Below are 57,671 nucleotides of genomic sequence, written 5' to 3' on the forward strand. Positions count from 1 at the left end.
CCAAGTATTTAACTTGGGGTATGCAAAAAGGGTTACCAACGCAAAGTTGATAACCCTTCTGTTAATTAAATAAACTATTAAAGAAATCAGTGATTTTTTGCCACAAACTCTGTAAAAAATTCTGAGCTTTTTTTGCATCCGCACTATTTGCGAAGTCTTTCAACGATGCCATTTTATCTCCAATAGAGGATTTTAAATCATTGGCAACATTCGTGACGTTGTTAATATACGTTTTAGTTGTTGAAACGGGTGCTTTTTGAACATTGCTTAGCGCTATGACGATATTATTAATTGAAGAACTAGGCGTCTTACTCGTAATATCATGATCTGCTAATGCTTCTTCTAACATTTGCTTAATATCTGCTTTCGTTGCTAAATTATTATCCGATTGGCGTTGTTTTGCAAGTTTCGCGGAAACATCACCCACAGCAGACATTAATTTCCCTGGATAACTAGTATCGTCACTATTTGAATTAATGGCTGGTTGTGTCGCATCAAGCACATCATTGGCAGCCTGTGTGTTTTCAGCATTCAACGATAAGCCATCTGCAGCTAAGGCCTTGTAGACACCCGTTAAGGCTGATTCACCAGAGACTGACTTATCGGCCGTCACCGTGATAATAACGTCCTTTACTCCTGCCATAGTTGCAACCATGGCATACTGTTGAGAAGTAACCTGTGAAATATTATTTTGGCCATTAAATTTTTCAATATTAACTTTAACGCCACTTCCAGGATCGGCAGGTGCTAACGAAACCGAGCTAATCATGCTTGCATCGGTTGTACCAGCAGAATTTAGATAAGTAGCATAATCATTTCCCGTCGCAGTCAATGATTCATAATTTGACTTCACTCCTAGGGCAGTTGCAATATCATCCTTATCTTCACTTGCTAGACCGGCCCCATAGACAACGTACGGCTTTGAAAGTGCTTTTGTTTGTACTGCTGATGAACTTGACGAGTCCGTCGTATCAGCAGAAGCTAGCTGACTTGTTATCCCCAATGTACCAACAAAGACTAACCCGACAAATAGGTTAACTAATATCTTTCGCAGTTTCATAAACTATTCCTCATTTCACTTTGATAAAGTAATTGTACCCTATCCAATTAGTTTTAATGTGTATTTCAAACTAATTTTAATGAATCTGAAAGCCCTTTAGCATTCCGTAATCATTTCACATATCCAATTCATAATTAGCAATGGATAATCCCACTTGCTGCATCATTTGTAGCGTCTTAGTTCTATCACTCTGACTTGTGCTCAGCACCGCAACATCAGTAATGTGATTAGTCGTGATAAATCGTGCAACATCATGATCAACGCCATTTCCTTCACCAGTTTTATTGAATACCTGAATTGGCCACCCTAATTCATCAAAGGCGCCAGGTAATTTATAGCGTGCTTGCTGATTCAAGAACCAGTCTTTCGTCTGCTTATCCGCCTTTTTTGAGATTAATTCTAATAGTCTTAAGGCTTCACTTGCAGTTGTCCTGTTATCAATCCCTTTTTCCAATGCCGATACATCCATTAGGTACCTATTTAAATGAGTTTCAGGAAAACCATTCCCTTGTAGCCATGAATTAACTTTTTTCATACCAAGTTCGTTGATAATCAAATTAGCCGCCGTATTATCCGACACAGAAATCATTAACCCAAGTATCTGAGAAACTGTAAACTCACCCGACTGTAAAATCTGTAAAACGCCGGCACCTCCGACAATATTTGACTTCTTAAGTGAAATTAGGTCTTCAAAATTCAGATTTTCCATGGCACACGCCAAAATTGGCAATTTAATCAATGAGGCCGCCGGAAAACTAACATTTAAATTCTTTTCAAATACAATTCTGTCGTCAATTTTGACAATGACAGCACAATTTGCAAAGCCATCCAATTCGTCATGTAGTTCATCAACAAGTTCAGTCATGTTCATCGCCAGTATCTCCTAGCGCCTTCAAGTTCAGGAGCATAACGCATTTCAGTAAGCGTTCCAATATCAATGTTCTTTCCAATCGTTCGTGACTGAATCATTTGGCCATTTCCCATATAAATTCCAACATGGTGGACATAGCCTGTTCCGTGGTCATAGGCAAAAAACAACAGGTCGCCGGGTAAAAGTTCTTCGGGAGAAACGGGCATGCCATTTTGGCTTTGATCATCTGCGTCCCTAGGAATTTGAATTCCTAAAACTCGGTGTAAATTATAGGTCAAACCGGAACAATCAAATCCATACGAGCTTATTCCTGCCCACAGATATCGTAGGCCCATATATTGCTCAGCCATTTTAACAATAGTTTCGCCCACATTTCCGCCAACGACGGGCAATTTAATTGAATCCGCTTGAATAAATCCACTTCCAAACGGGGTTTGAACTTTAAGCAAATTATCTTCCTCAGCAATCTGTTTAAAAGTTGTTCCCATACTAATATCCATTAAAGGTTGTTTCTGAGCGTCGAATAGAGTGGTACTTTTCACAGCTACTTTTACTTCTGCCGTTGTCTTATTAACAGATGTTAGCGCTTCAGGACCCAATAATTTAGTCGGAACCCAGCCACTATAGCCATCTAAGCTTTTATCATCAGGTTGCCCTAAAACGGAAACTTTTGCCCAGCCACCCTCAGTATAGTCTACTAGCACCTGATCATTAAACAGTGCTTGGGTTGCCAGCCGATTGCCGTCAGCAAGGTCAATTGAACTTTCTAATGACATTTCACTTACCCATTTTTTGACATCTCCAGTCAATGCCAGTTGATCTTCTTTACGTGGGGCATCTTTGCTTGTCCAAATAGTTGCAACCGGTACAATCACTCGTTTAATTTCCATGAGAATTTCCCCGCTTCCTTTTCTATCAATATACAACATTCAACCGCTTTTCAAAAGGTAAGACCATCAAAAGGACACCAAGCGTTTTTCACGTTTGGTGTCCTCTCATTAATATGCCTAACCCAAACCCAAGCCAATCTTATCAGGTAATGTAATATTTTCGCCTGATACTTCAATACCACCGGCAATTGGATTTTTCGAAAACATCATTGATGCATCTAAATCAACATACTTAATATTTTCTTTAGCAGCCGCAAGATGAGCAGCCGCGGTCACTGAAACTGAGGACTCAATCATGCTGCCAACCATACACTCAATTCCCGCTGCTTCAGCAAGTGCATTAATTTTCAGCGCATTATCAATTCCGCCCGCTTTCATGAGCTTTAGGTTGATTAAATCACACCCACCCATATTAATTAAGCGAGCTGCATCCGTTACTGAAAAGATGCTTTCATCTGCCAAAATTGGGGTCAAAACGTTCTGCGTCACATAGGCCATTCCCTCAAAGTCAGTTGCAGGCACTGGCTGTTCAATTAACTCAATATCCAAGTGTTCTGCTTCCATTGAGCGAATAACAGAAACCGCCTGTTTTGAATGCCAGCCTTGATTCGCATCAAGCCGGATTTTAATATCTGGTCCAATTGCTTTTCTAAGCTCACGAACTTTTTCTAAATCATGCTGTTCGGTATCGCTACCTACTTTGGCTTTTAAGCAATGAAACCCTTTTGCAACTAAGCTCTTGGCATGGTCGATCATTTCCGATGTTGTGCCCACACTCACGGTATAATCCGAAATTATTTCATGCCGATATCCTCCCAGCAGCTGATATAGCGGAACCTGGTACTGCTTGGCCAACAAATCGTTAATTGCAATATTCAAAGCTGCTTTCGGGCTCGAATTATGAACAGCGGACATCTCAATTAAGCGTTTAATTTCTTCACTATTCGTCAAACTTAACCCGATCAACTTTGGTCCAATCAAGTCATCCACAATATAATGAATACTTGCCTTACTGTCTCCAGTTATAACGGGTGTTGGTGCCGCCTCACCATATCCCACCGTGCCGTCATTTAAATGAATCTCAACAAGCACCGTTTCCGCAGTTGTCACTGTGCGCAATGCTGTTTTAAATGGCTCTTTGAGTGGAACAGCAACATCCCTAGAAATTACTTTCTCAATTATTGGATTCAATTGACTGCCCTCTATTTCTTGATATAAGCATACTTGTAATCGTAGTTTGCACCAGCAGTATTGTAGATGATGCCCTTAACATAAGGACGAACCAACCATGCTTCACCAGATTGATAAAGTGGTGTGATTCCTTGATCCTTTAGTAAAATATTCTGAGCTTTAACCATGTCATTCCAACGAGCATCCGCATTGCCAGAATCTTTTCCATTTGAAGCCTTGATTAACTTGTCATATTCTGAATTTGACCATTGAGAATTATTACTACCATTCCCTGAAGTTAGAATATTCAAGAAGGTGATAGGATCTGAGAAATCAGCGAACCAGTTACAAATTGACGCTTCAAAATCATGATCTGCCTGACGTGAAAGTAATGTTCTACCTGGAATATTGCTTAATTCAACTTTTAGTCCAGGTAACTTTTGTAAGTCACTTTGAACATATTGACTTAGTTGTTGCATATCATAACCATCGGAATTCAAGAGGGTAAAGCTTAGGCTTGTTTGGCCAGATTCCTTTAACCCTTCCTTCCAAAGCTTCTTAGCTTCAGTTGGATTATACTTCATTGAACTTGGAACAGTTGTATCATCCGTAAAGTCCTTGCCATCTGTTGGCGATTTTGCTAATCCCTTTGAGACGAAACTAAGTGAATTAACCGCCCCACCACCAACAACTTTGTTTACAAGTTGATTTCGGTTGATAATCATTGACATTGCTTGACGTAACTTCTTATTCTTGAACATTTTGTTCTTTTGATTGAACGCAATGTAGTAGGAAGACGACTGTTGACGATTAACAACATTCGCATCACTCTTCATTTGCTTAGCTTGAGTTGTTGATAATTGGTCCATATCAAGTTTCTTTTGGTTATAAAGATTCAAACCAGTTGAATTTTCCTTGATAACGCTCACTTTAATCTTGTTCATCTTAACGTTTGCTTTATCCCAATAGTTTTTATTTTTCTTTAGTGTATAGCTCATACTAGAACCATTCCACTTAGTTAAAGTATAGGGGCCATTGTAGACTTGGCTTGTACTCTTATTGCCATAGCCACTCCCATATTTATTAACAACTTTTTCGTTCTGAGGGAAGAATACTGGGAATCCCATCAATAACTTGAAGTATGGAATTTTCTTTTCCAAAGTTACCGTCAATTTGTATTTGCCGTCTGCTTTAATTCCTAAAGTTTTGACGGCCTTTTTCTTGTTAACGATGCTATCAGCATTTTTAATCCCTGAGAAGAGGTACGTATATTGTGAAGCGGTCTTAGGATTAACGGTTCTACGCCACGAATAGACGAAATCTTGGGCTGTCACTGGATCCCCATTACTCCACTTTGCATTTCTACGAAGATTAAATGTATACGTTAGTCCATCTGCAGAAACAGAGTTTGATTTAGCAATACCTGGTTCAACTTTACTATCTTTACCTAGTCGAACTAGCCCCTCATCCACGTTATTCAACGTATTAAACGTGGCAACTGCAGTTGATTTTGATAAATCAACACTCGTCAATTGATCGCTTGTCGAAGTTGAAAACTCTTGTTCACTCGAGTTACTTGATGACTTTCCACACGCTACGAGAATTAACGACAAAGCTGTCAAACTAATCCCCATTGTTACCTTCTTTGCTAAATGCATACCCTTCACTCCTTAAATTTTGCCACTAAACACTTCTGAACCAATAACCCTAATTTACCACACAATTTAATGAAAATATATTCATTCACTCATTTACATTTAATATTTAAATAAACATAGCTTTGACTAAATTATCATTAGTAAAATGTTAGATTTACTTTATTTAATTAATCAAACGCCCCCTATATGACGTAATCATGTGATATTATTTTAATAAACCAAATTAGGAGTGCAGTAATAATGGACAAAACAGATGTAATAATTATGAATGAATTACAAAAAAATGCGAGATGCTCTTTAAAAGAGCTCGAGGCAAAATGTTTCATCACTTCTCCTGCCATTGCAATTAGAATCAATCGACTGGAAAAGAACGGAATTATAAAAAAATATCAAGCAATTGTCGACTTGCCAAAACTTGATTATCACGTTAAAGCCTTCATCAGATTGCAGCTTGATCCAAATCTAGAGCCTGATTTTTATCAATTTGTTAGTCATTCAGCCCACGTTCTTCAATGTGATTGTGTGACAGGAGACTATTCGCAACTTCTTCAAGTAGCCTTTAGCAACACCGGCGCCTTAGATAGCTTTGTGAATGAGGTTTCAAAATTTGGTAAAACGAGTACCCAAATCGTCTTTTCTACGAGTGTTGATAACCGTGGACCAAAAATTTCATCAGAAAATATATAAATAAAGAGACGCCCTCGGGCATCTCTTTATTTGACCACAATGGCCATTCTTCTGGTTTCATAAATTGTTTCAAATTTAGATTTTTCCAGCCAATATTGACCATCAATTGGATCACTTAAATGAACGGCATCATTTCGAACGCCATCTAATACAACGGCATGATTGTTTGTTGGTGCTATACCAAATGAATAGGATTTCCACTCTGGTTGTTCAAAATGAACTGTAACAAATGTGATAACTGGATTTCCCTTTTCAAGTTCACGATAAAGCCAACCAACAGCCGCACCAGATAAATTTTCAACGCGGCCGTATTGACGTGCCCAGCGACCTAACGGAACCGGAAAAATAGCTTCAAATTTATTTGGTTGCGTCTCAAATGGAGAACCCCCGAATCCATGGTAGGGATTTCCATCTGTAGCAATTGGCATTTCTTTTAGAAACGTTAAATAATCAATATTAGTCAGGCAGTTCTTATAGTGAAGTACTTCGAGTAGGCTTGCAGCCTCACAGCCATTTTCCGCACCATATGCCATTTGATCAATGTTTGGAACATCTAATAGAATTTCTTTCAAGTTATTCAACTCCTAAGGCCAGTTTGACTTTAGTTACCATGGCTTGATTAACTTGGGAATCACCCGTCATTTTTTTCAACGCATCGGGTAGACTAAGTCGTAGCTTTCCCTTGCGATCAACAACGGATTCAGCATGAACAAGTGAGCTACGAACAGACTCATCAACACTTGCCGCAACCGCCCGAAAGAACGCATCAATTTTCTCATCGTTAAAACTTTGAACAGTCGTAATCTGCTGTTTTGGATAGTGGTTGACCCGATTGGCAGTGGAAAAGGCAATCACAATTTCGCCACTACCATGACCAATAAAGGAACCAGTGCGTGTAATACCAACTGTTGCCCGATTAGCGAGGCGTTTGAGCTGCCGCGAGTTCAGCGGTGCATCCGTTGCAATGACCGTGATAATTGACCCATGTTCCTCCTTCTTTTGACTTGCCTTAAAGAATTTAGCTATTTCCTCACCAATTGGTTCACCATCAATCACTAAGTCTCCCAGAAAGCCAAAATTGGACATCACTAACGTACCAACGGTGTACGTCGCATCATCCACCTCAATAACTCGTGAGGAGGAACCGATACCGCCTTTTAGGTCATAGCACATCATTCCGCGACCTGATCCAACTGCGCCTTCTTCAAATTGTGCCCCAGCACGCTTGATTGCCTGTAGGACATTATCTTCAGTGACCGCCATTTTCCTAATATTAGAGACATCCCCATCATTACATTCCATTACTATGGGATTAACAGTGCTGGTTGTGTCCCCAATATCCGAATTCTGTTTCATCATATATTTTGTCAGTGCATTTAAGGCAGTTCCTACTCCAAACGTATTCGTCAATAAAATCGGTGTCTCAATCGTCCCTAATTCATTAATTTGAATCAGGCCTACACTCTTACCAAAACCATTAATCACATTTGAAGCTGCTGGAACCTTCTCCAAAAATAGATTCCCTGATTGCGGTAAAATAGCTGTTACTCCGGTATGTACATCATTCTCGTCGATTGTCACATTTGCAACCTTAACTCCCGGTACATCCGTCATTAAATTTCTTGTACCCCTTTTTCGAGTTGATACATCATTTTTTAGATTTACAGTAAGTCCCATATCACCACTCCATTCTTTTTTAAAATATCATTGAACGGCTATTTGGTCAATCAGCATATAAAAAAGTCAGGCAAATTTGCCTGACTTTTTACATATCTAATAAATTTGAATCTGCGTTATCAACAATCAATTTATTAATTGATTTCGCAGTGATTGCATCCTTGCTTACTAACACAATTGTATCGTGCCCAGCCAAAGTTCCAGAAATGTCCTCAATACTGAGATCATCAATAATTGCAGCAAGTAAATTAGCGTAACTTGGTAACGTGTGGACGATATTTAAAAACTGAACTTGTTCCACTTTGATAACGGTATCGTGAATGGCTCGAAACAGATGTTGTTTTTCCGTTTCATTACCGCTTTTATAAATAACGTATCTCACTTTACCTGTAGCACCTTGTTGCTTCACAATTTGCATTTCACGAATATCCCTAGATATTGTTGCCTGCGTGGCTACAATTTGAATTGAGTTGAGCTTCTCCATTAGTTCATCTTGAGTAGAAATTTCAAATTTATTGATTAATTGCTCAATCTTCGCTTGTCTAATCGCTTTCTTCATAAGAATTCCTCACAGACCGACACCTTATTAATTAATGCTAGAATAACAAGTTAAATTGACTCCAGGTTAGGCTAGTAACGCCATTTAATCCCAAATGGAATAGTTCAAAGATGGTTAAAATTGCTAAGATTCCAACAATCCAGGCTACTGTCATTTCGACCTTGCCAAATACTTTATCAGCATGATTATCACGCTTTTGGAGTAACCAGAATACTGGTATACCAGCAGCGAATAATAACGTCATCAATAGGATAAAGCCAAGGTTTGATGCGTAGAGTAGCCAAACAGCGTAAATGCTTGAAATCCATCCAACAACAATATTTCCAGTTCTACCCGCAACGCTTTTATCCTCTTGTAGTGAGAATTTTAATTGGTAAAATGCAGAAAATGCATATGGAATCAAAATTGCAGCACTAGCAATTGAATAGAAGAAATTGTACGCCTGTGCGGTAATCAAATATGAAAACATAAAGATTTCAACACAAACGTTAGTAAATAGTAATGAATTGATTGGCGCACCATTTTTGTTTTCCTTCGCAAAAATCTTAGGGAATGATCCCTCTTTGGCAGCTTCATAAGGTAATTGACCAGCAAACATTGTCCATGAAAGCCAAGCACCAACAACTGAAATGATCAGGCCAGCATTAACCAACATTGCGCCCCACTTACCGACAACACTTTGTAGAAGTGCAGCCATTGCGGGTTGACTTAAGTTTGCTAAACCAGCTCGTCTCATAACACCAAATGAGAGCAAGGTAATTAAAGCGTAAATCAAGATAACGGTAATAATTCCAAGAACAGTCGCACGACCAACATCTTTACGACGACGTGCTCGACCTGAAAATACAACTGCACCTTCAATACCAATGAAGACCCAGACGGTAACAAGCATGGTATTTCTTACTTGGCCCATGACGTTACCAAATTGGAAACTCCCACTAGGTGTATACCAGAATCCATGGGTGAAAACACCTAATCTAAACGCAATTACCATTGTTACTAAGAAAATGAAAATAGGAATTAATTTAGCAATCGTAATAATCGTATTAACGAATGATGCGGACTCAATTCCACGTAGAATCATGAAATGACATCCCCACAGGATAACTGAGGCAGCTAGAATGGACCAAATATTTTGACCATCCTTGAAAACTGGGAAGAAGTAAGCAACCGCACTCATCAGCAACGTTGCATATCCAACGTTACCTAACCATGCGGATAGCCAGTATCCCCAAGCCGAGTTGAATCCCATATACTTACCAAATCCAGCTTCAGCATAGCTATAAACACCAGCATCAAGATCCGGTCGTTTCATTGTTAAGTTTTGAAATGTTTTTGCGAGCATTAACATTCCGATACCAGTAATAACCCATCCAATAATAATTGCTCCGGCACCTGCACCGGCTGCCATATCATGCATTAAGTTAAAGACTCCACCACCAATAATTGAGCCGACAACTAACGCAACTAACTCAAGTAAACTTAGTTTTCCTTTACCTGATTCTTCCATGATTAACACACTTCCTTTTGTTTAGTGTAATTAAACAAAACTCTCCCTGGAAAATGTAAAATTCTTATGCTGATAACTAATGACACCATCTGATACCAATTTGCGAACGGTCCGACTCGCGGTTTCTCGTGTCGTTCCACTAACCCGTGCAAGTTCAATTAGCGTGATTGGATAAGGAACATAAACTTCCCCATCCCCCTGCTTTTGTCCAAGTTTTTCACTAAAAATTTCTAAGGCCTGTTCGACCCGTTTAGTTGCACTTGAAACAAGCATTCGCTGCAATTGATCCTCGTTGTTGTTAATAATCTGCCCCATTACTTGAATAACCCGAATGGTCGCGACCTGATTCTGCTTCAAAGCTTGTTCAAATTTGTCCATTGGAAAGGAAACGATTTCAATATTTGTCAACGCCTCGGCAGAGTACGCGTACTCGTCGTCGCTAAACAAACCACGATATGGAAACCCCTTTTTCTCCTTAATATAACTAAGGAAGCCGAAATCTCCTGTTTCATCTAACCGTTCTGTACGGACAAGTCCGGAAACAACGTAGTAAAAGCGCTCTCTCGAATCACCCTGATCAAATAAAATCTGTCCTTTAGAAAAATTTTTAGCCTGCATTTGTTCAGTCAAATAGTCGAACTGCTCTTCAGAAAAATCTTCAAACTCCATCGTTTTTTTCAACCATTCTTTGTAGCGTGGGTATTCAGCCTTGCTTATCATGAGTTAACTCCTCTCTAAAGCTCCAAGAAAAGTATAACTCAAATAGCTGCATAAGGTCTAATTAACGAGTGATGATTGTGCCTGATCCGTTTTCTAGGAACTGTCCAACATTTTCAAGCGAAGTGACAACGGCTTTTCCACCATTACTATTCTTCACAAAGTCCATGGCTGCTTGTACTTTTGGCAACATGCTGCCCTTTGCAAATTGGTCTTCCTTAATATACTGAGCTAGTTCATCAACCGTCACGTTTTCCAATTTCTTTTGATCTGGCTTGTTGAAGTTGACGTAGATATTATCAACCGCTGTCAAAATAATGAGTAAATCGGCATGAACTAGTTCTGCAAGTTTCTCAGAAGCAAAATCTTTATCAATAACGGCTTCTCGCCCAACTAATCGATTAGCTTCTTTGACTACTGGAACACCACCACCACCAACGGAGATTGGTACTACACCAGCATCAACTAATGCGTCAACAACCTTATATTCTTTCACACCAATTGGTCTTGGAGATGGAACAACTCGACGATAACCTCTACCTGCGTCTTCAACGAAAACTTGGTCTGGATTTTCGGCTTTCTTTTGCTCAGATTCTTCTTTGGAATAGAAAGGACCGATTGGCTTTGTTGGATTCGTAAAGGCGTCATCATTTGCGTCAACCTCAACTTGTGTCACTAGGGTTGCAACATCAACATCCATATTTTCTTCCGCTAGGACTTCATCAAGCGCATTTTGCATCCAATATCCGATACTTCCCTGAGTCATTGATACCGCTGTATCCAATGGCATTGCGGGGTTGGTCTGAGTACTACCTGCTGCTTGTTGAAGTAATAAGTTTCCGACTTGAGGGCCATTTCCATGAGAAACAATTAGCTTGTCCCCTTGTTGAATGAACTTAACCAAATACTTTGCTGTATCTCGAAGTGCTTGTTGTTGTGCTGCTGCTGATGCATCCGTTGATAGAATGGCGTTACCACCTAAGGCAACGACTACTTTTCTTCCTGACATATGAATACCACCTTTATTTTAATAAAAACGAGCATATAGTACACGACTACATGCTCGAAATAAAATCTGATTAAACTCGTGGGATAAATAGGTTCCCTAGAGTTGCAGCCATCATTGCTTTGATGGAGTGCATTCTATTTTCAGCTTCTTCAAACTGACGAGCATACTTACTGTTGAACACTTCATCCGTAACTTCCATTTCTGAAAGACCATACTTCTCTTTAGTATCTTCCCCAACTTTAGTATCAGCGTTGTGGAAGGCTGGAAGACAGTGCATGAAGATTAGTTGATCATCAGGAGTGCCAGTTGCTTTCATGGCTGCCATATTAACTTGATATGGCTTTAATTCCTTAATTCTTTCTGACCAGTTATCTTCTCCCATTGATACCCAAACGTCGGTATAAACAATATTTGAACCCTTCATACCTTCAGCAATGTCATCGGTAATCAATAATTTTGCACCTGACTTTTTAGCAAAGTCGTTAGCATATTTTTGAATGTCATCATGTGGGAACAAGTGCTTTGGTGAAACGATGTGAATGTTAACACCCAAGATTGCACCGGTTACTAATAATGAATTAGCAACGTTATTACGACCATCACCCATGAAAGTAAGTGTTAAGCCCTTTAAGTGGCCGAAGTTTTCCTTAACCGTCATGAAGTCAGCTAACATTTGAGTTGGATGCCATTCGTCAGTTAAACCGTTCCAAACTGGAACACCACTGTCACGAGCTAAGATTTCGGCATCGCTTTGTTTGAATCCACGGAATTCGATTCCATCAAACATACTGCCTAGAACTTTACCTGTATCTGAGGTTGTTTCCTTCTTACCCAAGTGAATATCACTTGGTCCAAGGAAGTCTGGGTGTGCACCCAAATCATGTGATGCTGTAACAAATGCAGCACGAGTTCTAGTTGATGATTTTTCAAATAGTAAGGCAATATTCTTACCTTCCAAATATTTATGAGGAATGTTGTTCTTCTTTAAATCCTTCAAATGCAGGCCGAAATCAATTAAATATTCCAGCTCCTCAGCAGTAAAGTCTTTCTCAGCAAGAACACTACGTCCTTGAAATACATTTTGTTTAAAATCCGTCATAGCAGTTAACCCCATTCTAATTAGTTTAATTTATTATAAATCTTCACGAACCAATGGCATGCTCATGCAACGTGGACCGCCTCGACCTCTTGATAATTCACTTGAGAGAACATCGATAACTTTTAATCCATGTTTTCTAAGCAATTCATTAGAAACGTAGTTACGGTTATATGTTACAACAACGCCAGGTGCAATAGCCAACGTATTTGAACCATCGTTCCATTGTTCACGTCCAGAAATGATTGGATCTCCATTTCCAGTTGGAATTAGGTCTAAGTCATCTAATCCAAGAGCGTCCTTTAAGACTTGCTTCAAATCAGTTCTGTGATCAAGTTTCAACTCGCCATCACCTTTACCTGGTGTAATAGTCCAAGTATCAATGTGGCCACCCTCGCCTAAGATACCTGGGTGAACTGTAAATTGATCCGTATTAATCATTGTGAACACAGTATCCAAATGCATCATTGCGTGGTTATGTGGAATCTTGATTGCAATAACTTTATCGAATTTGCTATCCCTAAATAGGTTTCTAGCAATATCTTCGATAGCATTTGCAGATGTCCGTTGTGATACTCCGATTGCTAAGACATGGTCACTTAAAACTAATTCGTCTCCGCCTTCAATTCGAGTATCATGGTTACGGTCACGCCATACGTTTAAGCCTTTGTTAGCAAAACGTGGGTGATACTTGATGATTGTTTCCATAAATAGTGATTCACGTTGACGGGCAGCAAATGTCATGTGGTTTATACTTAAACCATCACCAATTGAAGCTGCTGGGTCACGAGTAAAGTATAAGTTAGGCATTGGATCCATTAAGAATGGATAGTCATTTTCTTCAGCTGCACTTACTAAGTCTGAAGGGACAAAATCTAATTCATCTTTTCTGACACCACCCATGATTTTATTAACCATGTCCTGAGTGCTTAAGCTTAGTAAATATTCTTTTAGTGCATCGTGAGTAGCACCCATAGCATAGCCGCTCTCAGTCAGCATTTGTTCTAAGAAACTATTTTTGAGTTCGTCACCACCTGCATCAATTGCTTCTGCAGATAGTTGTTCTAGATAAAGGACTTCGGTTCCATTTTGACGAAGAGTATCTGCAAAATTATCATGTTCCTTTTGAGCGATTGGTAAGTATGGAATATCATCGAATAATAAACGTTCCATCATATCTGGGGTAAAGTTTTCAACTTCCACATCGGGGCGTTTTAGCATTACCGTCTTTAATTTACCAATTTCTGAATTTACATGGATTGGACTTGTCATTGAGCATTCCTCCTAGTTCTTATTTACAAGACCTATCTTATCCTGAAATGTAACCGCTTTCTATAAATTGATTGCATTCTAAATGTGATGCATATCTCATTTTAATTTTGCTATGAATAGTCACTTATAAAATCTTTCACAATCCAGCATATTCATTAATATTTCGATTATTATACACACGTTAATGTATATAATTAGAAAATTAGTTTTTGATTAAATATTATTATTTTCTAATATTAGCGTTAAATAGCATATTTTGACCATTTATTCATAGATTATTCACATAATATTCAAATAATTCATGAATAAATGGATATTCAGCATTGAATATAAAAAGGACCGGCAGTGTATGCCCGTCCTTCATTTTAGTCTTTTAACCTTTTAACGCTACGCCGTTTAATTAACTTTAATGACAGCTTCTTATTCTGTGGTTGAAGCTTTCTATTTTTCAATCGATTAATCAATAGCTCCGTGGCAACCTGCCCCATTTCAAATGCGGGTTGGTGGATTGTCGATAACTCAGGGGTCACGTATTCCGCTATATCGATATCATCATACCCCATTACCGAAATATCATTCGGTATCTGATAGCCATTCTCTTTCAGACCCCGATAAATACCAATTGCGATTTCATCACTAATTGTAAATACAGCTGTGGGATCTTTTTCAATAATCTGTGAAACCGCATGATACCCACCGTTTTTCGTAACTTCCGAATTTACGATGTCATCATCTTTTATTGGGTTTCCAGTCTTTGCAAATACCTCTTTAAATCCAGAAATACGTCGGATGATGTTTTCAGTGGGGTTTTCAGGCGCAACAATCACAATTTTTTTATGATTGTTTTCTATTAAGTACTCAGCGGCTAGCCTTCCGCCCTCTTCATCATCTATCCAGACCCGGTCCCCTTCGCTGACAGCGTTTTGATCAAATAGCAAATACGGAATTTCATTCCGCTTCAGAATCGTGTCCACCGCGTCTCGATCAATCGTTGCACTAGCAATTATGAATCCGTCCGCTGCTCTTTGAATAAGCTCCTCAAGGTAGCTTTGAAGTTGTTGACTCTCATTTGCATCAAATATGATGGGCACAAAATCATTTTTACGGGCTACTTCTTGAATACCTTTTATGAAAATACTGAAAAATGGGTTCGCAATGTCCGGTACGAGCACGCCAACCGTTCTTGCTGACTTCATTATTAGGTTTCTGGCATTAAAGTCAGGCACATATCCCAAACTTTTCTGCAGGGCCGTCACGCGTCGCTTTGTTTCATCGCTAAAACGATCCCCTTTACCATTCAAAATTTGGGAAACGGTCGTCACTGAAACCCCAGACGCCTCTGCAAGATCTTTTATTGATACTTTTCGAGTCATTTCAAGTACCCCTTAGTTGTTTATTTACAAAACAAACTTAATTCATTTTATAAAAAGGTCGGAACGTTTTTCGTCTCGACCTTTTCAACTATGCTTTTAAAATTCTTTCAATCTCAACTAATTCATCATTCGTAAATTCGAGATTTTTCATTGCCTCTAAATTACTTAAAAGATGTTTTGGTTTTGAAGCACCCGTTACGATACTTGCAACCGTTTTACGCTTTAGCAACCATGCAATACTCATTTGAGCAAGCGTTTGGTTCCGGTTTTTGGCAAGTTCGTTTAACTCATTTAGTTTGCCTACAATTTTAGCATTACCGTCTGCAAGAACCTGTGTACTACTCCAATGAATCTTGAAATCGTCTGAAATGCCATTCAAGTATTTATCGGTTAATAAGCCTTCAGCTAACGGACCATATGAAACTAAACCAACGTTATCGGCGTCAAGTTCATCCAATAAACCGTCCTCTTCAACATTTCGATTTAACATGTTGTAAGAAACTTGGTTTACAACAAACGGTGTATGGAATTCCTTGAACCATTTAACCATCTCTTGAGTTTGCTCACGACTATAATTTGAAATTCCAACGTATAGCGCCTTACCATCTCTAACAACTTGATCCAACGCAGCAGCTGTCTCCTCGCTGCTTGTGTTAGGGTCTGGACGATGACTATAGTAGATATCAACATAATCCAGTCCCATTCGTTCTAGGCTATTATCAAGCGCAGTAATTAACGTCTTACGGGAACTCATTTCACCGTAAGGACCAGGCCACATATGAAACCCAGCTTTTGTTGTAATGACTAATTCATCACGATACGGCTTTAAATCTTTCTTGTAGACTTCGCCAAACATCCGCTCTGCAGCACCGGATTCAGGGCCGTAATTATAGGCTAAATCAAAACTGAAAATTCCGCTATCAAAAGCTTTAAGCATAACTTCTTCACTAGCTTTAAAATTGGCATCATCGCCAAAGTTATGCCACATACCAAATGAAATAGCTGGTAGCTGTAATCCACTATTTCCAGCGCGCCTAATTGGCATACGCCCATCGTAACGATTTTCATCAGCTTTGTACAAATCACTCACTCCTTAATAGATAAGAACATAAGTAAATTGTAAAAGATAGAGCACACTCCCGTCAAGCTGTTTCACTTTATATTCAGGAAACTATTTTACATTATCGCTTAAGTTAACCGCTCGACTGATATGTCCATCAGCAGCATCTAATAAACGTTTAGCTTCTTCAATCGTTCCCTTAGTTTCAATCAGCACAATGGCTAATGGAACATTGTTATGAGTTCTTGATAACGCTCTTTCGGCTGCTAAAGTGGAAGTTTCAGTTGCTGCTGCAATAATTCTCTTTGCTCGTTGCATTGTCTTAGCGTTCGTAGGAACTACATTAATCATCAAATTTTGGTAAACCTTCCCTGATTTGATCATAATTCCAGTTGAAAGCATATTTAAAATCATTTTTTGTGCCGTCCCGGCTTTCATCAAAGTGGCACCAGTAATTACTTCTGGTCCCACAATTGGACAAATAACGACGGAAGAAACTTGCTCAAGCGGGCTATCTGCCACACAAGTAATCCCAATTCTTAACGAGCCTACCTCTGCTGCATACGCAAGTGCGCCATTTGTATAAGGCGTATTCCCACTTGCTGTAATCCCAATGACGATATCTTTTTCGGTAAGATTAACTGCTTTGAGATCTTCGCTACCCTGTTTGCTTGAATCTTCAGCACCATCGATTGTCTTAGACATGGCACTTAGCCCACCAGCTACTATTCCAAACGCTTCTTCATCGGCTAGGCCATACGTTGGCTTAAGCTCAGTTGCATCAATGACGCCCAACCGTCCTGATGTACCAGCACCAATATAGATAAGACGACCACCAGAATTGAATTTTTCCACTGCTAGGTCAATTGCCTTTGCGACGTTTGGAAGTTGCTTTTGGACTGCACGCCCAACCCGCTGATCTTCGCGATTCATAATGTCAGTCATCTCAAGGGTCCCTACCTCATCGATGTGGGTTGAATGACGGTTGCGCTGTTCTGTCAGTAAATCTTCGAAATTCATACTTCCGCCTCCAATATTACCTAATACATATCAGTCTCATTGTATCACATATATGTTAGCGCTTTCATAGTTTTTTAAATTTCATATTCGGATTTGCAAGATAATTTCAAAATATCAAAATTGAAAACATTTCTTGATAATATGAATGCTTCTTACATCGATTTAAGCTTAAAGATACCCTCGTTTTCAAGCAATTTCCCAATTTTTAGGAGGCCACTTTCATTCCCTTTCTTTGCTAGAAATTGAACTCCTAAGGGTAAGCCTTCGTCAGTAACATGGGTTGGTAAGCTAATTGCTGGTTGCCCCGTTAGATTTGCCTGCTGTGTAAATGGTGACCGAGTCAAAGCTGGTAACCATTGATCATAGATGAGTTGTTGTTGTGCTTTTGGACTAAATTGAGAAATTTGCGTCAACTTTTGCTGATTTTCAGGACTAATTAAAGGATCACCAACTTTAGGTGCAGGCCAAGCAGTTGTTGGCGTCAGCAGGAAATCATAATCGTTCAAAAACTGATCCATGACGTAACCTGCATGATCCCACTTTCCCAAAGCTTCACTGTATTGAGCAGCGGTAATGTGTTTTCCAGTTTCCCCCAGTGCCCATGTTAACGGCTCCACCTCAGACTGCTGAATTTCTCGTCCAAATGCGACTTTTAAATCATCAAACATGGCGTTTGTCTCACCAGCATTCATTGCGTAATAAGTCTCCATAAGTTCTATTCCATTTAAAGTTGGTGTCGCATTAACGACTTCATGACCGAGTTTTTCTAGAACGTCTGCAACTTCATGAACGGCTTTTTTTGCTTCTTCGGATACGGGAGTTCCAACTGGTGACTCAACACTAATCGCGATCTTTAACTTTGGTAAAGGCTCATCGATAGTCTGCAAAAATCCTGGCTGATATGGCGGAACTTGAAAAACTGCTGCTGACTGGAGAGTCTGTAAGCTGTCTAACAGTGCTGCCGTATCATCCATATCTCTCGTCAGGCCAAAATCAATGGCAGCCCCCTGCCATGAACGCCAATCTGCCGGCCCAACCGGAACCCTACCCCGAGTTGGTTTTAAGCCAATTAACCCGGAAAAAGAGGCCGGAATTCTAATTGATCCACCACCATCACTTCCGGCGGCAATTGGTACAAACCCGGCCGCAACACTGGCTGCTGCTCCGCCACTCGACCCTCCAGGTTGATAATCCAAATTCCATGGATTATGCGCATTTCCGTAAAGCTCCGAATCAGTAATATTTTTAAATCCAAATTCAGGCACATTCGTTTGACCGATAATGATAAATCCAGCACGTTGTAAGGCTTGCACGAAAAAATTTGTTTGAGCAGCAATCTGATCCTTCAATAAAACTGAACCAGCTGTACTTGGTTCCCCCGCAAGGGACTGACCTAGTCCCTTAATTAATAAAGGAACGCCATAAAACGGCTGGCCAGTATCCGTCAAATGGTCACTTTCAAAAATGGCCTTTTCCTTTCTCAGGGTCACGACCGCATTTAAGTTCTTATTTTGCGCAGCTATCCGTTGATAAGCGTCCAATATTAGCTCGCGACTTGAAACATTACCATTTCTGACCAACTTTGCCATTTCTAAACCTGTTCTAAAATCCATAAATATCATCTCCATACCAAGTTGCTTAAACTGAGTTTATCACGAAAGCGCATACATTTCTGCATAAAAAAAAAGCGTTCACCGCTTCTTAGATTAACCTATTTAAGGAAAGCTTCCTTTTCAGCGCGAATCAACGCCCCAACACTTTCTTCATTATAAATTCGTTGAATTGCTTTGCCCATCAAGTTGCCTACTGATACCACAACAAATTTATCACTTTGTTTTTCTTCAGGTAACTTAATTGAATCAGTAAAAACAACTTTCTTTAAAGGTGAGTTGTTTAATTCTTCAACTGCGTTTCCACTAAAAACAGCGTGAGTTGCAACGGCAAATACTTCTGTAGCACCTGCACGTTCCAACGTTTTAGCTGAGTTTGCAATCCGAACCCCAGTATCGATGATATCATCAATTAAAATAGCTCGTTTGCCTTTAACAGAACCAATAACGGCATCAGGAGACGTAGTAGATTCATTATCGTCTCGGTTGTCAATAATCGCAATTGGTGAGTGCAACAGTTCAGCTAATTTTCTAGCATTCGATACGCCGGCATGATCTGGTGACACAATAACAAGATCGTCATCCAACTTATTTTCAACAAAGTACCTTGCCAAAAGCGGTGCCCCTTGCAAATGGTCCATTGGAATGTCAAAGAAACCTTGGAGTTGTGCTGCATGCAAATCTAGTGTGACCATTCGATCAACACCGTCCATCTCCAACATAGATGCAATTAATTTTGCAGTAATTGGTTCTCGTGATCTCGCCTTTCGATCAGCACGCGAGTATCCATAATAAGGAATAACGACATTGATTGAGTTAGCGCTAGCTCTTCTCACTGCATCAATCATAATCATTAATTCCATCAGCATTGAATTAACTGGATTTGAGACTGATTGGATTAAGAAAACATCATCCCCACGGACGCTTTCTTCAATGTTAATTTGAATTTCACCATCACTAAAATGTTTGACTGATGCTTTTCCTAATTCAACTCCCGCTGACTTAGCAATTTTTTCTGCTAATGGTTGGTTAGAATTCAACGCAAATAATTTTAACGTTCCCTTACCGACTTTGTCCGCCATAACGTGCCTCCATCTATTTTCTAATTTGATTATCGCAAGTATTAGTCGCTTGTGCAAGTCATTTAAGCCCGTTTTGGCATAAATTCTTGTGGTGAAATTCCATTCATGCCAATCATCGGATCAATTTTACCGGAAAGAATCATTTCTTCACTTAGTCTTGTATCATGCACGACCTTGGTATCTGCTGATGCTTCAGAAATGTTTTCACTAGGTGTTTCTTCCATCTCACCCTTTTTTTCGGTTTCGACACTTTCCTTTGGCTGATCATCAATGACTGACTGTAGGCGTTCCTTTAGCGTTGTTTTCCGATTAACTGATTGATTTTCAACACATCTTCTAAACGAGTCAGTGTCTCCGAGTAAAATTAACATTTTTTCGGCACGGGTAACTGCCGTATAAAGCAGGTTTCTTTGTAACATCCTAGCATATTGGGGCACCATTGGCAGAATCACCATTTTAAATTCTGACCCTTGAGATTTATGAATTGACGTGCAATATGCCAACGTAATTCTAATCCAATCATTTCTCCCATAGGTGACTTCAGTTTGGTCAAATGCAATGGTAATCTGATCGGATTTAGATTCATTTGCTTTATCGCTGGCCAGATCTATTCCAACAATAATCCCAATATCCCCGTTAAAAACGTTATTTTCGGGACTATTGACAAGGTGAAGAACTTTGTCCCCAATTCGAAACTTTTGGCCTCGAAACTCAACTTCTTTTTGTTGTGAATTTTTGTGCGGATTCATTATCTCTTGAATTGTTTCATTTAGACGATCAATTCCAGCAACACCCCGATACATTGGTGCCAAAACCTGAATATCTGAGGTATCAAATCCCTTCACCTTAGCTTTCGATACAATCTGGCTAATGACCGAGTCAATCTGACCCGCTCCACATGGAATAAAGGAGCGGTCTGCCTGGTTGACTGTAAAATCACTCGGCAATTTCCCCTCTTTGATGCTGTGGGCCAGTGGAATGATGGAGGAACCATCCCCCTGACGATAAATGGTTGTAAGTTCAATCTTATTTATCTCGCCGCTTGCCAATAAATCATGAAAAACTTGGCCCGGTCCAACCGATGGCAATTGATCTTTATCCCCGACCAAAACAACTTGCATACGACTGGGAATTGCCTTTAAAAGACTTTGAAATAGAAATTCATCCACCATCGACATTTCATCAACTATCAGGAGGCCACCCTCAAGTTCATTTGTTTCCACATCTGGATTCTGTTCACGTCCAGTCAGGCCCAATAAGCGATGAATCGTACTTGCGGGTAATCCTGTTGTTTCACTCATTCGTTTGGCAGCTCGCCCAGTGGGGGCAGCCAATAAAACAGGAAATGGCTTATCTTTATATTCATTGATATCAAGCGATAGATTATGCACTCTGCCATATAAATTAACCAACCCATTAATGATGGTCGTTTTACCAGTTCCTGGTCCACCTGTAAGTAAAAAGACCCGGGAATTTATTGCTGCAGTTAAAGCACCTTTTTGGGAATCATCATAGGTAATTCCCAACTGTTTTCCAACGATTCGAAGTTGCTTTTCAATTTGCGAATCTTCAAGTGGCTCTAAAGCTTCATCTTTAAGTAATCGATTTAAATGCTCAGCAATCTGCCACTCGGCATCATACAATTGCTTCAAATAGATTCGATCATGATCCCCAACAACCTTTTGTTCCTTAGCTAAACTAACCAATTGTTCAGCCAATAACTGTGGGTTTATTTCTGTTTGTCGACTATCTTCCAATAACTGTAAGGCCGTCTGCATTAATGGCTTTGCAGTTGTATAAACGTCACCATCCTGCATTGAAAGATCTTCAATCGTTTGTAAAAGTGCTGCTCTCACTCGTTTTGGATCATCATTCTTAATTCCAATTTGGTTTGCAACCCGATCTGCACGTTTGAAATTGATTCCAACAATATCTTCAACAAGTTGATATGGGTTTTCTTTAAGCACATCGAGCGTTTCACCGCGGTATTTCTCAAATATTTTGGCGGTTAATTGACTACCAAACCCATAGCTATTCAGCCCAATAACAATTTGATCCATTCCGTTATTTGCTGTTAGATTTTCTATTAAAACTTCTCTAACTTTTGGCTTCAGATTTAATGGTGCTAAACATTCTGGATCGCCAATTATTTTATCAATTGCTTGTAATCCCAGCAAATCAACAATTCGTTCTGCCGTCTTTTTCCCCAAGCCAGGAAAATCATCGCCAGACAAATAACTAATAATCCCCGTTTTCGAAGTAGGCGTCTCATTTTCATAATTATCAGCTTGAAATTGAGTGCCATATTTAGGATGCGACACCTTTTTACCAACAAATCGATAGGTCGTTTCTTCGCTTATTTCCGCAAAATTGCCTATGACAACAATCTCGTCTTCATGCCAGTCCAAACTAGTTTCTGAAATTTTTACAAGTAACACTTTATAAAAACTATCAGGACTCGTAAAAAAAATGGCAGAGACATTTCCCACCACAAAATTGGACTGTTGGTCGGTTTTATTTTGGTCATCAAATAAATTCATGGATTCTGCCATTTTCCACTATCGCTTCCTTCTTGTTAAGTAGTAACTAATTTTTTCGAGCCTTAATTAATTCTTCAATTCCTACCAACTTGTTTTGTTGCTTTTTAAAATAAGTTGGATCATTCTTCTTCGCCTTTTTAAAATAGTCATCGAACGGCTGTGATAAGACCATCGCTAATAGCCCACGGTCAAAGTTTGCTGCACCATCCTCAGGATCATTTTCTAAAATAATATCAAAGTATTGCGCTGCCTCATCAAAGTTACCTAATGCTAAGAGATTTTCAGCAACCAGTCTATTAGCACTCGAATCTTGTTTAGCCAAATTCTGGGCTGTTAAGGCATAGGCAAGTGCCTGTTTATGATTTCCTAAGCCAATATAGCACTGACTAATCATTAAATACGTGTCTTTTTGTAATTTATCTGATTTAATTTTAGTAAATTCATGGATTGCTTGATCAAATTTCCCAGATTCATAGTAAACGTTGGCCAATCCATAGGTTAATTCATCGGTCGCTTCGCGAGTTTGATTCTTTAATAATCCTTGTGCTTTTAAGAATAGTTCTTCTGCTTGCGCATAGCTCTTTACCTGAGTCAACATGGCTCCTAAATTATAATAAGCGTGGTAATCGGCTGGATTAGCATCAACCTTTGCCACTAATTTCTTCAGAAGCTCCTCGGTTTGTTTTTTTTCATCTTTTCGATTCACTTTTTTATCTGTCATTGTGCTTCTCCTAAATCGTACTTGTTTGATCTAATGCGCCCGTTAAATATTCTGTATCATTCCACTTATTGAGAATAAAGTTTTGACCACCGTCATTGGTTTCTAAAATGGTCGTTGACGTATTTGCCAACCCACCTCGATCTCGCAAATTTGCAGGTGGAATGCCAAGAAGCGCATTAATTTCAGCATTTAAGGCAGCGCCATGACTCACAACTAGTACATTATCAGTTGGCGCATCAAAGTGCTGAGATATCAGTCGAATTGCGGGTGTCATTCGATTGATCACATCCGAAAAGCTTTCACCACCAATTATATTAGCCTTATATGCTTCTGGATGACTTCTAAATGCTTCGAACTCTTCTGGAAATTGATGTTGCACATCTACAAATTTTTGCCCTTCCATTTTGCCAAGGTTAAATTCAGTCAATCGGCTCAGCAAAGTAAGGGGAACTGCATAATCAAACTGAGAAATAATGTTCTGAGCAGTCACCCTTGCCCGTTTAATAGGACTAGCATAAACATGTGAAAAGTTAAACTGACTTAAATAATCACCAGCTTGTTTCATTGCTGTGTAACTTTCGGGTAATAGTGGCGAATCGCCGCCAGATCCTTGGTATCTTGATTCTAAATTCCACTTAGTTTTACCATGTCTTACAAAAAATATTTTCAAATTGATTCCCTCATTCACAAAATTGACATTGCTTTTATTATGCCAGTTTCGGCCCCTAAATTCAAAAAAGGATGTCCCCATTATAGGACATCCCTTCATTATTAAAATTAAACGTATTGTAATTGACGTACTGGGTTATAAGCTGCATCAATGATTGCACTACCCAAGCACTCAGCGCCATCGTAAAATACAACAGCCTGCCCTGGTGTAATTGCCCGAACTGGGTCATCAAATACAACAGTAACCTTCTGACCATCATCGCTAATCTTTACCGTAACGCCGGTATCTTTCTGACGATATCTAAATTTAGCGGTGCAATGGAACTCATTACCACGGTCGATTGAATTAACCCAATGGATATCTGATGCATCAAGGTGCGTCGCATATAAATGCTCATTATGATAACCCTTGCCAACATACAAGATATTCTTCGTCAAGTCTTTGCCAATAACAAACCATGGCTCATTATCCTCACCATCTCCGCCAATGCCAAGGCCACGACGCTGACCAATTGTATAATACATTAGTCCTGCATGATCACCCTTAACCTCGCCGTCAACCGTCATCATTTTACCCGGTGTTGCGGGTAAATAATGGCCAAGAAATGACTTGAAATTCTTTTCGCCAATAAAGCAAATTCCAACTGAATCCTTCTTCTCAGCAGTAGCCAATCCTGCCTCTTTTGCCATTGCTCGAACCTCAGGCTTTGTAATGTCCCCAATTGGAAACATAACTCGGTCTAACTGCTCAGTAGATAGCTGGCTCAAGAAGTACGTCTGATCCTTATTCTGATCAACTGAACGCATTAGGTGCATGTGACCGTTCTCATCACGAGAAAGCTGAGCATAGTGGCCAGTTGCAACATAGTCTGCACCAAGATCAAGTGCGTAATCCAAAAAGGCCTTGAACTTAATCTCTTTATTACAGATTACATCAGGATTAGGCGTTCTTCCCTTCTTATACTCATCGAGGAAGTATGTGAAAACTCGGTCCCAATACTCCTTCTCAAAGTTAACGGAATAATAAGGAATCCCGATATTTGCGGCTACTTTGGCAACGTCCTTGTAGTCCTCAGTCGCTGTACAGACACCGTTTTCGTCAGTGTCATCCCAGTTCTTCATGAAAACTCCTACAACGTCATAGCCTTGCTGCTTTAGTCTCAAAGCAACAACCGAAGAATCAACTCCGCCACTCATGCCGACAACGACACGAGTATTGCTGTTGTCTTGCATTTAAATCACCATCATTCATTTAGATTCTGGAGAATCTACGATTTGAAGGTCGCAAAATCCAGTAATACCTAGTGTAGTTAATTATGACAAGTATTGCAAGCCTGGCGTGTCAATTATTATTTTTGAACCTGTACCACTTCTCGCTCTTCAAGAACTTCTATTAAGTGATTAAATTGTTCAACTAATTTCTCATGAGTCTCGTTTTTAAAAATATTAATATTTTGAAGTCCATTCGCAGTGACCGTTGCTAATTTAAAGCTGCCAAGATCCTTTGAAACCATCATTTTGAGCTTAACGCTTTTTTGGTATGGGGACTCAGGATCTAAAGACCGCTCCAAAACAAAGTTACCCGCCTTACTCTCTACAAAACCAACATCTTTAAGGGTATATTTTTTAATATTGTCACTTAATCGATAAACTTTGTTGTCACCTAAATCAGTTACTTCAGTTGTAAATGCCATTTTAATTAACCTCGCTTCGTTTTTTTAGTCGATTGACGATTTGAGTGATGCTATTAATCAACTGGTTAATTTCATCAGTGGTTGTATTTTTTCCAAAACTGATTCGAATTGATTCCGAAATTCTTGGGCTATCTTGACCATACATTGCTGTCAGAACGTGCGATGGTTCAATGGATCCTGCAGTACATGCAGAACCACCAGAAATGGCAATTCCTGCCAAATCTAAGTTTGTCTGAATAACATAGGTAGAAACTCCCTTGATCCAAATATTTAGAACATGTTGAAGCTCGTTCTTTTCTAGGTCTCCATTGACTGCAAAATCAACGTTATTTTTAGTTAACCCTTCAACAATCTGCTGTTTAAATTCAAAATATTTAATTTGTCTGGCTGCTTTTTCCTCGGGCGTGATTTCTTCAACTGCTTTCGCAAAGCCCGCGATTCCGGGAACGTTCTCTGTACCGGCACGCCGTTTCTCTTCTTGTTGGCCACCCTTTAAAAAGCTTGGAAAGTTTATTCCCTCTCTTTTATAAAGGAACCCAACCATCTTGGGCCCGTTGATTTTATGGGCAGAAGTTGAGAGTAAGTCGATATTATCTCGATTAACATCGATATCTAGTAGACCATAAGCCTGTACTGCATCTGTATGAAACCAGGCTTGATGATCTTTTAGAATTTCGCCAATTTCATGAATCGGCATCACTGACCCAACTTCATTATTACCAGTCATGATTGAGACTAAAATCGTATCATCCCGCAAAGCCTGCTTAAAGTCCTCTAAAGAAATGTGGCCAGTTTCATCTACGGGCAAATAGGTAACCTCATACCCAAGGCTTTCCAAATATAAGAGTGGTTGCAAAATGGCTTCATGCTCAACCGCAGTTGTAATAATGTGCTTCCCTAAATTTTTTCTGGTAAGCGCCGTTTGAATAATGGCAGTATTATCACTTTCAGTTCCACCACTTGTAAACACAATTTCATCATCAGTCGCATTAATGCTTTGCGCAATGATGTGCCGGCTCCGCTCCAAAACAGTATGGGACTCTCTCCCCAAACCATACAAAGTAGAGGCATTTCCATAAACATTCTGTAATTTATCAGTCATTTCAGTTAATACCGCATCAGAAATGGGAGTTGTCGCAGCATTATCTAAATATATTTCCTTCAAACCGATTCCTCCATCTAATATTTTTTAATATTTTTATTTTTCCTCATCTGCAAAAAGTGCTAACAGCATTTTTGCGGATCTCTTACCTGCTTCAATGATGAAATCATCAAAATTAACCCCTGCTTCTTCATCACCAACATCTGACATTGCTCTTACAACCAGATATGGTACATCAAAATCATGAGCAACTTGTCCGACCGCAGCCCCTTCCATTTCACTGGAAAGTGCATCAGGGAAGTATCCTAGGATTTTATCAATAGCTGCTTTTCCAGCAACAAATTGGTCACCCGACACAACCAACCCTAATTTCGTATTTAAGCCAGTTTCCTTAGCAGCTTCAATCATTTTGTTACCCCATTCTTTTGAGGCTTCAAAACGAGCTGGTTGCCCAGGTAATTGACCATATACATAGTCAAATGCTCGTGCATCTGCATCATGATAGGCAGTTTCAGTAGATACCACAATATCACCAATACTTAATCCTTCACCAATACCACCAGCAGAGCCAGAATTAATAATTAAATCAACATCAAAGTTGATAATCAAAAGCGCGGTTGTAATTCCCGCTTCCACTTTCCCAATTCCTGAACGAACAAGCACAACCTCTTGGTTACTGATTGTTCCCGCATAAAATTCAATATCTCTTACTTTAGTAATTTTTTCGTTTTGAAGTGCGTCGCGAAGAGACTTAATCTCTTCATCCATTGCACAAATCACACCATATTTCATTATTATCCCTCACTAATCTACAAAAAATAAAATTAAAAAAACTATGATAATTCCAAGAATTAAATAGAATATCAGCCAATTTAGTCGATGCTTGAGCCTTGCCACTTTCGTTTCAGTCAGTTCCTGATGGGCACGAAATGATTCACTAGTAGGGTCATCTCGATGCGTTCTCGCATATTCTTTTTCGACTTGAATTCTCTTTCGATCTCGTTCTTGAAAACTTTCACTTTCTTTTTCTTGTTGTTTTCGGTACTGAGCCCTCGTTAAACCAGATTTATCATCATGTTGTTCAGCCAACACCTTCACCTACTTTTGTGACAATGCAAAGTACCAAATTGCCATAATCGTTTTAGCATCTTCAATCTTACCTTGTTTGATAAGGTCTTGCGCCTCATCCAATGAGTAAGATTCCAACTTTAAGATTTCGCCATCATCTCTAGGAAGTTCATTTGAAACGGGTGTCAGATTTGAAGCCCAATATAGCATCATTTTTTCATCTGAAAAACCAACAGAGGAATAAAAATGCGTAATCAACTTCAAGTTACCAGGTTTCACCCTAATTTCTTCATTCAGCTCACGAATGGTAGCATGTTCAGCATCATTATTATCTCGTTCATCAAGTTTTCCAGCAGGAATCTCCAGCGTTTCCTTGCTGATTGGTGCGCGCCACTGCCTGACCAAAATAATTTTATTATCGTCTGTGATTGCTAGAACACCAACGGCCCCTGAATGATGAACAACTTCTCGAAATCCTTTTTCACCATTAGGTAAGAGGACCGTTTGTTTTTCAACATTAATAATTGCACCATCGTATATTGGTTTATTTCCAATTACTTTTTCTTCTAAATTCATTTTGACTCTCCACTTCAAATTCTTAGTAATATTAGTGTAACGGTATTCCCATTTCTTTGCAATTTAGGTGTCCTAATTCTCGTCTATGATGGTCACCTTAGCAGCTTGTGGTCCCTTAAGGCCATCTACGACGACGCAACTGACGTGTTGTCCCGCTTTAATCTCTCGGTAGCCACTTCCCTCAATCGCTGTGTAGTGGACAAATAGACTGTCATTTCCGGGGATTGAAATGAAGCCAAACCCAGTTTGGGCATTATAACTTTTAACAACTCCTGTAATCATGTCCTTCACTCCTTTATCTTTGATTCATTATGTCACGAAAAAGGACTCAAGACAAAGAAATCCATGTCTTGAGTCCAATTATTAGGCATTTTTATTCTTCGAATCCGTCTTTTGCAGTTTCTGGAAAATCAGCTCTGACTATTGCCGCACATCGTTCACAGAAATGTGGGTAATCTGGATCCTGTCCAACATCCGTTTTAGTTAATCGACAACGGTCACAAACGTCACCTGGAGCCGGCTTAACAGTTAACGAAATTTCATTGTTGAAGTTTTCAGCATCAGCTGGCGCTTCATCAAGATTCTTCACGTTCAGTTCAGAAACCATCAATATTTGACGGACATCTGTATCCAACTCGTCAAATAATCTCTTAGTACCTTCACTGGCGTAAATCGTCAAGCTAGCATCTAGTGACTTACCAATGAGTTTTTGATCTCGTGCCTCTTCTAACACCTTAAGCACGTGACCACGCAATTTCATAAATTGTTCCCAATTTGACTTAACGGTTTCTTCGTTAGACAAATGAGTAGGCTCAGGCATTTCAGAAAGTTGAACGAACGCTTCAGACTCATCCAAGAATTCCCAAATTTCTTCAGTCGTATGCGGCAGAATTGGGGTTAACAATTTGACTAAGGAAACAAGCACTTTATAAAAGACTGTTTGCATTGAGCGTCGAGTCTGGCTGTCCACTGAATCAATATACAAAAGATCTTTTGCAAAATCTAAGTAAAATGCAGATAGGTCAGTAATCACAAAGTTCATCAGCTTCTTATAAATGTTTAGGAAATCAAATTTCTCGTAATCAGCCTCAACTTCTGAAATAAAATCATTCAGCTTAATCAGCATAAATTTGTCTGCAGATTCCAAATCATCGTCTGCGACAGCATTTGTTTTTGGATCAAAGTCCGACGTATTTGCGAGCAAATAACGCAGCGTGTTTCGGAGCTTTTTATATGAATCCGAAATTTTTGCAAATGCATCCATCGATACTCGAACGTCCGCAGATGAATCAACAGAAGAAACCCATAGGCGAATAATCTCTGCACCCATTCGTTTGATAACTTCTGCTGGTGCAATGGTATTTCCAAGTGATTTACTCATTTTATGACCCTGACTATCTAAAGTAAATCCTTGAGAAAGAAGCTTCTTATAAGGCGCTTTACCTGAAAAGGCGACACTCGTAATCAAACTTGAGTTAAACCAGCCTCGGTATTGGTCTGATCCTTCAAGGTATAGGTCTGCTGGATAATCTAAATTATCTCGTTCGGCAAGAACACCTTGATGAGATGAACCTGAGTCAAACCAAACATCCATAATATCGGTTTCTTTAGTGAACTTTCCATTTGGTGAATGATCAGATTTAAAGTTATCAAGGAGTAGATCCTTTGCCTCTCTATCAAACCAAACATCTGATCCATATTGCTCAAATAAGTCAGCTACATGATTAATTGTTTCTGGGGTGATAATAGCCTCCCCATCTTCGCCATAAAAAATTGGAAGCGGAACGCCCCAAACCCGTTGTCGAGAAATAACCCAGTCGCCACGATCTTTAATCATGTTATAAAGGCGACGTTTCCCCCAACCTGGGAAGAATTCAACATCATCGATAGCGCCAAGAATTTCATCCCTGATTTTATCAACTGATGCAAACCATTGAGGTGTAGCTCGGAAAATAACTGGCTTCTTTGTCCGCCAATCAAATGGGTAACTATGTTCATATGGCATATAGTCAAGTAATAAATTTTGTTCTTTGAGCTTATCTAGTGCAATCTGATTAGCATCATCGTAGAAGACCCCTTCAAAATCTTTACCGGCTTCTGCGGTCATGAATCCTTTATCATCCACTGGAACAAGGACATCTAGACCATACTTCATTCCAACTTGCCAGTCATCCATACCAAATCCTGGAGCAGTGTGCACAAGGCCAGTTCCTGCTTCAAGCGTCACAAAATTACCTAACATCGTGACTAACTTACGTTCTGGGTAAAATGGATGTTGACAGAGAACTCGATCTAACTGAGATCCCTTCAACGTTTTGACTGTTTGAATGTCCTTCCAGCCAAATTTTTCAGCTGCCTCTGAAACCAATTCAGTTGCAATCACGAATTGACGTTCATCTTCATCATGTTTAACAACGGAATAATCAAAATTAGCATCAACTGTAATTCCTTCTGAAGCGGGAATTGTCCAAGGGGTCGTCGTCCAAACGACTAAGTAAGTCACCTCGTTATCAAGGATTCCTTTACCGTCAACAACTTTTTCGCCATAAAAAGCAGAAGGTGAAGTTACATCGTGATACTCCACTTCAGCCTCAGCCATTGCTGATTCAGAAGACCATGACCAGAAAACGGGTTTCTTTCCCTTGTAAATTAAACCTTTCTTTGCCATTTCGCCAAATACTCGAATTTCTTGTGCTTCAAATTCTGGCTTTAATGTCAAATAAGGATTGTCCCATTCGCCGGCAACACCAAGCCGCTTAAACTCTTCACGTTGACGGTCTACTTGTTCCAACGCATACTTTCGGCAAAGTTGACGGAATTCAGTAGTCGACATTTTTTTACGGTCGTAACCCATTTTAGTTAATTGTTGCTCAATGGGTAGTCCATGAGTATCCCAGCCAGGAACGTATGGTGCTCGGTAGCCACTCATCGACTTATAACGAACAATAAAGTCTTTTGAAATCTTGTTTAAGGCATGACCCATATGGATATCGCCATTTGCATATGGAGGGCCATCATGAAGAATAAAGGTTGGCTTTCCCTCATTAATTTTTTGTCTCAATTGATAGACGTTATTATCTTCCCACGCCTTTTGACGCTCTACTTCCTTCACGGGCAAATTGCCACGCATCTTAAACTTGGTTTTTCCAAGATTTAAAGTATCTTTTACATGCATGTAACATCCTCCTCATATTTACCGTTAGTTTCATCATCTGAAACGGTGAAATGAACCCACTAGCATTAGTTAGCTCATTTCACCGTTCCAAAGGACACAAAAAGACCTCATCCCAAGGGACGAAGTCTTCGCGGTACCACCCAAATTCAGAATACAAGTATTCTCTTAAAAGTGATAACGGAACTACCGGTTTAATCTATTTCATTCAATTAAACACTCAGAGATGATTAACCATTAATAAATTTCCTATCGACCTTACACCACTCGCCGACTCGCTTTAGGATTTATTAATAATTACTATTCTCTTCAATGTATTATTAACTCATTATTTATTGGAATCTTTAATTGCTTCATCTTTATCCTTAGTTGCTTGTGTATCATCATCAGGAAAAATGACAACAGTTTGCTGATTTTGCTCAGCTGCTACTGGTTGATCAGCATCAATAATTTCGCCTTCACTCGCAGAAGCTTTATCTGAGTCTACGCCAGAATTCTCACTACTGTCAAGTTGATCATCCATTAATTTGCGAATCTCATTATATGAAGTTGGAACTCCTTCTTGTAAGAGGTCATCCCAATCTTTACTCTTAGTAACCTCAAGTTGGCTTTCAAGCATAACTTGTAATCGTTGACGGAAAACGCGCGTACTTTTCTTTAAGTCGTCTGTTTCAACCGCTAGCTGTTGCGCACGCTTTGCCGCTTGATTCAAGGTATCATTTGCCTTATCAGAAGCTTCAGACACAATATCGGATGCTTGTTTTTGAGCTTCCTGGGTGATGATTTCGGCTTCACGCTGAGAATTAGCCCGAACCCGATCAGCTGCTTCCTGTGCCACAATGATAGATTGATTTAAAGAATCTTTCAAATCGTTAAAATACTTTAGTTTTTCCTGACTTGCATCAAGATTTTCAGTCAATTCTTTATTTTCTTTCAGGGTAATTTGGTAATCCTTAATGACCTTATCAAGAAAGTCATTGACCTCATCTATGTTATATCCCCGCATTTTTGTCGAGAATTCTTTATCATGAATATCCATTGGACTAAGTACCATAACTAATTCCTCCCAGTTACCTTTATTTTCTCAAAACAGCCAGTGTAACCCTGGTTTTCTCTTTCTTGGTTTGACCATCTAAACTGATCAACTTGATTCGACCAAAACCTCTGATTGAAACAATGTCAGCGATTGCTAACTCATAATCGGGTTTATTTGATTCAGCCCAATTAACACGAACTTTTCCTGCTTCTACAAGTGCCTTTGATCGATGCCTTGAAAGATGAAAAGCAGTCGCGACAATACTATCTAATCTAATAGATGAAAGTGTTGCCCCCTCCTCTTCCCATTCATTGAGGGGTTCAACTGCTTCGCTATTCTCTTTCGGCGTCAAGTGAACCTTTATTTTACCAATCTGATCAACCTGGTTTTCAAAATACGACGTTATTCCCGTTTCAACGAAAAATTGCCATCTTTCTCCATCCGTAATGATATCCCCAATTACTTCTCTATCAACGCCAATATTGGCTAAAGTTCCCAAAACTTGACTATGATGAAGATCGGCAAATTTCGTTGGATAAATGATTTCAAAAAGTGTCACTTCAAAATCAGTTTTTTTCGGTTCGAAGTACTCGGGATAAATCAAAACTCGATTTAATTCTGCGCCTGGATAACCACCATATGGTTGCATCTTAACGTTATCATTTCCATTCACAATCGTTGTTAGTATAAAAACTTGTCGTGGATTTAAAAAATGTGTTAAGACCGGTCGATACTCTTCACTGGCTTCATTTATTAAGTCGGTTGCTGTCTCAATGAATGCTTCTTCATCCCTTCGAAAGTGCTGTGCCAAATTACTCTCCAAAACGATTCTCCTTTACCGTGGTTATAGATAAATCCCAAAGAACCTGGCAATTAATCGAATTCCATCTTGTACTAAGAACAAGACAATTAAGGCAACAACTGGTGCAAATCCGACCATGCCTATTCGAGCAAAGTTAAACCAGCGTTGAAAAGGTTCAACGATTCGTCCTAAGAATCTACCAAGTGCTGAGCTATAAGCTCCTGGAAACCAGCTTAATAATGCATAAATAACAATCGCCCAGGTGTAAATATTAATTAATTGAATAATTCCAGATAAAATCCAGCCAATAATTTCGATTAATGGTCACTCCCTACGTTTTATTTAAATTGGTTATCTAAACTTGAGGTTAGATTACCAGAAATTTCAAAATTATGTGGTGTACAAAGGAATATTTGATCCCCTATTCGCTCGATATCTCCATTGATGGCAAAAACTGTTCCAGTTAAAAAATCAACAATTCGTTTTGCTTGATCTTCTTCTACTCTGGAAAAATTAATGATTGCAGCTTCATTTTTAATAAGTTGCTTAGCAATTTCTTTAACATCCGAATAAATCCGTGGCTCAAACAAAGCAATTTTGCTAGAACCAGCTTTTGGTGAGTTAATTGAAACAACATTCGACTTAACATTAGTTGAATCAAATGAACGATTAAATGAATTTTCTTCATACTCCTCATCATTATCGACATTATCTTCATCCATTCCGAAGAATTTACTAAAACTAAATTTTGCAGCCATTGGTTTTCGCTCCCTTCAACGGTTAAACGTTGCTCTGATCATTCTGTATGATTTGCCAAAAGGCAGTCGCACGAAATGAGTTACCATTCCAAACTAACTGCCTTCTATTGGTCTTTATTTCGACGATGTTTAAAGAATGGTGGTGTATCCAAATTATTTGAATCGTCTTGTTCTGTTGGCGTTTCTTTTGCAGAATCGTTATTTCCAAATATGTTAAAGTCTGGTTTCTTCACGCCACTAAATTCATCATCCTGCTTTGGCTGTGGGCGATTGGTATTAGCTGGTTCATGACGCATATCCCAGTTACCAAATGGATCTCGTGATTCTTCTGATTCCGTTGCCTTATTATCAGGAGTCGAAACTGAACTGTCAGTATGACGTGCCGTCCGAGTTTGATGGTTAGCACGTTCTTCCCTCTTTTTATCAATTCCAGTTGCAATAACGGTTACCCGAACTTCATCACCAAGGCTTTCATCAATCGATGTTCCAAAAAGAATATTAACATCGCTCGTTGCAGCACTTGAGACGATTTCTGAAGCAGCCTGTGTTTCATAAAGTGAAAGATCTGGTCCACCTGTAATATTCAATAGCACTTGCTCGGCGCCATCGATAGAAACCTCTAATAAAGGTGAAGAAATTGCTTTTTTGGTTGCTTCTTCAGTTCTATTTTCGCCATTTGCTGAACCAATTCCCATTAAAGCTGATCCTTGATTGCTCATAACGGTCTTAACATCAGCAAAGTCTAAGTTAACATATCCTGGACTCGTAATTAAGTCTGAAATACTTTGTACACCTTGTCTAACAACATTGTCGGCTTCTTGGAATGCTTCCATCATTGGTGTCTTCTTGTCAACAATTTCAAGTAATCGATTGTTAGCGATAATAATGAGTGTATCAACATTTTCCTTAAGTGCAGCAACACCTTCAGCAGCGTAACGTGATCGCTTAGGTCCTTCAAAACTAAACGGACGGGTAACAACCCCAACCGTTAATGCACCTTGATCCTTGGCAATTTTTGCAACAAGTGGTGCTGCTCCATTACCAGTTCCACCACCCATTCCGGCAGTGACGAAAACCATATCTGCACCTTGAAGTGCTTCTGTAATAGCTTCTTCGCTTTCTTGCGCTGCTTTAGCACCAACATCTGGATCCGAGCCTGCACCTAATCCACGTGTCAATTTCGGTCCAAGTTGAATTTTTGTTTCAGCATTTGAAGACTCAAGTGCTTGAACGTCAGTGTTAGCAACGATAAATTCGACACCCTTAACGTCTTCTGCAATCATTCGGTTAACGGCATTACTACCACCGCCACCAACACCGATAACTTTAATTGTTGCGCCGTGGTTTTGCGTTGAGTCTAATGAAAATTCCATTTAAAATCCCTCCGTTATTGAATACTAGTCAAAGAAATCACTGAAGAAACTCTTGATTCCTTGCCCACGCTTCTTTTTTGATTTTTTAGGTTGCTGTTCTCTATCACGATTTGACGCTGTCCGCCGTTTATTACTTTGATTTGAGGATTCAAATTGACTTTCATTAGCGTTAAATTGAATGTCTCCAGTACTATTTGCAGCAGATTTAACCAGTAAGTCAATTTCACTCATCTGCCCTCTATATGTCACAAGTGAAAGTACTTGGACAAAGGAAGGATGGCGGAGTCCCATTTGATCAGGAATGTAGGTTCTAACCGTTACCCCAAAAGTATCGGCCGCCAAATCCGCAATTCCTGGCAATGCTGCAACGCCACCAGTAAGTACAATTCCCCCAGGTAGCTTTAATGCATTGATTGAATCAAGATGTTGTTTAAGATTACTGAAGATTTGTCCAACCCTGGCTTCAACTATTTCAGCTAAATACCGTTCTGATATTTGAGTTGGCTGTGATTGACCCACAACTTCAACTGGAAATTCATTATCATCAGAGGCCTGAAGAGAATCAGCATACCCGTAATCACGTTTTATTTTTTCTGCGTTATCCAGGGACGTATTAAGCACAACGGAGATGTCGCGCGTAATGTAGGCGCCCCCTTCATCATCTGTATATGTATACTTTAATCTATGATCATGAATAACGGCTGCTGTGGACTCGCCCCCACCTAAATCAATTAGAATGGTACCAAAGTCCTGCTCACCATCACTCATAACAGTCTTTCCTTGAGCCAATGGACTTACTAGCATGGTTTCGATTGATAAACCTGCTTGTTCAACCGCTTTTCTAGTGTTATGAATAATTGTCTTAGCACCAGTAAAGAGCATCCCACGCATCTCTAATCGTACACCAACCATCGATCGTGGATCTTTTATTCCATCAAAGCCATCAACAACAAATTCTTCAGCTTGAAGGTCAATGACTTCACGTTCAGGAGGCAAATTTTGTGTTAAGGCAGATAATGCAACACTTTGCACATCCTGATCCGTAATTTCTCTTGCTTGTTCATCAATTGTAATCATCCCGTTGCAAGGCTCCATGCTAAGCATATTTGCCGGAATACCAACTACAACGTTTTGAATTTGAATACTTGCTTTTTCTTCTGCTTGACGCACGGCACTTTTAATTGCTTCCACCGCTTTATCGATGTCGACAATCACACCGCGACTAAGCCCTTCTGAACGCTCATTTCCTACTCCGATAACATTCATTTGCCCTTTGACATTTTCAGCCACAATGACTTTTATCGAGGTAGTCCCTATATCAAGTCCAACAAACATACCTGAATTATCCATACCAACAGGATCCTCCTAAAATGTTTTCCATGCATAAAATAACGCATACATTTATTTTTTAGTTTACCACATTTAGTACGCGTTTAGAAAGGCATTCGCCGATTATTGCGCGTTTCTTAACAATAGTTGTTGTCATTTAAATGGGTATGAGTATGCACCCACTTCTAAATTGATAACCCCATTCTGTTTCATTTTACTTGAAATGCTTTCGTAAAATGCCATTTTCTTCGCCAAAGTTGTGAGGGTTGCGTAGACCTCATTCCCGTCGTTCATGAATAAGTGGACCCGATCTGGATTAGATTTTGAAGGAGAGAAGCGCACCTCTGAGATATTTTGCTGAACTGTTTTATTCAGATGATTATATTGCTGAACCATTTTCTGAGTTGTTTTGACAGTTTTGAAGTGGCTAAAAATAGGATAGTGGGCCATTGGCTGCTTTTTCCCATGGTGACTGATTACGCCGCTTTCAAGAATAACGTAGTACCGTTGCTTCTTTACCAAAAATGCTGCCGTTTTATATTCAGCAATCTTAACCGTAACTCGATTCAAGTGGCTCAATGAAACCTTAACTGATTTTACCTTAACGTTTGCTCCCCTAGCAGTAGATTGAATCTCCTTTTGACGTCCAAGAACAGAAAAGACCGAATCACCCTTCGCTAAATTCATGCTGGTGAGTACTTCCTGATTAGACAAAGATCGATTACCGTTAATGTTAATTTTTTGAATGTGGCTCAATGGAGAAATTAGATAAATGACAAATAAAAGTGCTAAGCCAAAAGCCAAAACCAAGCTACCCATTTTCAAAATAAGCTTTTGATTTTGTTGTTTACGTAATTTTGAAAGCTTCTTCCCAATTCGCTTAGGCCTAAGCTTAGTAAACAGACTACTTTGTGCTCGTTCTCGCTTTTTTTGAGCCTCTTGGTATCTCTGCCAAGGGGTCAATTCCTCATCGCTCTTTTTTCCCATTTCGTCACCCCCTACTATGTGAAATTGGACTTATTATTTTGAGATACTCTCGACAACTTGTAACATTTGATCGGCAGCGTCTGGCACACCCATTTTCTTTGAAGCAGCTGCCATTTTTTCTCGGATTTCAGCGTCATGCATCAACTCATCAACCTCATTTAATAACGATTCACCGTTTAAATTTTCTTCGGTCAACATTCTTGCAGCACCAGCATCAACCATGCTCATCGCATTTTTCGTTTGATGATTTGCAGTGACGTATGGGCTGGGGATAAGAACTGCTGGAACACCTAACGCGGTAATTTCAGCCAGACTAGTTGCACCGGCGCGGCTGACGATTAAATCAACTTTGGGTAAAATTTCTGGCATTCGATCGATATACGGTTTAACTGTCACATTTTTGCCTAATTTTAAACTGTTTAATTGACTCATTACGCCATCGTACCGCTTAGGACCAGTCACAAAGACAACTTGGTAATCACGCTTATTAAATTCAGCCATTGCAGCAACAACCGACTGATTAATTTTCAAAGCACCCTGACTGCCACCAAAAATCAAAGTCGTTGGCTTGTCATCACTTAGACCCATGCTCGACCATTTGAAGTTGCTAACGGTTTCGGCAACTTCTTGAGCACGAGGATTTCCAGTTTTGATTACCTTATTTTCTGGAAATTGACTTCTGGCAGCCTCAAAATTAATAGCTATTTTATCAACAAATCTACTCAAGAATTTATTGGTGATACCTACAACGCTATTTTGTTCGTGGATTAGTGTAGGCACTTTTAGACGAGTGGCTGCATAAACAACAGCTCCCGAAACGTATCCACCTGTTCCGACAACAACGTCTGGTTTAAATTCCTTAATCATTTTTTTGGCAATTCGAACACTCTTTAAAAATAAATAAATGGTTTTAAAGTTTTCCAGTGACAGTGAACGTTTAAACCCCTGAATTTCCATTGATTTAAAATCAATCCCCTGCTTAGGAACTATTTGACTTTCAAGTCCACGATTCGATCCAACATAAAGAACAGCAGAGTCTGGCTCGTGTTTTTTTAAGTCCTTTATCAACGCTAGGGCAGGATAGATATGACCACCCGTTCCGCCTCCAGAAACCATTAATCGCATTATTTTTCTTCCTTCTCTCCGGTTAATTCTTCCACAGCTTCAATGAATTCATCACCGCGAACTTCAAAATTAGGATACTGATCCCAACTAGCATTTGCAGGCGATAGCAAAATAATGTCACCAGAATCACTAAGCTCAAAGGCTTTAGGAACACCATCCTTAACATTTTTGGCAAAGACAATACTCTTAACTCCAGCTTTTTTGGCGGCATCCTCCAATAATTTATCAGTTTGACCAAAAAGGACAATCCCTTTCACATGTTCCTTAAAGGATGGGACAAGTTTATCAAATACATACCCACGATCCAAGCCTCCAGCTAGTAAAATAACTGGTTGCTTGAATCCTTTCAAAGCCATCTCAGTCGCTTCTATATCAGTTGCTTTTGAATCATTGTAGTATTGTCGTCCCTCAGCAGTCAGTACGTACTGGGTACGATGCCGAACGCCACCAAATGTAGTTAAGACGTGTTTGATTGCAGTATTCGTTTTGCCTTCGATTTTAGCGACGGCAATGGCTGCTAACGCATTTTCAACATTATGATCTCCAGGTACCTTTATTTCATCAGCCATCATTATGAAATCATCCCGCCAATACAGTTTGCCGGACTTTTCATAGGCTCCTGTTTCGTCAACGTCTAGTCGAGAAAAGGGAATAACCTTCGCTTTCGTTTGCTTACTTAAATCTCGCCATTCTTTGTTATCAAAATTCACGACAAAATAATCTTGATCCGTTTGATTCATCGTAATACGCATTTTTGCTCTAACATAGTTTTCGCGAGTTTTATGGTAGTCCAAATGGTTAGAAAAAATATTCGTCAAGACTGCAATATGAGGGTGAAACTGTGTAATGCCTAATAACATAAAACTAGAAACTTCCAAGACCAGAGAATCTGCCTTTGTAACTTTTTGGGCTACTTGACTGGCAGGAATACCAATATTCCCAGCATCATAACTCTGGCCAGTTGTTCGTTCCTGATTTAACATTTTTGTTATCATCGTTGTTGTTGTTGTCTTTCCATTACTGCCAGTAACAGCAACCAACTGTGCTTCTGAAACTTCACTAGCCAGCTCAATTTCAGTAATAATAGGAATCTTGCGTTCCAAAGCACCCTTCACAATAGGATTATCATAGGGAATTCCAGGGTTCTTTACAATTAAAGTAAATCCCTCATCTAATAAAGATAATGGATGACTGCCGGAAATAACTTTAATCCCCTCTGATAATAGCTTTTGAGCATCTACACTATCATCAAAATTTTGTTTGTCGTTCACGGTAACATAGGCACCAAGTTTTTTTAATAATTTAGCAGCATTAAAGCCACTTTTTGCAAGTCCTAACACTAAAACCTTTTTTCCCTCATACTTTTTGACAATTTTCATTCCAATTCGCTCCAAACTACATATTTAAATCATGCTAAACACACCTGTAACTGCCACAATTAGACCGATTATCCAAAAAATAATGTCTATTTTCCATTCGCTCCAACCTTTCATCTCAAAGTGATGATGAATTGGGCTCATCAAGAAAATTCGTTTACCCGTTAGCTTGAAACTAGCCACTTGCAAAATAACACTCATGGTTTCAATAACAAAGATTAAGCCAATCCATAGCAACGAAAGTTCATGGTGCAACGCGATTGAAACAGCCGCAAGGGATCCACCAAGTGCTAGTGAACCCATATCACCCATGAAAATTTTGGCTGGTTTATGGTTGAAGATAAGGAAACCTAGTAATCCACCAACGACTGCCCCACAAAATACTAAAACATCGCCTTGATGTTGAACATAGGCAACTACGCCATACGCCGCAAATGCAATAGATGCTAGTCCGGCAACTAAGCCATCAAGCCCGTCAGTTAAATTAACCGCATTTGAAAATCCAACTAACCAAAAGATAACAAATAGCGCAAACCACCAGTGTAAATGAATAGTCGGTCCAAGGGGATTATGAAGTTCAAACGGTAATTGTTCATGTGCATAGACACCAACAAAAACGAGTGCCCCCACGATCTGTCCCAAGAGCTTTTGCCAAGCCTTCATTCCCTCATTCTGGCGTTTGAACAGTTTTATAGAATCGTCCCACATTCCCAAGAGTCCATATAACACAAGGATAAACAATAGAACCAACATTATTGGTGAAAGTCGATGTGTTGAAAAAATACCAAAGATTAGACTAGATATCACAATTGCAATGATAAATAGCAGGCCACCCATTGTTGGGGTTCCTGATTTTTTTTCGTGCCAATTTGGTCCTTCTTCTCTAATCATTTGGCCTTCATGCCGGCTTCTAAAGTAATGAATAAGACTTGGCATAAAAATAACGGTTATTAAGAAACTACCAATTAATGGTGCTAACCAATCCATGTACTGAATATTTGTCATAAGTTTTCCAATCCAATCCTAATTACTTGATCCAAGCTTTACTTTCAGCGTTGTACCAGAATTAACAGCCTTACCGCTTGTGATATTTTGTTTCGTCACGTAACCGGAACCAGTTGTCTCTAATTTAATATTAAGAATTTTAGCAATTTTGACAACATCTGCTCGCGACCAGCCCTTCAAACTTGGCATTAAGTTTTCACCCGATGTTGCTAAAATAATTCGCTGATTATCATAAAGGGTCGTGCCTGAGTTAGGTGACTGAGCCGTAATCTTGTCCGTTGTGCCAAGCGTTGTAACTCGATACCCTTTCTTTGTTAACTTCGCTGCTTCTGTTGTTGCAGAATTTCCAGTAAGATCCGTCATCTTTGTAGATTTCGTACTACTGGTCTGCGTTTTATCATCTTGTAGCGCTCTCGTGATGAGCGGCTTAAAAATTTGAGCCATTAATTGAGTTGCTGTTTTTGATCCCAAAGTAGGCTGCTTCATCGTAATATACAAGACATATTTCGGATTCTTGGCAGGCGCCATCCCCGCTACTGAATAGAGGTAACTGTTGTCTCCACTCAAATAACCAGATGAACCCCCACTAACTTGTGCAGTACCTGTTTTGGCAGCAACTTTAACCCCACTAATTTTAAAATCAGAGCCTATTCCATAGCTTTTGTAGACAACGTCCTCCATGTGCTTTCGCACCGCTTTAGCGGTTGCAGCACTCACAGGCTCGCCAACTACTTTTTTCTTATTTTTTTGAATCACTTTATTCGTATTTGGATTAACAACCTTATCGATAAAGTATGGCTGTAACATTTTCCCGTTATTACTAATTGCAGACAAGGCTCTCATCATCTGAAATACAGTCACTTGAATACCCTGACCAAACGATGTATCAGCCTGTTCAATTGCTTTTGAAAATTGAATACTCCCGGATGATTCACCAGCAAGCCCACTATCTGTGCTCTTTAAGAATTTAAACCGGTTAATATATTTTTTCCACGTCTTCGCGCCCATCTGTTCTTCCAAATGAGTCATCGCAACATTACTCGAAAGGGCAAATCCCTTGTTGTAGGTAATCCGACCCCAACCACTGGTTTGCCAGTCTGGCACGGTAATGCCATCAACAGTTGTTTTACCAGAAAGATAAGTGGAAGTTCCATTATAATTGCCACTATCAATAGAAGCACCCATGGTAAATATTTTCATAGTTGATCCAGGTTCATAGGAATCTTGGACCAACGTATCTCGCCACATCTTGTCTAGTCCTTTACCCGTCATCGGATTATAGGTTGGACGTTGACTAGCGGCCAAAATAGCACCAGTTTTCGCATTCATTAGGACCGCATTCATAGACGCCGGATGTGCCTCAGCATTCACTGCAGACATTTCCGTCTCAAGTAATGTTTGTAGTCTACTATCAAGTGTCGTGTAGACGTCATCGCCATTTGTCGCTTTTTTCTTTTTAGCCGCCGTTCCGGAAACCTGATACCCATAATTATCCTTTTGCACGGTGCTAATCCCATCAGTACCCGTCAATTGTTTATTCAACATTTTTTCAATTCCCATATTTCCAACCATCGATTTAGTTGAATCACTCGGAACCGTCACGTTACCGATCAAGTGGGAAGCAAAAACTCCATTAGGGTAAAGACGTGATTGTCGCTGAATAAAATTAATACCCGTTAAATGAGCTGCTTTTATTTTATTACGAGTTGTTAATGAAATACTCTGTCCTGCAGCACCAAATTCCACCTGAAAACTCTTTGAATTTAGCTGTTTAAGAACCTTTTCCTTACTAATGGATAAGTACTTCGATAGAACTTCGGCCGTTTTATTTTTATTCGTTACATAGAGAGGCTTTCCGTTAATCGATTCCTGCTTCTTATTCAATACAGCATAAATTGAATAAGTACTGGTATCTTCAGCAATTGGGTCATTATTTGCATCATAAATAGTCCCCCGACTTGCCTTAACCGTCTGAGTTTCTGTATAAAGCTTTTTAGTTCGTGCGCTCAAATTAACGTTCTGAACATTTTTACCTATTGAAATATAAGAAAAACGGATAATGATTAGCCCAAATAACACTAAGAAAACAAAGAAAAGAACAATCCCAAACTTTTTTCTGTTTTTTTGTGATTGGTTGCTAGTCACCATCCGTTTCGGTGATTTGTTCATTTATCAACATTCCTTATTTTATCGTTTGAAAGTGTTAAGCCACTTTTTTTAGCAATTTTGTCTAAGCGACTTCTACTAAGAAGCTCATTCGCCTCTTGACGATGATTTGTATTGTCGCTTTTCAGTTGCGTTACGCGAGTCTGCAAATCTTGCAACTGATGCTGAGTAGCGGACACTCCAATTGTAACATTAATTGTCCAAATCATCATTACGACTATTACAACTCCACAAACTGTCATCAAACACTTTTCAAACTTTGAAACGGGTAGGCTCTTTGGAAGAACCTTTACTCGTGGATTATGTAGTGGGCGCTGTTGCGGCGCTATTGGTTGTGGTACTTCTGATTGGTATTCTTCTGCTAAACTATTTTGCGACATCTCGACCATCCCTATCCTAAAAAAGTATTAGCTCTCTTTCTCAATGATTCGCAATTTTGCGCTATGTGCTCTGTGATTAACTTCAAGCTCCTCGTCACTTGGAACAATCGGCTTTCTATTAATCAACTTGAAATGCGGTTGCATTTCTTGTGGTATTACAGGCAATCCTGCCGGTAATTCCCCTACTTCAGTCTTCTCTTTAAACATCGTCTTTACTAACCGATCCTCAAGAGACTGAAATGTGATAACGCTAATTCTGCCCTTAACCGCAATTATCTCTAATGCCTGCTCAATTGAATCCTCTAATGCCCCTAATTCATCATTAACCGAAATTCGAATTGCTTGGAAAGTCTTCTTAGCTGGGTGCCCCCCATGGCGCCTTGCAGCTGCTGGAATTCCTTCTTTAATAATTTCAACTAATTCACCGGTCGTATCGATTGGCTTGTTACTGCGATGCCGTTCGATTGCTCTAGCAATTGATTTTGCGAATTTTTCTTCCCCGTATCTAAATAAAATTCTGATTAGGTCTTGATATGACCAATTATTCACAACTTGCCAAGCGTCTAATTTAGCGGATTGATCCATCCTCATATCTAAAGGTGCATCATGTTGATAGCTAAATCCCCGATCTGCAACATCAAACTGTGGAGATGACACTCCTAAATCGTACAGAATACCATCAACGTGCTCAACACCCAAATCAGCTAATCGAGCTTTAATCTCTCGAAAGTTCGCTTTAACAAAGGTCAGCGTTCCTTTATCGACATATTCTTTCAAATTGGTTTGATTATAATCTATCGCTGTTTGATCTTGATCGAACGCATATAAGTGTCCAGAATCAAGCGCTTCCAGAATTTTGCCACTGTGACCGCCACCCCCGAGGGTACAATCAACGTAAATTCCATCTGGTTTTATATCTAGGCCACTAACAGTTTCGTTAAGAAGAACTGTCTGATGATTAAATTCTGCCATTAACTATACCTCCTTTGGCCGCATCTATTAGAGATCGAAATCAACTAAATTCTCAGCAATATCGTCGTAATTTTCCTCTGCTGTCTCAGAAAAATCATTCCATCGATCTTCACTCCATATTTCGAAGCGGTTTGCCACACCGACGATGACGCATTGTTTCTTAATCTCTGCGTGATTAATGAGTTGACTGGGTAAATTAATTCGCCCTTGCTTATCAAACTGACAAGCCGTTGCTGCTGAATAGAAGAACCTGACAAACGAACGTGCATCCCGTTTATTCATTGGTAATTCCTTTAGCTTTTGCTGTAGGACAGCCCATTCGGCCATTGGATAACCAAACAAACAGCCATCCATTCCTCGGGTAATAACAAATTCGTCTCCTAATTGCTCCCGAAATTTAACGGGAATTATTAGTCGACCCTTTGAGTCAATTGAATGTTCAAATTCACCCATAAAAATTGCTATCACCCCTATTCATCAGCTATGCGTCAAGTTTACCATAATCCCCCACTTTCTACCACATGATTTCCCATTTTTCTAGAATCTTAAAAAAATAGTTTTCATTTCTTTTGTAAAGCGCTTCCAATTACTGGCATATAAGTCATCCTCTAGTAAGGAAGATTGTGGGGAAAATATTTCGAAAATGTCAAAAATCGGCAAAAATTTTAAAAAATACCGGGTGCCCAACTATCGTTGGACACCCGGTATTTAAAAACCCTAAATGACTCTAAAACCCACCCCCACAATATACACGATCAATAAATATAATCCAGTTAAACGCCACAACCCTCTAAAATACAATCGGTACAATAAAACCCGATTTTTTAACCCCACAACTAGTAGAAAAATCACACACAATAGTAACCATCCAAACAACAGCCACAAATATAAAAAATGGAACGGCTTAACCGCTTCCAAAGAAACGAACAAGAGAAAGGGAACAAACACATCAAACGCCCCCACCCTCCGCGACCAAAACCGACGAAATTTACGTCTTAACCACACAATTAAAATATAAATTAAAATAAGGACCATTATTTGAAAAATCCAACTTTGAAAGAACTGACCCAATGCCACACTCCCCCTCAACACTTAACCTCATTATAAAATACCAATTAAAGAGACACCAGCAATAAAAAAGCAAAATTTAAAATTGCAATATTTCGTTAAGCAAGTTACACTAAAAAAAGTAAATTTTTTTGAAAAGCGGTGTAATTAATGAGAAAGAAAAAAACAACTTTCCAAATCGTCACGATGATCTTCGTTTGGATCATGATCATCGCAACGTTAGGGTCACTAATTTTTTCAGCCCTTTCATCGATTGGCCTACTGGGCAGCAGTTACTAAAATTAAAGTTACCAAAAAGATCCCCATTCAATTTGCAAAAATTGAATGGGGATCTTTTTGTTTATTCTTCTTCGTTATTTTTCTGCTTATAAACTTGGCGTGGTTTACTGCCCTCTTGTGGTCCAATAAAACCACCCTGCTCAAGATCATCAATCATCCTTGCTGCACGATTATAACCAATTCTAAAGTGACGCTGTAACAGTGACGTACTTGCCTTTTGTTGATCCACAACAAAGTTTAGCGCATCATCGAACAAATCATCCTCAGAGTTTTGCAGGTCCTCACTTTTAATTTCTTCATCCGACACAATCATAGAGTCATCATAGTCTGCTTCTTGCTCATTTTTAATAAAGGCAACTACACTCGCAACATCGTTATCAGATATAAAAGCGCCTTGAACTCGCACCGGTGTATTCTGATCAATTGGCAAATATAGCATATCCCCCCGACCAAGTAACTTTTCTGCACCATTTGAATCCAGAATTGTCCTTGAATCGATCCCACTTGAAACTGCAAACGCAATTCGTGAAGGTACATTAGCCTTAATCAAACCAGTAATAACATCAACAGAAGGCCGTTGTGTGGCAAGAATCATGTGTACTCCTGCCGCTCGACCCATTTGTGCCAAACGGATAATCGCATCTTCCACTTCATTTGAAACAGTCATCATTAAATCAGCTAATTCATCAACGATAACAACGATATATGGCAAACTAGGGAGCTTAGGATTATTCGTTTGGTTAAATTCAGCTACATGCTTGTTATAACCCTTAATATTTCGTTGACCATATTGAGAAAATAATTCATATCGTCTTTCCATTTCCGAAACAACTTTATGAAGTGCTCGCGCTGCCTTCTTAGGCTCAGAAACAACGGGGGTCAGCAAGTGGGGAATGCCATTATAAACACTTAATTCCACTTTTTTTGGATCAATCAGCATCATTTTAACCTGGCTTGGCTTGGCTTTCATCAAAATACTCGTGATGATGCCATTAATAGAAACTGATTTACCACTACCAGTAGAACCAGCAATCAGCAAATGTGGCATCTTCGTCAAATCAGCCGTAACAACTTTGCCAGTCACGTCTCGTCCTAACGGAACTTCAAGTAACCCCTGCTTTTGACTCACAATTGATTCCGTAATATCCCGAAATGAAACAGTCGAAATTTTTCTGTTAGGAACTTCAATTCCAATCAGTGACTTACCCGGAATTGGTGCCTCAATCCGAATATCTTTTGCAGCCAAAGCCAATGCTAAATCATCCGCCAAATTGACGATTCTCGAAACTTTAACCCCAATTGCCGGATGTAATTCATACTCGGTCACCGATGGACCCAAGCTAACATTTTTCACTTCAGCTTCAACACCAAAGCTTTCCAGGGTCTTCTTTAAAACTTTCGTATTCTTGTCAATCGCATTGTATTCATCAGATTGGTCCGTCTGAGGAATCGCCGTCAGCAAATCAGCAGTTGGCAGCTGGTAATTAGATTCGTCAGTATTTGATTCATTATCAATTTTTGGTTCGGAATCATCCGTCTTAGTAGTCGGTTTATCGGTTTTCACTAGGTTATTTTGCTGCTTAACTAATTTGCCCTTAGATATTTCCTGATTAGCTACCGTAATCTTATAGTTTGGCTCAGAATCCTCTAAACTTCCCTTTTCTTTTACTTCGGGTTCACTATTCTTAGCGGGAGTTGTCTCAGGCTTCGTCGCTGTAATTTTGGGGGACTTAGTAATAATCTTACTCGTCGTCACTTTGGATGCTTTTCCGCCAACAACCTTAGTTGCTCCTTGAATAAATTGTCCAATCGCACGACCAATTAATTGTAAACCGTTCCCAATGCTTGCGAACACTTTTGATACTGGAATCTTAAAAGCAATCACAACTCCTGCCACCACGAGCAGGATGGCTATTAGCTGCGATCCCAAGATAGCCACTAAGAAATTAGTTACCGCCAACATGTAGGCACCAATCATCCCTCCACCGACAGCCGTCATCACACTTTGTTGCGCGAAATCTGCCTTTAACAGCGCCCAAGTTACTTGAACGAAGTTGACGTGCTGATTTCTCACTAGGAATAGTGCACACGCCATCCATAAAATAATTCCAAGATATGCTAAGCCGCCCCCTAGCCAATAACGCAGCGAAAGCTTCGGCCCTTTGCCAGTGAATAACAAATAAACCGCATAAACGGCAAGTAAAATGAGTAAAAGACGATAAGTGTCGCCAACAAAAAGACGGAAGAAGTTAGCAAAAAACGTGCCGACCATTCCTAAATTTAAATAGGAAAAGAAGGCAATGAGCAAAAAGACTGCTCCCGATATTTGCCACTCATATTTCGTCTGTTTGAGTCGTTTTTGTTTAGCTGATACCCGCTTTTTTGTCTTTTTAGGTTTGCTGACTCGTTTTGTCTGCTTTGCCAAAATTTAAGTACTCCCCCAACTTTGCTATTTTAACTTGTCATTCTTATACAAATGAGATTGTTCCAGATGATTAAAGTTTTGTTGACGCATTGCCTCATAAATAACAATTGCCGCTGAATTTGATAAATTTAATGCGCGAATATTTGAATCATCCTGGGGAATTCGAATCGCCTTTTCAGGATATTGACGCATAAACGGCTCAGGAAGGCCCGTCGTCTCTTTACCAAACAAGAAATAGTACTCAGAATTACTATCTGTATAATCTGGATCAACATAAGTTTGATTTGCAAATTTTGAAACTAAGAATAACTTACCATTTGAAGGTAATTGATTCATAAACTCCGGTAAATTCTTATGGGTGTTAATTTGAACTTTTTCCCAATAATCTAGTCCGGCTCTCTTCATGTGCTTATCATCCAACGAAAAGCCAAGTGGTTCAATTAAGTCTAAAACGGTGTCAGTTCCTGCACATGTTCGGGCAATATTTCCTGTATTTGCAGGCATCAATGGTTCGAACAATACAATATGATTTGTCATTTTTTCTCCTCTTAAAACATTATTACTTTATCATAGCACCTTTAAAAAAGGTTTTGCAAGACAACAAAAAAACGCAACTCCTCGGTGTGGGCACGGCGAGGAACTGCGTTAATGAAGTGCAAATTGCCAGTTACTAACGGGAAAACCGATATTAACTGCCAAACGATTTCTCACTAGTAATATAACACTTCCATGTTGGATATGCAATAATTTGTGAAAAATACATAATAGTGTTCAGCGCTTACGCCTCAACGCTTAACAGCGTAACGTCTACTGTAATTTCATTAATAGGCATTTCCCTGACAACGTCAAGTCGACTTTCATCTACGCCCCAACTTAACGGCGTCATCGACAACAAATCCGCAAATTGGGCGGGCAATATTGGCATTTGATAAACAATCCGTTTGGCGTCCGCGTTTGGATAATGCTGCATAAACAAATCCACCACATTATCATTGCTATATGATCGATGTTTGCTTTCCTTATCATAAAGTAATTGTCTTAATTCAATTAAATAATTTGAGTTAGGAACCACCTTTAATAGCTGACCTCCACCCGCCAGCACGCGATTAAATTCGCTATAAGCAGACGGTGAAAAAATATCAATGATGGTGTCAAAGCTTTGATCATTAAACGGAAGTCTCGCCAAATCAGCCACACACCAAAATGCGTTTGACTCTAACTGAGTTGCTAAGTTGATACCAGGTTTTGATATATCAAAACCAACCGCAACATCGTCTGACTGATGACGCTCATTTAATACTTTAACGAGTGGTGTTCCCTCTCCACTCCCTATATCGAGAATTCTCGCGCCAGTTTTTGGCATTCTGTGGATTATTTCTTCAAGAAATCCATCAAATAATCCCGCCGTCAAAATCCGTCTTCTGGCACTTAACATACTGGCGTCATATTCACTCGACACATCGTGATTCAAAAAAAAGAGCGTTCCCTTTTTCGATAAATCTAATTCATGTCCATTTGAACATTTAATTCCATGGCCAACCACTTCCGAATACGGTAGCTGACACACTGGACACCTGAACAAATCAAGTTGGTCTTGTAAGAACGCTGTCGATCGATCAATTTTTTTCAAGCTAACTCTCCTTAATGTGATTCTGAATCAATTTCTTCAAGATATAACCCAGAATACCGTTTGTACCACAAAAAGATTTGGGTTACAAAAACCCGAATAACTGCGTACCCAGGAATGCCTAAAATAACTCCCAAAACGCCAAACAACTTACCAGAAGCCAATAAGACAAATATGATTGTAACTGGATGAATTTTTAAACTGTTCCCTAAGACTAATGGTGAGATAAAGCGCCCTTCCAACGTTTGTTCTATCCCAAATACAATAATAACTTTTATCAGCATTAGTGGTGAAATGAAGGCGCCAACGACCAGTGCCGGCACTAAGGCAAGAAATGAGCCAATGTACGGAACCAGATTTAGAACACCTGCTGAAATTGCTAGTAAAAGTGCAAACTTAAGTCCGATAATCCAGTAGCCGATTAAAAACATGACGCCAACACAAAATGCCACGATTAATTGTCCTCTAACGTAATTACTAACCTGACTATTCATTTCTTTAATTACTTCGGATATAGACTTTCTGGCTTTTGTTGGAAAAAAATGGACTAAATAGGCTGGCAATTTATGCCCGTCTTTTAGCAAATAAAATAGGATAAACGGTGCAGTTATAATTGAAACGGCAATTGTCGTGACCCTTGAAACAAAGCCGCCAACTGAGTTTAATGTTTGATTAAAGAAGGAGGACGTTGCCTTTGAATACTGTTCAGAGGCCTGCTTGTTAAAGTTATCCAGCTGATCTCTGAATGAATCAAAGTGCGGACTATTTGAAAACTTGGTTGATTCCTCAACGACCTTATTCCAGTAGTCAGGCCAATTTGCGAGTAAGCTCATAATTTGCTGTTGAATTATAGGAATAATTGCAACGATCCCCCAAACTATTAAGCCTAGCACCACGATAAAAATTGCTGAAATACTCCAGACTCGCTTAATTTTAAATCGATTTTCAACTCGATCAACAATTGGATTTAACAGATAATAGAATACCCCTGCTATAATTATTGGCGTCCCAATAATTCCAAATAACGTTTTTATTGGGTAGAAAAGCCATTGAACTTTACTTAGTACAAATAAAATTAGTAGAATCAGTAAAATAACCGTCAATGAAGAAACCAACCGATTATTCACCACCCAGTTGTAAAACCAGGAGTGTTTCGCACCTTCTTTATTGGTCAAGGCAATTCCTCCTAACTAGTCATATGACTTGTAGTACTGTTATAATCATTGTAGCATAGTCAATTGTCGAACAAACAGAATATGTAAATGAGGGGATATGAAATAGTGCAAATTAATGAAATTATCGTTCAAAATTACGCTGAGGTAACTGCTGCCGTTCAGCAAAAAGCTAAAAGGCTCCTGCTAGTTTCTGACCTAGCTTTAGGTGGAACCACTCCTAGCTATGGCACAATTGCCGAGGCGACACGGTATGCCCACGACCACAACGTCTCGATATCAATCTTGGTTAGACCCAGAAGTGGAAGTGCGGACTATAACGATGCCGAAATTAAAATTATGGATACAGATTTACTTGAAATTCAGAAGTTAGGCTCCGATGGCGTCGTTTTCGGCGTCTTGACCCAATCCGGCAACCTTGATGAAGACGCAATGGCTAACTTGGTCGCTGCGGCTGGTGGTATGGCATTAGGCTTCACAACTGGTCTAAACCGACCAACCGCCCCAATTGAAGACGAGGCCGTTTTGTGGCTAAGTGATAATGATTTTACCCGGTACTATGCCCCAATGGCGCCTGAGAAAGAACTAACGACGGAAACTATCAGCTCATTGATGAACGCCAACCAAAAACTCAGTGAACGCAACATTCAGTTAATTCCTACAAATTTCCACTCAAAAGCGGAAATGACGACATTGACAGACAGGACTAACATTAGTCAGACGGCAATTCTGCCATCTCAAATTTAAAACGACTGCATTGGCAGTCGTTTTTTTATACTTCCGATTCTTTTGTAATAAGTGTCGCCATGTCACTGGGAATGGGCGCGACACACTTGATGACTTGTTTACTAAATGGATTATAAAAAGTAACCGATAGACAATGCAATGCTTGGCGCTTAATCCAGGGATTTGAGGTGGATCCATATAGCCAATCACCTATTAATGGATGACCAATTGATTGCATATGAACCCGAATTTGATGTGTCCGCCCTGTGTGCAGCTGCAACCTTAATAACGTTGCTGCTGGCATTTGCTTAATACGCCAATACTCAGTAATTGATTTTTTCCCTTCACTTACCACCTGGCGCTTAATAAATGAATTTGGTGCTCGACCAATTGAAGTATTGATAATATCGTGATTCTTTTTTAGCTGACCTTCTACTACTGCGAGATAGGTCTTTTTTAATTGATGCTTTTTTAGTTGAAGATCCAATACTGAATGAGCTAAATGATGTTTAGCAAATAACACCACTCCGCTTGTTTCTCTATCCAATCTGGTTACGATATGCGTCACTTGATTTTCGTAAGCTTGCCTAACATAGTATCCCTTCACACGGTTAACCAACGTATCCCTAGCGTAAATGTGTGAAGGGACTGATGCTACGTTTGCTGGCTTATTTACTACCAAGAAATGCTCATCTTCAAACAGAATATCAAGCGGCAAATCAGACGGCGAAATAACGTCATTAGCAGGCTCTGGCGGGAGGACCATTCGAACCCAGTCACCCTTTTGAAGCGATTCATTGACTCGCCGCTCAACACCATTTACTTCAACTAAACCGCCGTGATACTTTATTTCTTTTAACAGGGATCGAGTCACCCCATTTTCTGCTAAAAGGGTTCTAACCTTTATTGGTTCCGTACTTTCATTATGCCAATTAAACTCAGTCATGTTGTTCCTCACCAATAAAGGACCCACTGACTCGTTTCCAAAATTGTGTATGCCGATACTGTGCAAATGAAATTCGTTGCTGAGAAATCCGATAAGAAATCGATTTAATTGGTCGATCAGAAATTGTCAGCTGATCACAAGTGACAACGTCATTATCACCAGTTTCTGGCTCAACCCTTAGCCACTCGTCTTCCGGCAAAATAAGTGGTGATCCAATTGTTCTAAACACCCGATTATTAATAGAGGCTATTTCTGTTACTTGAATCGCATCAAATTTTGGATTAATGATGGCCCCACCAACTGACTTATTATAGGCCGTAGACCCTGTCGGAGTTGAAATACATAGGCCGTCTCCACGAAAGCTTTCAAAGAATTCACCTTTGATAAAAATATTTGCTTGCATCGTATTGGTTGGTCGTTTAATTGTTGATTCGTTTAACGCCAAAATTGAATCCGATTGATTATCATTTAAATAATCAACTTTTACATCTAATAACGGATAGCTCACACTCTGACCATCATCGTGAACTAAACTATTAATGAGTTCCTTCACCTCATAATCACGCCAGTCAGTATAAAATCCAAGGTGTCCCGTGTGAATACCGACAAACCGAATTTGTTTTAGTCGGTCAATATAGTGATGAAAAGCTGATAGGAGCGTCCCATCGCCGCCAACTGTAATGACAATATCCGGATTCAGGCCGTCAATTACAAGATCAGTTTTATTAATTAGGTCATATAAAGCGGCTGACACTTTTCTAGAAGCGTCGCCCTTATTACTAAATATTGCAATTCTCATCTAATCATCCTTATTTTGCTCATTACGCCGCTTAACGACTTCTCCTTTGCCATAGGAGAAAAGGTGCTGAGCCTCTTGAATTTCTTCACGAATTTCAGACATCTCGGTATCTAATTTGAACGCAGCTTCTGCAGCACGATGTAGGCGTCCATTGAGTTCCTCAGGAAATTCTCCTTGATACTTATAATTCAAAGAGTGTTCAATCGTTGCCCAAAAGTTCATGGCCAATGTTCTAATTTGAATTTCCGCTAAAATGCGTTTTTCACCAGTAATTAATTGAACTGGATATTCAATTACAATATGATACGAGCGATAACCACTAGGCTTCTCGTTGTGTATGTAATCTCGCTCCTCCAGAATCTTTAGATCCGTTCGTTTTCTGAGTAAATCAACCACTTGATAAATATCTTCGACAAATTGGCACATAATTCTTAGACCCGCAATGTCTTCCATATCTTGTTCCAAACGATCCTCAGAAACATGTCGTCGCTGCATCTTTTCCTGAATACTATCAACTGGTTTTACTCTGCCAGTCACAAACTCAATTGGTGCTCGTTCATTTTGATTTTGAAATTGCTCTCTAATGCCACGCAATTTTATTTTTAATTCATTTACCGCCTGTTTATATGGCAGTAATTCTTGATTCCAATCCTTAATCACTTTCTCACCCCATTACGTCAGATTTGACGTCTTAATGCCTTCTCAATTTTATCATAAAATTTCAATTCTGGACCAAACCATTGCTTTCATTCCTTGATAAGTCAAAATTCTTTACTGCGCACACGAATTAGGGCATTATAAGGGTGCAAATCAGTGAAAGTTAATTTATTGCTATTTTTCATAAAATCAATTATTCTGAATACATTGTTTTTTCTTACATATCAAATTTGTGGGTCCCTACCCATAGGAGGAAGTATTTTGCTAGAAGTTTATTTATTTGTAAATCCGCTTGGCGGCAAGTGTATGTCGTCTGAGCAAAATATCATCAAGCTGGCTAACGAATTGCCCGACCAACTATCCTATCAATTTGTTCCAATGTTAAGCATGCAGCTGAACGATTCCCCTATTGCCTCAAATACCGTTAGTTTAACGGATCGAAACCAGACCTTTGCGCAGCACTATCAGACCGTCTTAGATTATAAAGCAGCACTGTTTCAAGGAAAAAAGCGTGGACGTCAATTCCTGCTTGAACTCCAGGGTGCTCTGTTAAAGGCTGGTCAACAATATAGTGATTCGCTTGTTCAAGGAGTCGCAAAAACAGTTAATCTTGACTTAGAAATGTTTCTTGAAGATCGTCAGTCAAATCTAGCAAAACGGGCATTTAAAGCAGATCAACGACTTGCAGCTGAAATGAAGGTTGAACACGCCTCCACGGCCGTTATCTATAATGCCTTATCTGATGAATCGGGTTTAAGAGTGGACGATGTTAGTTATCCGGTTTTACGAGAAGTTTGTGAAAGACAAGGCTTCACGCCAACTTCTAGCATTCAAACACCAACATCAAGTTTTGATAACCATCCCCACTTACGAGTATTGTAATTTACAATAGCGAACCAGTCACCTTCTAGGTGAGTCGGTTCGCTATTTTTTTAGTTATTTTCAATTATTTTTTCAAACTCGTCTAATCGTTTTTCGAACGTGTCGAATGCCTTTTCCAAATAAGTCGACTGGGTCATATTCACACCAGCTGATTTCATTACTTCAATTGGATAATTGGCGCTTCCGGCTGACAAATAATTTAGATATTTTTGAACATTCTCCTTGGATCCATGCGTAATCCCATTTGCCAAAGTTGTTGCCGCTGCAAATCCAGTGGCGTATTGGTAAACGTAAAAATTATAATAGAAATGGGGAATTCTGGACCATTCTAATCCAATTTGTGGATCTCGAGAGACTTCATTTCCGTAATACCGTGCATTTAAATCACCATAGTATTTAGTCATCATGTCAGATGTTAACGGATTTCCCTGGGCATCGGCTTCATGAATAAATTGTTCAAATTCTGCAAATTGCGTTTGGCGGAAAATGGTTCCCTTAAATCCATCTAAATAATAATTTAATATATAGGCTCGGATTTTTGGATCATCATACTTGTTTAATAAATAATCAGTTAAAATATTTTCATTGGTCGTTGACGCAATTTCTGCAACAAAGATCGAATAGTCCCCATACTGGTAAGGTTGATTATGATGCGTATACCAGCTGTGCATGCTATGACCCATTTCATGGACTAAAGTATAAAGATTATCTAAATCATTTTGCCAATTTAAGAGCATATATGGGGCTGTATCATAGGCACCAGAAGAATAGGCCCCACTCCGTTTACCCTTGTTTTCAACAACATCAATCCAACGAGATGAAAAGGCCTCCTCTACGTGAGAAATATAATCCTTACCAAAGACACTCAACGCGTCGAGTGCGGTTGCCTTTGCCTCCTCATAAGTGTATGAAAGGCTTGGTTCTCCTGTAATTGGCGTATACATGTCATACATATGCAACTCTTTTAAATTTAAAATTCGTTTACGTAGCGCAACGTATCTGTGTAGTAAAGGTAAGTGTGCGTCAACCGTTTTTACTAGGGTATCAAAAACTGATTCAGGTATTTGGTTTTGACTCAGTGCCTGGTCTTTGGCACTTACATATTTATGGCTCTTAGCCATAAAATTATGGGCTTTAACCTCTCCGGACAAAGTTGAAGCCAATGTATTTTTAAATTGTCCATAGACTTCATATAGGCGTTCAAAAGCTTGCTTACGAACTGCCCGATCGGTCGATTTAATTAACGTATCATAAATACCTTGTGACAGTTGAACTTCATCCCCACTTTCATCGGAAACTACCGGAAATGTTAAATCAGAATCGTTTATGATACCAAAAGTTCGAGAAGAACTGGAAAAAATATTTTCTGCACCAGCTAATAGTTTTTCTTCATCTGCAGACAGAACGTGATTCCTTTGCATGTTTATCACATCAAAATAATGTTGATACTTTTGTAACTCAGAATTATTGTGAATCATGGAAAGCAATTGTTGCTCCGGAATTGCTAATAGTTCTGGTTCAAACCATGCAGTACTTGCTGAAAAATCAGAAACCAGGGTCTCTGCCCGACTGTTTAGTGCCTGATTTTCCGAATTTGAGGTATCAACATCGCTTTTTAACTCGGTGTACACATAAAGCTTCTCAAGCTTCCGATCAGTTGCTAAAATGGCCTCTAATGCGTTTAAGAGAGAAGTCGAATCATTTATTAAAGTACCCTTCAATTTTGCTAAAACCGGTAACTCACTTTGTACTTCGTTAAAAGCTAACTCGAATTCATCACTACTTGCATAAATCTTGCTAAGATCCCAGGTTAACGTTTGTGCAACCTCGTTTCTTTTTGGTAACTGTTTTACCATGTCGATTCCTCCAATTATCAGTTTTCTGTTACCGTTATCATACTACATTGCACTTTTATTTT

General features: G+C 39.4%; 56 protein-coding genes and 1 other annotated feature (1 of these 57 running past the window's edge). Of the genes, 4 read left to right on the forward strand and 52 right to left on the reverse strand.

Going from position 1 to position 57,671, the window contains the following annotated elements:
- Positions 1–61: 61 nt before the first annotated feature.
- From FGL90_RS00855 to FGL90_RS00875, 5 genes are all read right to left on the reverse strand, one after another.
- The gene (locus FGL90_RS00855) at positions 62–1,060 is read right to left on the reverse strand and encodes a DUF1002 domain-containing protein (protein WP_010620079.1); all 999 of its coding nucleotides are present in this window, start codon (positions 1,058–1,060) and stop codon (positions 62–64) included.
- 115 nt (positions 1,061–1,175) lie between these two features.
- Positions 1,176–1,931, reverse strand: a complete 756-nt coding sequence (locus FGL90_RS00860; protein ID WP_010620080.1) for a serine hydrolase — start codon at positions 1,929–1,931, stop codon at positions 1,176–1,178.
- The gene (locus FGL90_RS00865) at positions 1,928–2,821 is read right to left on the reverse strand and encodes a C40 family peptidase (protein ID WP_147656506.1); all 894 of its coding nucleotides are present in this window, start codon (positions 2,819–2,821) and stop codon (positions 1,928–1,930) included. The genes FGL90_RS00860 and FGL90_RS00865 overlap by 4 nt, the downstream gene beginning before the upstream one ends.
- Before the next feature lie 117 nt (positions 2,822–2,938).
- Positions 2,939–4,012 carry a dipeptide epimerase gene (locus FGL90_RS00870; protein ID WP_010620082.1) on the reverse strand — a complete coding sequence of 358 codons (1,074 nt, stop codon included), beginning with the start codon at positions 4,010–4,012 and terminating at the stop codon, positions 2,939–2,941.
- 11 nt (positions 4,013–4,023) lie between these two features.
- Positions 4,024–5,649, reverse strand: a complete 1,626-nt coding sequence (locus FGL90_RS00875; protein ID WP_147656508.1) for a peptide ABC transporter substrate-binding protein — start codon at positions 5,647–5,649, stop codon at positions 4,024–4,026.
- A gap of 240 nt (positions 5,650–5,889) precedes the next feature.
- Here FGL90_RS00875 and FGL90_RS00880 point away from each other — a divergent pair, with 240 nt between their 5' ends.
- Positions 5,890–6,336 (forward strand): Lrp/AsnC family transcriptional regulator, encoded by a 447-nt coding sequence (locus FGL90_RS00880; protein ID WP_010620084.1) that lies wholly within the window; start codon positions 5,890–5,892, stop codon positions 6,334–6,336.
- 26 nt (positions 6,337–6,362) lie between these two features.
- On the opposite strand, the gene FGL90_RS00885 is transcribed toward FGL90_RS00880, so the two are convergent.
- From FGL90_RS00885 to mraZ, 38 genes are all read right to left on the reverse strand, one after another.
- Complete coding sequence (locus tag FGL90_RS00885) at positions 6,363–6,908, reverse strand: C39 family peptidase (protein WP_147656510.1); 546 nt, start codon at positions 6,906–6,908, stop codon at positions 6,363–6,365.
- 1 nt (position 6,909) lies between these two features.
- Complete coding sequence (locus FGL90_RS00890; RefSeq protein ID WP_147656512.1) at positions 6,910–8,013, reverse strand: DmpA family aminopeptidase; 1,104 nt, start codon at positions 8,011–8,013, stop codon at positions 6,910–6,912.
- Positions 8,014–8,101: 88 nt separating this feature from the next.
- Positions 8,102–8,572: an arginine repressor gene (locus FGL90_RS00895; RefSeq protein ID WP_010620087.1), complete on the reverse strand. Its 471-nt coding sequence runs from the start codon at positions 8,570–8,572 to the stop codon at positions 8,102–8,104.
- A gap of 37 nt (positions 8,573–8,609) precedes the next feature.
- Positions 8,610–10,082 carry an arginine-ornithine antiporter gene (gene arcD / locus FGL90_RS00900; protein ID WP_010620088.1) on the reverse strand — a complete coding sequence of 491 codons (1,473 nt, stop codon included), beginning with the start codon at positions 10,080–10,082 and terminating at the stop codon, positions 8,610–8,612.
- Between the two features lie 30 nt (positions 10,083–10,112).
- Positions 10,113–10,802 (reverse strand): Crp/Fnr family transcriptional regulator, encoded by a 690-nt coding sequence (locus FGL90_RS00905; protein ID WP_010620089.1) that lies wholly within the window; start codon positions 10,800–10,802, stop codon positions 10,113–10,115.
- Between the two features lie 61 nt (positions 10,803–10,863).
- A complete protein-coding gene (gene arcC, locus FGL90_RS00910) occupies positions 10,864–11,808 on the reverse strand; it encodes a carbamate kinase (protein ID WP_010620090.1) in 945 nt (314 codons plus the stop codon).
- Between the two features lie 70 nt (positions 11,809–11,878).
- Complete coding sequence (argF, locus tag FGL90_RS00915) at positions 11,879–12,907, reverse strand: ornithine carbamoyltransferase (RefSeq protein WP_010620091.1); 1,029 nt, start codon at positions 12,905–12,907, stop codon at positions 11,879–11,881.
- Between the two features lie 33 nt (positions 12,908–12,940).
- Positions 12,941–14,176, reverse strand: coding sequence for an arginine deiminase (gene arcA, locus FGL90_RS00920; protein WP_010620092.1), 1,236 nt, complete (start codon positions 14,174–14,176; stop codon positions 12,941–12,943).
- A 365-nt stretch (positions 14,177–14,541) separates the two neighbouring features.
- Positions 14,542–15,549 (reverse strand): ribose utilization transcriptional repressor RbsR, encoded by a 1,008-nt coding sequence (gene rbsR, locus FGL90_RS00925; RefSeq protein WP_147656514.1) that lies wholly within the window; start codon positions 15,547–15,549, stop codon positions 14,542–14,544.
- An 88-nt stretch (positions 15,550–15,637) separates the two neighbouring features.
- A complete protein-coding gene (locus FGL90_RS00930; protein WP_010620094.1) occupies positions 15,638–16,630 on the reverse strand; it encodes an aldo/keto reductase in 993 nt (330 codons plus the stop codon).
- Between the two features lie 90 nt (positions 16,631–16,720).
- A complete protein-coding gene (gene murQ, locus FGL90_RS00935) occupies positions 16,721–17,629 on the reverse strand; it encodes an N-acetylmuramic acid 6-phosphate etherase (RefSeq protein ID WP_010620095.1) in 909 nt (302 codons plus the stop codon).
- A 152-nt stretch (positions 17,630–17,781) separates the two neighbouring features.
- Positions 17,782–19,242: an amidase gene (locus tag FGL90_RS00940; RefSeq protein ID WP_010620096.1), complete on the reverse strand. Its 1,461-nt coding sequence runs from the start codon at positions 19,240–19,242 to the stop codon at positions 17,782–17,784.
- 98 nt (positions 19,243–19,340) lie between these two features.
- Positions 19,341–20,321, reverse strand: coding sequence for a ribose-phosphate diphosphokinase (locus tag FGL90_RS00945; protein WP_010620097.1), 981 nt, complete (start codon positions 20,319–20,321; stop codon positions 19,341–19,343).
- 62 nt (positions 20,322–20,383) lie between these two features.
- Positions 20,384–22,873, reverse strand: coding sequence for an SF1B family DNA helicase RecD2 (recD2, locus tag FGL90_RS00950; RefSeq protein WP_010620098.1), 2,490 nt, complete (start codon positions 22,871–22,873; stop codon positions 20,384–20,386).
- Positions 22,874–22,907: 34 nt separating this feature from the next.
- Positions 22,908–23,582: a tetratricopeptide repeat protein gene (locus tag FGL90_RS00955; protein ID WP_010620099.1), complete on the reverse strand. Its 675-nt coding sequence runs from the start codon at positions 23,580–23,582 to the stop codon at positions 22,908–22,910.
- 10 nt (positions 23,583–23,592) lie between these two features.
- On the reverse strand, positions 23,593–24,252 hold the full coding sequence (locus FGL90_RS00960) for a histidine phosphatase family protein (RefSeq protein WP_147656516.1): 660 nt from the start codon (positions 24,250–24,252) through the stop codon (positions 23,593–23,595).
- Between the two features lie 107 nt (positions 24,253–24,359).
- Positions 24,360–25,484: a tRNA 2-thiouridine(34) synthase MnmA gene (gene mnmA, locus FGL90_RS00965; protein ID WP_010620101.1), complete on the reverse strand. Its 1,125-nt coding sequence runs from the start codon at positions 25,482–25,484 to the stop codon at positions 24,360–24,362.
- A 116-nt stretch (positions 25,485–25,600) separates the two neighbouring features.
- Positions 25,601–25,945: a DUF1831 domain-containing protein gene (locus tag FGL90_RS00970; RefSeq protein ID WP_010620102.1), complete on the reverse strand. Its 345-nt coding sequence runs from the start codon at positions 25,943–25,945 to the stop codon at positions 25,601–25,603.
- Position 25,946: 1 nt separating this feature from the next.
- Complete coding sequence (locus tag FGL90_RS00975; RefSeq protein ID WP_147656518.1) at positions 25,947–27,110, reverse strand: cysteine desulfurase family protein; 1,164 nt, start codon at positions 27,108–27,110, stop codon at positions 25,947–25,949.
- A gap of 33 nt (positions 27,111–27,143) precedes the next feature.
- The gene (locus FGL90_RS00980) at positions 27,144–27,839 is read right to left on the reverse strand and encodes a 5'-methylthioadenosine/adenosylhomocysteine nucleosidase (RefSeq protein WP_010620104.1); all 696 of its coding nucleotides are present in this window, start codon (positions 27,837–27,839) and stop codon (positions 27,144–27,146) included.
- Positions 27,840–27,851: 12 nt separating this feature from the next.
- A complete protein-coding gene (locus FGL90_RS00985) occupies positions 27,852–28,136 on the reverse strand; it encodes a hypothetical protein (protein ID WP_225423042.1) in 285 nt (94 codons plus the stop codon).
- 9 nt (positions 28,137–28,145) lie between these two features.
- Positions 28,146–28,691 carry an NUDIX hydrolase gene (locus FGL90_RS00990; protein WP_010620106.1) on the reverse strand — a complete coding sequence of 182 codons (546 nt, stop codon included), beginning with the start codon at positions 28,689–28,691 and terminating at the stop codon, positions 28,146–28,148.
- Between the two features lie 72 nt (positions 28,692–28,763).
- Positions 28,764–28,973: a cold-shock protein gene (locus FGL90_RS00995; RefSeq protein ID WP_010620107.1), complete on the reverse strand. Its 210-nt coding sequence runs from the start codon at positions 28,971–28,973 to the stop codon at positions 28,764–28,766.
- Between the two features lie 91 nt (positions 28,974–29,064).
- Entirely contained in the window at positions 29,065–31,866 is a 2,802-nt protein-coding gene (ileS, locus tag FGL90_RS01000; RefSeq protein WP_147656522.1) for an isoleucine--tRNA ligase, read from the reverse strand.
- A gap of 112 nt (positions 31,867–31,978) precedes the next feature.
- Positions 31,979–32,185 (reverse strand) — a binding site (T-box leader).
- A gap of 6 nt (positions 32,186–32,191) precedes the next feature.
- A complete protein-coding gene (locus FGL90_RS01005) occupies positions 32,192–32,917 on the reverse strand; it encodes a DivIVA domain-containing protein (protein ID WP_010620109.1) in 726 nt (241 codons plus the stop codon).
- Positions 32,918–32,939: 22 nt separating this feature from the next.
- Positions 32,940–33,722, reverse strand: coding sequence for a YlmH family RNA-binding protein (locus FGL90_RS01010; protein WP_010620110.1), 783 nt, complete (start codon positions 33,720–33,722; stop codon positions 32,940–32,942).
- A 21-nt stretch (positions 33,723–33,743) separates the two neighbouring features.
- The gene (locus FGL90_RS01015) at positions 33,744–34,013 is read right to left on the reverse strand and encodes a YggT family protein (RefSeq protein ID WP_404814660.1); all 270 of its coding nucleotides are present in this window, start codon (positions 34,011–34,013) and stop codon (positions 33,744–33,746) included.
- A gap of 26 nt (positions 34,014–34,039) precedes the next feature.
- Entirely contained in the window at positions 34,040–34,459 is a 420-nt protein-coding gene (locus FGL90_RS01020; protein WP_010620111.1) for a cell division protein SepF, read from the reverse strand.
- A gap of 104 nt (positions 34,460–34,563) precedes the next feature.
- Entirely contained in the window at positions 34,564–35,832 is a 1,269-nt protein-coding gene (gene ftsZ / locus FGL90_RS01025; RefSeq protein WP_147656524.1) for a cell division protein FtsZ, read from the reverse strand.
- Between the two features lie 24 nt (positions 35,833–35,856).
- Positions 35,857–37,182, reverse strand: coding sequence for a cell division protein FtsA (ftsA, locus tag FGL90_RS01030; protein ID WP_147656526.1), 1,326 nt, complete (start codon positions 37,180–37,182; stop codon positions 35,857–35,859).
- 132 nt (positions 37,183–37,314) lie between these two features.
- The gene (locus tag FGL90_RS01035; RefSeq protein WP_010620114.1) at positions 37,315–38,148 is read right to left on the reverse strand and encodes a cell division protein FtsQ/DivIB; all 834 of its coding nucleotides are present in this window, start codon (positions 38,146–38,148) and stop codon (positions 37,315–37,317) included.
- A gap of 33 nt (positions 38,149–38,181) precedes the next feature.
- Positions 38,182–39,273, reverse strand: coding sequence for an undecaprenyldiphospho-muramoylpentapeptide beta-N-acetylglucosaminyltransferase (gene murG, locus FGL90_RS01040; RefSeq protein WP_010620115.1), 1,092 nt, complete (start codon positions 39,271–39,273; stop codon positions 38,182–38,184).
- Positions 39,273–40,652, reverse strand: a complete 1,380-nt coding sequence (gene murD, locus FGL90_RS01045; protein ID WP_010620116.1) for a UDP-N-acetylmuramoyl-L-alanine--D-glutamate ligase — start codon at positions 40,650–40,652, stop codon at positions 39,273–39,275. The genes murG and murD overlap by 1 nt, the downstream gene beginning before the upstream one ends.
- 24 nt (positions 40,653–40,676) lie before the next feature.
- Positions 40,677–41,645, reverse strand: coding sequence for a phospho-N-acetylmuramoyl-pentapeptide-transferase (gene mraY / locus FGL90_RS01050; RefSeq protein WP_404814661.1), 969 nt, complete (start codon positions 41,643–41,645; stop codon positions 40,677–40,679).
- A 27-nt stretch (positions 41,646–41,672) separates the two neighbouring features.
- Positions 41,673–43,823, reverse strand: a complete 2,151-nt coding sequence (locus tag FGL90_RS01055; protein ID WP_147656528.1) for a penicillin-binding transpeptidase domain-containing protein — start codon at positions 43,821–43,823, stop codon at positions 41,673–41,675.
- Positions 43,820–44,200 carry a cell division protein FtsL gene (gene ftsL, locus FGL90_RS01060; protein WP_010620119.1) on the reverse strand — a complete coding sequence of 127 codons (381 nt, stop codon included), beginning with the start codon at positions 44,198–44,200 and terminating at the stop codon, positions 43,820–43,822. Before ftsL ends, FGL90_RS01055 begins: the two co-directional genes overlap by 4 nt.
- Before the next feature lie 27 nt (positions 44,201–44,227).
- Positions 44,228–45,172 carry a 16S rRNA (cytosine(1402)-N(4))-methyltransferase RsmH gene (gene rsmH / locus FGL90_RS01065; protein ID WP_147656530.1) on the reverse strand — a complete coding sequence of 315 codons (945 nt, stop codon included), beginning with the start codon at positions 45,170–45,172 and terminating at the stop codon, positions 44,228–44,230.
- 27 nt (positions 45,173–45,199) lie between these two features.
- Positions 45,200–45,631 (reverse strand): division/cell wall cluster transcriptional repressor MraZ, encoded by a 432-nt coding sequence (gene mraZ / locus FGL90_RS01070; RefSeq protein ID WP_010620121.1) that lies wholly within the window; start codon positions 45,629–45,631, stop codon positions 45,200–45,202.
- A 759-nt stretch (positions 45,632–46,390) separates the two neighbouring features.
- Between mraZ and FGL90_RS01080 the strand changes: the two genes are divergently transcribed.
- Positions 46,391–46,519: a DUF4044 domain-containing protein gene (locus tag FGL90_RS01080; RefSeq protein WP_010620123.1), complete on the forward strand. Its 129-nt coding sequence runs from the start codon at positions 46,391–46,393 to the stop codon at positions 46,517–46,519.
- Positions 46,520–46,580: 61 nt separating this feature from the next.
- Here the strand turns inward: FGL90_RS01080 and FGL90_RS01085 are convergent, their stop codons facing one another.
- From FGL90_RS01085 to FGL90_RS01100, 4 genes are all read right to left on the reverse strand, one after another.
- A complete protein-coding gene (locus FGL90_RS01085) occupies positions 46,581–48,944 on the reverse strand; it encodes an FtsK/SpoIIIE family DNA translocase (RefSeq protein WP_010620124.1) in 2,364 nt (787 codons plus the stop codon).
- Between the two features lie 24 nt (positions 48,945–48,968).
- Positions 48,969–49,481 (reverse strand): tRNA (cytidine(34)-2'-O)-methyltransferase, encoded by a 513-nt coding sequence (locus tag FGL90_RS01090; protein ID WP_147656534.1) that lies wholly within the window; start codon positions 49,479–49,481, stop codon positions 48,969–48,971.
- Between the two features lie 241 nt (positions 49,482–49,722).
- A complete protein-coding gene (locus FGL90_RS01095; RefSeq protein ID WP_147656536.1) occupies positions 49,723–50,574 on the reverse strand; it encodes a methyltransferase domain-containing protein in 852 nt (283 codons plus the stop codon).
- 11 nt (positions 50,575–50,585) lie between these two features.
- A complete protein-coding gene (locus tag FGL90_RS01100; RefSeq protein WP_147656538.1) occupies positions 50,586–51,746 on the reverse strand; it encodes an AI-2E family transporter in 1,161 nt (386 codons plus the stop codon).
- 105 nt (positions 51,747–51,851) lie between these two features.
- On the opposite strand from FGL90_RS01100, the gene FGL90_RS01105 reads away from it, so the two are divergent.
- Positions 51,852–52,490: a copper homeostasis protein CutC gene (locus FGL90_RS01105; RefSeq protein WP_187240423.1), complete on the forward strand. Its 639-nt coding sequence runs from the start codon at positions 51,852–51,854 to the stop codon at positions 52,488–52,490.
- A gap of 25 nt (positions 52,491–52,515) precedes the next feature.
- Here FGL90_RS01105 and FGL90_RS01110 read toward each other — a convergent pair whose 3' ends face one another.
- Genes FGL90_RS01110 through FGL90_RS01120 form a run of 3 tightly spaced genes read right to left on the reverse strand, consistent with a single transcriptional unit; the run spans position 52,516 to position 54,874 of the window.
- A complete protein-coding gene (locus FGL90_RS01110) occupies positions 52,516–53,415 on the reverse strand; it encodes an RluA family pseudouridine synthase (protein WP_147656542.1) in 900 nt (299 codons plus the stop codon).
- Complete coding sequence (locus FGL90_RS01115; protein ID WP_010620130.1) at positions 53,408–54,214, reverse strand: NAD kinase; 807 nt, start codon at positions 54,212–54,214, stop codon at positions 53,408–53,410. The genes FGL90_RS01110 and FGL90_RS01115 overlap by 8 nt, the downstream gene beginning before the upstream one ends.
- Complete coding sequence (locus tag FGL90_RS01120; protein WP_010620131.1) at positions 54,215–54,874, reverse strand: GTP pyrophosphokinase; 660 nt, start codon at positions 54,872–54,874, stop codon at positions 54,215–54,217.
- A 258-nt stretch (positions 54,875–55,132) separates the two neighbouring features.
- Here FGL90_RS01120 and FGL90_RS01125 point away from each other — a divergent pair, with 258 nt between their 5' ends.
- Entirely contained in the window at positions 55,133–55,753 is a 621-nt protein-coding gene (locus FGL90_RS01125; RefSeq protein WP_147656544.1) for a DsbA family protein, read from the forward strand.
- 50 nt (positions 55,754–55,803) lie between these two features.
- On the opposite strand, the gene pepF is transcribed toward FGL90_RS01125, so the two are convergent.
- Both pepF and FGL90_RS01135 read right to left on the reverse strand, forming a co-directional pair.
- Positions 55,804–57,609 (reverse strand): oligoendopeptidase F, encoded by a 1,806-nt coding sequence (gene pepF, locus FGL90_RS01130; protein WP_147656546.1) that lies wholly within the window; start codon positions 57,607–57,609, stop codon positions 55,804–55,806.
- Positions 57,610–57,651: 42 nt separating this feature from the next.
- A protein-coding gene (locus tag FGL90_RS01135; protein ID WP_187240424.1) for a competence protein CoiA crosses the window boundary here: on the reverse strand, positions 57,652–57,671 show its 3' portion. The gene runs 1,042 nt beyond the window's last position; only the last 20 of its 1,062 coding nucleotides appear in the window; its start codon lies beyond the right edge, outside the window; its stop codon occupies positions 57,652–57,654.

It is taken from the genome of Secundilactobacillus malefermentans, assembly GCF_008033155.1.
Taxonomy (GTDB): Bacteria; Bacillota; Bacilli; order Lactobacillales; family Lactobacillaceae; genus Secundilactobacillus; species Secundilactobacillus malefermentans.

Excerpts from the sequence above, each read along its gene's own strand:
- FGL90_RS00855 (WP_010620079.1), bottom strand. The coding sequence starts at position 1,060 with ATGAAACTGCGAAAGATATTAGTTAACCTATTTGTCGGGTTAGTCTTT.
- FGL90_RS00860 (WP_010620080.1), bottom strand. The coding sequence starts at position 1,931 with ATGAACATGACTGAACTTGTTGATGAACTACATGACGAATTGGATGGC.
- FGL90_RS00865 (WP_147656506.1), bottom strand. The coding sequence starts at position 2,821 with ATGGAAATTAAACGAGTGATTGTACCGGTTGCAACTATTTGGACAAGC.
- FGL90_RS00875 (WP_147656508.1), bottom strand. The coding sequence starts at position 5,649 with ATGCATTTAGCAAAGAAGGTAACAATGGGGATTAGTTTGACAGCTTTG.
- FGL90_RS00880 (WP_010620084.1), top strand. The coding sequence starts at position 5,890 with ATGGACAAAACAGATGTAATAATTATGAATGAATTACAAAAAAATGCG.
- FGL90_RS00890 (WP_147656512.1), bottom strand. The coding sequence starts at position 8,013 with ATGGGACTTACTGTAAATCTAAAAAATGATGTATCAACTCGAAAAAGG.
- FGL90_RS00895 (WP_010620087.1), bottom strand. The coding sequence starts at position 8,572 with ATGAAGAAAGCGATTAGACAAGCGAAGATTGAGCAATTAATCAATAAA.
- arcD (WP_010620088.1), bottom strand. The coding sequence starts at position 10,082 with ATGGAAGAATCAGGTAAAGGAAAACTAAGTTTACTTGAGTTAGTTGCG.
- FGL90_RS00905 (WP_010620089.1), bottom strand. The coding sequence starts at position 10,802 with ATGATAAGCAAGGCTGAATACCCACGCTACAAAGAATGGTTGAAAAAA.
- arcC (WP_010620090.1), bottom strand. The coding sequence starts at position 11,808 with ATGTCAGGAAGAAAAGTAGTCGTTGCCTTAGGTGGTAACGCCATTCTA.
- argF (WP_010620091.1), bottom strand. The coding sequence starts at position 12,907 with ATGACGGATTTTAAACAAAATGTATTTCAAGGACGTAGTGTTCTTGCT.
- arcA (WP_010620092.1), bottom strand. The coding sequence starts at position 14,176 with ATGACAAGTCCAATCCATGTAAATTCAGAAATTGGTAAATTAAAGACG.
- rbsR (WP_147656514.1), bottom strand. The coding sequence starts at position 15,549 with ATGACTCGAAAAGTATCAATAAAAGATCTTGCAGAGGCGTCTGGGGTT.
- murQ (WP_010620095.1), bottom strand. The coding sequence starts at position 17,629 with ATGAATTTCGAAGATTTACTGACAGAACAGCGCAACCGTCATTCAACC.
- FGL90_RS00940 (WP_010620096.1), bottom strand. The coding sequence starts at position 19,242 with ATGGATTTTAGAACAGGTTTAGAAATGGCAAAGTTGGTCAGAAATGGT.
- FGL90_RS00945 (WP_010620097.1), bottom strand. The coding sequence starts at position 20,321 with ATGGCGGACAAAGTCGGTAAGGGAACGTTAAAATTATTTGCGTTGAAT.
- recD2 (WP_010620098.1), bottom strand. The coding sequence starts at position 22,873 with ATGGCAGAATCCATGAATTTATTTGATGACCAAAATAAAACCGACCAA.
- FGL90_RS00955 (WP_010620099.1), bottom strand. The coding sequence starts at position 23,582 with ATGACAGATAAAAAAGTGAATCGAAAAGATGAAAAAAAACAAACCGAG.
- mnmA (WP_010620101.1), bottom strand. The coding sequence starts at position 25,484 with ATGCAAGACAACAGCAATACTCGTGTCGTTGTCGGCATGAGTGGCGGA.
- FGL90_RS00970 (WP_010620102.1), bottom strand. The coding sequence starts at position 25,945 with ATGGCATTTACAACTGAAGTAACTGATTTAGGTGACAACAAAGTTTAT.
- FGL90_RS00980 (WP_010620104.1), bottom strand. The coding sequence starts at position 27,839 with ATGAAATATGGTGTGATTTGTGCAATGGATGAAGAGATTAAGTCTCTT.
- FGL90_RS00990 (WP_010620106.1), bottom strand. The coding sequence starts at position 28,691 with ATGAATTTAGAAGAAAAAGTAATTGGAAATAAACCAATATACGATGGT.
- FGL90_RS00995 (WP_010620107.1), bottom strand. The coding sequence starts at position 28,973 with ATGATTACAGGAGTTGTTAAAAGTTATAATGCCCAAACTGGGTTTGGC.
- ileS (WP_147656522.1), bottom strand. The coding sequence starts at position 31,866 with ATGCATGTAAAAGATACTTTAAATCTTGGAAAAACCAAGTTTAAGATG.
- FGL90_RS01005 (WP_010620109.1), bottom strand. The coding sequence starts at position 32,917 with ATGGTACTTAGTCCAATGGATATTCATGATAAAGAATTCTCGACAAAA.
- FGL90_RS01020 (WP_010620111.1), bottom strand. The coding sequence starts at position 34,459 with ATGGCTGCAAAATTTAGTTTTAGTAAATTCTTCGGAATGGATGAAGAT.
- ftsZ (WP_147656524.1), bottom strand. The coding sequence starts at position 35,832 with ATGGAATTTTCATTAGACTCAACGCAAAACCACGGCGCAACAATTAAA.
- ftsA (WP_147656526.1), bottom strand. The coding sequence starts at position 37,182 with ATGGATAATTCAGGTATGTTTGTTGGACTTGATATAGGGACTACCTCG.
- FGL90_RS01035 (WP_010620114.1), bottom strand. The coding sequence starts at position 38,148 with ATGGGAAAAAAGAGCGATGAGGAATTGACCCCTTGGCAGAGATACCAA.
- murG (WP_010620115.1), bottom strand. The coding sequence starts at position 39,273 with ATGCGATTAATGGTTTCTGGAGGCGGAACGGGTGGTCATATCTATCCT.
- murD (WP_010620116.1), bottom strand. The coding sequence starts at position 40,652 with ATGAAAATTGTCAAAAAGTATGAGGGAAAAAAGGTTTTAGTGTTAGGA.
- FGL90_RS01055 (WP_147656528.1), bottom strand. The coding sequence starts at position 43,823 with ATGAACAAATCACCGAAACGGATGGTGACTAGCAACCAATCACAAAAA.
- ftsL (WP_010620119.1), bottom strand. The coding sequence starts at position 44,200 with ATGTCGCAAAATAGTTTAGCAGAAGAATACCAATCAGAAGTACCACAA.
- rsmH (WP_147656530.1), bottom strand. The coding sequence starts at position 45,172 with ATGGCAGAATTTAATCATCAGACAGTTCTTCTTAACGAAACTGTTAGT.
- FGL90_RS01080 (WP_010620123.1), top strand. The coding sequence starts at position 46,391 with ATGAGAAAGAAAAAAACAACTTTCCAAATCGTCACGATGATCTTCGTT.
- FGL90_RS01090 (WP_147656534.1), bottom strand. The coding sequence starts at position 49,481 with ATGACAAATCATATTGTATTGTTCGAACCATTGATGCCTGCAAATACA.
- FGL90_RS01110 (WP_147656542.1), bottom strand. The coding sequence starts at position 53,415 with ATGACTGAGTTTAATTGGCATAATGAAAGTACGGAACCAATAAAGGTT.
- FGL90_RS01115 (WP_010620130.1), bottom strand. The coding sequence starts at position 54,214 with ATGAGAATTGCAATATTTAGTAATAAGGGCGACGCTTCTAGAAAAGTG.
- pepF (WP_147656546.1), bottom strand. The coding sequence starts at position 57,609 with ATGGTAAAACAGTTACCAAAAAGAAACGAGGTTGCACAAACGTTAACC.